The sequence below is a fragment of the Pseudomonas sp. MLB6B genome, from assembly GCF_054508135.1.
Genome location: NZ_CP199313.1, coordinates 1,939,787 through 1,995,749 on the forward strand (window position 1 = coordinate 1,939,787; position 55,963 = coordinate 1,995,749).

The 55,963-nt window shown below is 64.9% G+C and carries 51 protein-coding genes and 1 tRNA gene (2 of these 52 cut by a window edge); 26 read left to right on the forward strand and 26 right to left on the reverse strand.

The window, feature by feature from the left end:
• Both ACSMEV_RS08435 and ACSMEV_RS08440 read right to left on the reverse strand, forming a co-directional pair.
• A protein-coding gene (locus ACSMEV_RS08435; protein WP_459208008.1) for a DUF6875 domain-containing protein crosses the window boundary here: on the reverse strand, positions 1-94 show its beginning. The gene continues 599 nt to the left of window position 1, outside the view; 94 of the gene's 693 nt are visible here — the first part of the coding sequence; it begins with the start codon at positions 92-94; its stop codon lies off the left edge, out of view.
• Positions 95-135: 41 nt separating this feature from the next.
• Complete coding sequence (locus ACSMEV_RS08440) at positions 136-1,659, reverse strand: MFS transporter (protein WP_459208009.1); 1,524 nt, start codon at positions 1,657-1,659, stop codon at positions 136-138.
• A gap of 102 nt (positions 1,660-1,761) precedes the next feature.
• Between ACSMEV_RS08440 and ACSMEV_RS08445 the strand changes: the two genes are divergently transcribed.
• A complete protein-coding gene (locus ACSMEV_RS08445; RefSeq protein WP_459208010.1) occupies positions 1,762-2,664 on the forward strand; it encodes a LysR family transcriptional regulator in 903 nt (300 codons plus the stop codon).
• 64 nt (positions 2,665-2,728) lie between these two features.
• Here the strand turns inward: ACSMEV_RS08445 and ACSMEV_RS08450 are convergent, their stop codons facing one another.
• Positions 2,729-4,909 (reverse strand): TonB-dependent siderophore receptor, encoded by a 2,181-nt coding sequence (locus tag ACSMEV_RS08450; RefSeq protein ID WP_459208011.1) that lies wholly within the window; start codon positions 4,907-4,909, stop codon positions 2,729-2,731.
• Between the two features lie 285 nt (positions 4,910-5,194).
• Here ACSMEV_RS08450 and ACSMEV_RS08455 point away from each other — a divergent pair, with 285 nt between their 5' ends.
• The 4 genes from ACSMEV_RS08455 to ACSMEV_RS08470 all read left to right on the forward strand — a co-directional run bounded on the left by ACSMEV_RS08455 (position 5,195) and on the right by ACSMEV_RS08470 (position 10,545).
• Positions 5,195-6,916 carry a type I secretion system permease/ATPase gene (locus ACSMEV_RS08455; RefSeq protein WP_459208012.1) on the forward strand — a complete coding sequence of 574 codons (1,722 nt, stop codon included), beginning with the start codon at positions 5,195-5,197 and terminating at the stop codon, positions 6,914-6,916.
• 7 nt (positions 6,917-6,923) lie between these two features.
• Positions 6,924-8,258 (forward strand): HlyD family type I secretion periplasmic adaptor subunit, encoded by a 1,335-nt coding sequence (locus ACSMEV_RS08460; protein WP_459208013.1) that lies wholly within the window; start codon positions 6,924-6,926, stop codon positions 8,256-8,258.
• A 243-nt stretch (positions 8,259-8,501) separates the two neighbouring features.
• On the forward strand, positions 8,502-9,821 hold the full coding sequence (locus ACSMEV_RS08465) for a TolC family outer membrane protein (RefSeq protein ID WP_459208014.1): 1,320 nt from the start codon (positions 8,502-8,504) through the stop codon (positions 9,819-9,821).
• Positions 9,822-10,353: 532 nt separating this feature from the next.
• Positions 10,354-10,545 carry a hypothetical protein gene (locus ACSMEV_RS08470; protein WP_459208312.1) on the forward strand — a complete coding sequence of 64 codons (192 nt, stop codon included), beginning with the start codon at positions 10,354-10,356 and terminating at the stop codon, positions 10,543-10,545.
• Here the strand turns inward: ACSMEV_RS08470 and ACSMEV_RS08475 are convergent, their stop codons facing one another.
• The 6 genes from ACSMEV_RS08475 to bglX all read right to left on the reverse strand — a co-directional run bounded on the left by ACSMEV_RS08475 (position 10,546) and on the right by bglX (position 19,598).
• Positions 10,546-11,157: a flavin reductase family protein gene (locus ACSMEV_RS08475; protein ID WP_313739115.1), complete on the reverse strand. Its 612-nt coding sequence runs from the start codon at positions 11,155-11,157 to the stop codon at positions 10,546-10,548. It abuts the gene before it with no gap.
• Positions 11,158-11,244: 87 nt separating this feature from the next.
• Positions 11,245-12,369: a Fic family protein gene (locus ACSMEV_RS08480; RefSeq protein WP_459208015.1), complete on the reverse strand. Its 1,125-nt coding sequence runs from the start codon at positions 12,367-12,369 to the stop codon at positions 11,245-11,247.
• Between the two features lie 197 nt (positions 12,370-12,566).
• The gene (locus ACSMEV_RS08485; RefSeq protein WP_459208016.1) at positions 12,567-13,883 is read right to left on the reverse strand and encodes an MFS transporter; all 1,317 of its coding nucleotides are present in this window, start codon (positions 13,881-13,883) and stop codon (positions 12,567-12,569) included.
• A gap of 262 nt (positions 13,884-14,145) precedes the next feature.
• A complete protein-coding gene (locus ACSMEV_RS08490) occupies positions 14,146-15,480 on the reverse strand; it encodes a sigma-54-dependent transcriptional regulator (protein ID WP_459208017.1) in 1,335 nt (444 codons plus the stop codon).
• Positions 15,474-17,231, reverse strand: a complete 1,758-nt coding sequence (locus ACSMEV_RS08495) for an ATP-binding protein (protein ID WP_459208018.1) — start codon at positions 17,229-17,231, stop codon at positions 15,474-15,476. The genes ACSMEV_RS08490 and ACSMEV_RS08495 overlap by 7 nt, the downstream gene beginning before the upstream one ends.
• A gap of 78 nt (positions 17,232-17,309) precedes the next feature.
• Complete coding sequence (bglX, locus tag ACSMEV_RS08500) at positions 17,310-19,598, reverse strand: beta-glucosidase BglX (RefSeq protein ID WP_459208019.1); 2,289 nt, start codon at positions 19,596-19,598, stop codon at positions 17,310-17,312.
• Between the two features lie 200 nt (positions 19,599-19,798).
• Between bglX and ACSMEV_RS08505 the strand changes: the two genes are divergently transcribed.
• Together ACSMEV_RS08505 and ACSMEV_RS08510 are read left to right on the forward strand one after the other, a co-directional pair.
• Positions 19,799-20,413 carry a TPM domain-containing protein gene (locus ACSMEV_RS08505; RefSeq protein ID WP_459208020.1) on the forward strand — a complete coding sequence of 205 codons (615 nt, stop codon included), beginning with the start codon at positions 19,799-19,801 and terminating at the stop codon, positions 20,411-20,413.
• Between the two features lie 97 nt (positions 20,414-20,510).
• Positions 20,511-21,734 (forward strand): class I SAM-dependent methyltransferase, encoded by a 1,224-nt coding sequence (locus ACSMEV_RS08510; RefSeq protein WP_459208021.1) that lies wholly within the window; start codon positions 20,511-20,513, stop codon positions 21,732-21,734.
• A 6-nt stretch (positions 21,735-21,740) separates the two neighbouring features.
• On the opposite strand, the gene ACSMEV_RS08515 is transcribed toward ACSMEV_RS08510, so the two are convergent.
• Positions 21,741-22,754, reverse strand: a complete 1,014-nt coding sequence (locus tag ACSMEV_RS08515; RefSeq protein WP_459208022.1) for a DUF4917 family protein — start codon at positions 22,752-22,754, stop codon at positions 21,741-21,743.
• Between the two features lie 181 nt (positions 22,755-22,935).
• Between ACSMEV_RS08515 and ACSMEV_RS08520 the strand changes: the two genes are divergently transcribed.
• Both ACSMEV_RS08520 and ACSMEV_RS08525 read left to right on the forward strand, forming a co-directional pair.
• Positions 22,936-23,409: a hypothetical protein gene (locus tag ACSMEV_RS08520; protein WP_459208023.1), complete on the forward strand. Its 474-nt coding sequence runs from the start codon at positions 22,936-22,938 to the stop codon at positions 23,407-23,409.
• A 190-nt stretch (positions 23,410-23,599) separates the two neighbouring features.
• Positions 23,600-23,791 (forward strand): DUF1289 domain-containing protein, encoded by a 192-nt coding sequence (locus ACSMEV_RS08525; protein ID WP_459208024.1) that lies wholly within the window; start codon positions 23,600-23,602, stop codon positions 23,789-23,791.
• Between the two features lie 241 nt (positions 23,792-24,032).
• On the opposite strand, the gene ACSMEV_RS08530 is transcribed toward ACSMEV_RS08525, so the two are convergent.
• The 3 genes from ACSMEV_RS08530 to ACSMEV_RS08540 are packed head-to-tail and all read right to left on the reverse strand — an operon-like array spanning position 24,033 to position 27,023.
• On the reverse strand, positions 24,033-24,671 hold the full coding sequence (locus tag ACSMEV_RS08530) for an RraA family protein (protein ID WP_459208025.1): 639 nt from the start codon (positions 24,669-24,671) through the stop codon (positions 24,033-24,035).
• Positions 24,672-24,697: 26 nt separating this feature from the next.
• Positions 24,698-25,672, reverse strand: a complete 975-nt coding sequence (locus tag ACSMEV_RS08535; protein ID WP_459208026.1) for a hydroxyacid dehydrogenase — start codon at positions 25,670-25,672, stop codon at positions 24,698-24,700.
• Between the two features lie 10 nt (positions 25,673-25,682).
• Positions 25,683-27,023 carry an MFS transporter gene (locus tag ACSMEV_RS08540; protein WP_459208027.1) on the reverse strand — a complete coding sequence of 447 codons (1,341 nt, stop codon included), beginning with the start codon at positions 27,021-27,023 and terminating at the stop codon, positions 25,683-25,685.
• 245 nt (positions 27,024-27,268) lie between these two features.
• Here ACSMEV_RS08540 and ACSMEV_RS08545 point away from each other — a divergent pair, with 245 nt between their 5' ends.
• Entirely contained in the window at positions 27,269-28,717 is a 1,449-nt protein-coding gene (locus ACSMEV_RS08545; protein ID WP_459208313.1) for an IclR family transcriptional regulator domain-containing protein, read from the forward strand.
• 116 nt (positions 28,718-28,833) lie between these two features.
• Here the strand turns inward: ACSMEV_RS08545 and ACSMEV_RS08550 are convergent.
• The 4 genes from ACSMEV_RS08550 to ACSMEV_RS08565 all read right to left on the reverse strand — a co-directional run bounded on the left by ACSMEV_RS08550 (position 28,834) and on the right by ACSMEV_RS08565 (position 31,527).
• Positions 28,834-28,907, reverse strand: a tRNA-Gly gene (locus ACSMEV_RS08550).
• Positions 28,908-29,047: 140 nt separating this feature from the next.
• Positions 29,048-29,740, reverse strand: coding sequence for a pseudouridine synthase (locus tag ACSMEV_RS08555; protein ID WP_459208028.1), 693 nt, complete (start codon positions 29,738-29,740; stop codon positions 29,048-29,050).
• An 88-nt stretch (positions 29,741-29,828) separates the two neighbouring features.
• Complete coding sequence (locus tag ACSMEV_RS08560; protein ID WP_459208029.1) at positions 29,829-30,044, reverse strand: cysteine-rich CWC family protein; 216 nt, start codon at positions 30,042-30,044, stop codon at positions 29,829-29,831.
• Entirely contained in the window at positions 30,037-31,527 is a 1,491-nt protein-coding gene (locus tag ACSMEV_RS08565) for a sensor domain-containing diguanylate cyclase (RefSeq protein ID WP_459208030.1), read from the reverse strand. Before ACSMEV_RS08565 ends, ACSMEV_RS08560 begins: the two co-directional genes overlap by 8 nt.
• A gap of 214 nt (positions 31,528-31,741) precedes the next feature.
• On the opposite strand from ACSMEV_RS08565, the gene ACSMEV_RS08570 reads away from it, so the two are divergent.
• Both ACSMEV_RS08570 and ung read left to right on the forward strand, forming a co-directional pair.
• Positions 31,742-32,191: a hypothetical protein gene (locus ACSMEV_RS08570; protein WP_459208031.1), complete on the forward strand. Its 450-nt coding sequence runs from the start codon at positions 31,742-31,744 to the stop codon at positions 32,189-32,191.
• 157 nt (positions 32,192-32,348) lie between these two features.
• On the forward strand, positions 32,349-33,050 hold the full coding sequence (gene ung / locus ACSMEV_RS08575; RefSeq protein WP_459208032.1) for a uracil-DNA glycosylase: 702 nt from the start codon (positions 32,349-32,351) through the stop codon (positions 33,048-33,050).
• Between the two features lie 3 nt (positions 33,051-33,053).
• On the opposite strand, the gene ACSMEV_RS08580 is transcribed toward ung, so the two are convergent.
• The 5 genes from ACSMEV_RS08580 to ACSMEV_RS08600 all read right to left on the reverse strand — a co-directional run bounded on the left by ACSMEV_RS08580 (position 33,054) and on the right by ACSMEV_RS08600 (position 38,525).
• Positions 33,054-34,082 carry an AbrB family transcriptional regulator gene (locus ACSMEV_RS08580; protein WP_459208033.1) on the reverse strand — a complete coding sequence of 343 codons (1,029 nt, stop codon included), beginning with the start codon at positions 34,080-34,082 and terminating at the stop codon, positions 33,054-33,056.
• A complete protein-coding gene (locus ACSMEV_RS08585; RefSeq protein WP_413046422.1) occupies positions 34,075-35,589 on the reverse strand; it encodes a tripartite tricarboxylate transporter permease in 1,515 nt (504 codons plus the stop codon). The genes ACSMEV_RS08580 and ACSMEV_RS08585 overlap by 8 nt, the downstream gene beginning before the upstream one ends.
• 3 nt (positions 35,590-35,592) lie before the next feature.
• Positions 35,593-36,051 (reverse strand): tripartite tricarboxylate transporter TctB family protein, encoded by a 459-nt coding sequence (locus ACSMEV_RS08590; RefSeq protein ID WP_459208034.1) that lies wholly within the window; start codon positions 36,049-36,051, stop codon positions 35,593-35,595.
• Between the two features lie 172 nt (positions 36,052-36,223).
• On the reverse strand, positions 36,224-37,204 hold the full coding sequence (locus ACSMEV_RS08595; protein ID WP_459208035.1) for a Bug family tripartite tricarboxylate transporter substrate binding protein: 981 nt from the start codon (positions 37,202-37,204) through the stop codon (positions 36,224-36,226).
• 31 nt (positions 37,205-37,235) lie between these two features.
• A complete protein-coding gene (locus tag ACSMEV_RS08600; RefSeq protein ID WP_459208036.1) occupies positions 37,236-38,525 on the reverse strand; it encodes an OprD family porin in 1,290 nt (429 codons plus the stop codon).
• Positions 38,526-38,721: 196 nt separating this feature from the next.
• Here ACSMEV_RS08600 and ACSMEV_RS08605 point away from each other — a divergent pair, with 196 nt between their 5' ends.
• Both ACSMEV_RS08605 and ACSMEV_RS08610 read left to right on the forward strand, forming a co-directional pair.
• Positions 38,722-39,393, forward strand: a complete 672-nt coding sequence (locus ACSMEV_RS08605) for a response regulator (protein ID WP_296265336.1) — start codon at positions 38,722-38,724, stop codon at positions 39,391-39,393.
• Positions 39,386-40,765: a sensor histidine kinase gene (locus ACSMEV_RS08610; RefSeq protein WP_459208037.1), complete on the forward strand. Its 1,380-nt coding sequence runs from the start codon at positions 39,386-39,388 to the stop codon at positions 40,763-40,765. The genes ACSMEV_RS08605 and ACSMEV_RS08610 overlap by 8 nt, the downstream gene beginning before the upstream one ends.
• Before the next feature lie 49 nt (positions 40,766-40,814).
• Here the strand turns inward: ACSMEV_RS08610 and ACSMEV_RS08615 are convergent, their stop codons facing one another.
• Positions 40,815-41,621 carry an HDOD domain-containing protein gene (locus tag ACSMEV_RS08615; protein WP_459208038.1) on the reverse strand — a complete coding sequence of 269 codons (807 nt, stop codon included), beginning with the start codon at positions 41,619-41,621 and terminating at the stop codon, positions 40,815-40,817.
• A gap of 57 nt (positions 41,622-41,678) precedes the next feature.
• Positions 41,679-42,620 carry a CAF17-like 4Fe-4S cluster assembly/insertion protein YgfZ gene (gene ygfZ / locus ACSMEV_RS08620; protein WP_459208039.1) on the reverse strand — a complete coding sequence of 314 codons (942 nt, stop codon included), beginning with the start codon at positions 42,618-42,620 and terminating at the stop codon, positions 41,679-41,681.
• 156 nt (positions 42,621-42,776) lie between these two features.
• On the opposite strand from ygfZ, the gene ACSMEV_RS08625 reads away from it, so the two are divergent.
• Positions 42,777-43,031 (forward strand): FAD assembly factor SdhE, encoded by a 255-nt coding sequence (locus tag ACSMEV_RS08625; protein WP_413046429.1) that lies wholly within the window; start codon positions 42,777-42,779, stop codon positions 43,029-43,031.
• Positions 43,015-43,458: a protein YgfX gene (locus ACSMEV_RS08630; protein ID WP_459208040.1), complete on the forward strand. Its 444-nt coding sequence runs from the start codon at positions 43,015-43,017 to the stop codon at positions 43,456-43,458. The genes ACSMEV_RS08625 and ACSMEV_RS08630 overlap by 17 nt, the downstream gene beginning before the upstream one ends.
• 9 nt (positions 43,459-43,467) lie before the next feature.
• On the opposite strand, the gene nadB is transcribed toward ACSMEV_RS08630, so the two are convergent.
• Positions 43,468-45,081: an L-aspartate oxidase gene (gene nadB / locus ACSMEV_RS08635; RefSeq protein WP_459208041.1), complete on the reverse strand. Its 1,614-nt coding sequence runs from the start codon at positions 45,079-45,081 to the stop codon at positions 43,468-43,470.
• 430 nt (positions 45,082-45,511) lie between these two features.
• On the opposite strand from nadB, the gene rpoE reads away from it, so the two are divergent.
• The 10 genes from rpoE to pdxJ all read left to right on the forward strand — a co-directional run bounded on the left by rpoE (position 45,512) and on the right by pdxJ (position 55,406).
• Positions 45,512-46,093: an RNA polymerase sigma factor RpoE gene (gene rpoE / locus ACSMEV_RS08640; protein WP_011535354.1), complete on the forward strand. Its 582-nt coding sequence runs from the start codon at positions 45,512-45,514 to the stop codon at positions 46,091-46,093.
• Positions 46,094-46,124: 31 nt separating this feature from the next.
• On the forward strand, positions 46,125-46,718 hold the full coding sequence (locus tag ACSMEV_RS08645) for an RseA family anti-sigma factor (protein ID WP_459208042.1): 594 nt from the start codon (positions 46,125-46,127) through the stop codon (positions 46,716-46,718).
• Positions 46,719-46,726: 8 nt separating this feature from the next.
• Positions 46,727-47,674: a MucB/RseB C-terminal domain-containing protein gene (locus ACSMEV_RS08650; protein ID WP_459208043.1), complete on the forward strand. Its 948-nt coding sequence runs from the start codon at positions 46,727-46,729 to the stop codon at positions 47,672-47,674.
• 171 nt (positions 47,675-47,845) lie between these two features.
• Positions 47,846-49,276 (forward strand): DegQ family serine endoprotease, encoded by a 1,431-nt coding sequence (locus ACSMEV_RS08655; protein WP_459208314.1) that lies wholly within the window; start codon positions 47,846-47,848, stop codon positions 49,274-49,276.
• 204 nt (positions 49,277-49,480) lie between these two features.
• Positions 49,481-51,280 carry a translation elongation factor 4 gene (gene lepA, locus ACSMEV_RS08660; protein ID WP_459208044.1) on the forward strand — a complete coding sequence of 600 codons (1,800 nt, stop codon included), beginning with the start codon at positions 49,481-49,483 and terminating at the stop codon, positions 51,278-51,280.
• Positions 51,281-51,285: 5 nt separating this feature from the next.
• Positions 51,286-52,140, forward strand: a complete 855-nt coding sequence (gene lepB, locus ACSMEV_RS08665) for a signal peptidase I (RefSeq protein WP_459208045.1) — start codon at positions 51,286-51,288, stop codon at positions 52,138-52,140.
• Positions 52,141-52,298: 158 nt separating this feature from the next.
• Positions 52,299-52,988: a ribonuclease III gene (gene rnc / locus ACSMEV_RS08670; protein WP_296264856.1), complete on the forward strand. Its 690-nt coding sequence runs from the start codon at positions 52,299-52,301 to the stop codon at positions 52,986-52,988.
• Positions 52,981-53,883 carry a GTPase Era gene (gene era / locus ACSMEV_RS08675; RefSeq protein WP_313740272.1) on the forward strand — a complete coding sequence of 301 codons (903 nt, stop codon included), beginning with the start codon at positions 52,981-52,983 and terminating at the stop codon, positions 53,881-53,883. The genes rnc and era overlap by 8 nt, the downstream gene beginning before the upstream one ends.
• 55 nt (positions 53,884-53,938) lie before the next feature.
• On the forward strand, positions 53,939-54,622 hold the full coding sequence (recO, locus tag ACSMEV_RS08680) for a DNA repair protein RecO (RefSeq protein ID WP_459208046.1): 684 nt from the start codon (positions 53,939-53,941) through the stop codon (positions 54,620-54,622).
• A gap of 61 nt (positions 54,623-54,683) precedes the next feature.
• Entirely contained in the window at positions 54,684-55,406 is a 723-nt protein-coding gene (pdxJ, locus tag ACSMEV_RS08685) for a pyridoxine 5'-phosphate synthase (RefSeq protein ID WP_459208315.1), read from the forward strand.
• Positions 55,407-55,565: 159 nt separating this feature from the next.
• Here the strand turns inward: pdxJ and ACSMEV_RS08690 are convergent, their stop codons facing one another.
• A protein-coding gene (locus ACSMEV_RS08690) for a DUF4197 domain-containing protein (RefSeq protein ID WP_459208047.1) crosses the window boundary here: on the reverse strand, positions 55,566-55,963 show its 3' portion. 292 nt of this gene lie beyond the right edge of the window; 398 of the gene's 690 nt are visible here — the last part of the coding sequence; the start codon falls outside the window, past its right edge; it ends in the stop codon at positions 55,566-55,568.

Consider the following 55,963-nt stretch of genomic DNA (forward strand, 5'->3'; position numbering starts at 1 on the left):
TCTGCTGCGAACAATCGGCGCCGCTGCCCTGCAAAGCCTGCGCGATGGGCACGAGGGTCAAGGGCGCAGCGGGGTTGTTGTCACGTTCCATCATGACTTCCTCAAGGACGTTGGTTGATCGCGCCACGGCCCGTATCACCGTGGGCTACGGGGTGCGGCAGGGGCCTGGTAACCCGACTGCGGCTCGCGCAGCGCCCAGCGGCTGACCAGCGCGGCGGCCAGGGTCAGCGCGGCCAGGCCGTTGGTCAGGCTGGCGAAGGCGTCGCCGTACAGCGCCATGAGGTCGGTACGGGTCAAGGCCCCGGCGCTGGCTTGAGCCGCGGCGAAGCTGCCGGTGGCCAGTTCGCCGGCTACCGTTTTGGCGGCGGGGTCGGCCAGTACGGCGTCCAGCGGCAGTTGCAGCAGGCTGTTGAGGATCGCCAACGCGGCCGCGACGCACACCGCCTCGCCGCAGGCGCGCATGGTGGTGAAGATGCCGGTGGCCATGCCGGCGCGTTCGACCGACACCACTTTGATCGACAGGTCGTCCATCAGGCCCCAAGGCATGGCCGAGCCGACGCCGATCAACAGCATGGGCATGCACAGCGCCAGCCAATCGGCGCCCACCTCGACCCGCGCCAGCCAGAGCAGGCCCACGCCGGCCAACAGCAGGCCGGCGAAGCACAGATTGGCCGGGGCGATGTGGCGCGCCAGCAGCGCGGCCAGGAACGGCACCAGCAGCATCGGCAGCGACAGGCCCATCATCAGCAGTCCGGCCTGGCCGGCGCTCAACTGCTCGACGCCGACGAAACGCAGCGGCAGCAGGATCAGCAGCACGATGAAACTCAGCGCCGTGGCGATGGGCAGCAGTTGCACGCCGACGAAACGCTTGTCGGCGAACAGCGACAGGTCGAGCATGGGCCGCGCCTGGCGCCGCTCGATGCGAACGAACAGCGCGAGCAACAGCAGCGCACCGAGCAGCAGGCCGACCACCGTGACGCTACGCCAGCCTTGGGCGGGCACTTGCATGATGGCGAAGGTCAGCGCCACCAGCATGGCGCTGAAGCTCAGCACCCCGGCCCAGTCCAGGTGCCGGGCGTCGGGGTCGCGGCTTTCGAACATGCGCGGCGCCGCCAGCAGCCAGGCCAGCGCACCGAAGGCTGCGCCCAGCAGGAAAATGGCGCGCCAGTTGAAATGTTCGACCAGCAGGCCCGACACCACCGGTCCGAACGCCAGGCCCAGACCGAAGGCGGTGCCCAGCAGGCCGAAGGCGCGGGTGCGCGCATGGCCCTGGAATTCCTGGGCCAGGGTCGCCGAACCGCCGGCCATGGTCAGCGCGGCGGCGATGCCTTGAAGGCCGCGGATCAGGTCGAGAAAGACCACGTTCGGCGCGCAGCTGACCACGATCGACAACAGGGTGAAGCTGCCGATGCCCCAGCAGAACATACGCTTGCGGCCGTACAGGTCGGCCAAGGTGCCAGCGGCCATGATGGCGCTGCCGAAACTCAAGGCGAAGGCGTTGACCACCCAGGCCAAGGCGACGGAGCTGCCGCCGAGCTGCGCACCGATGGCCGACAGCGCCATGGCCGGGCCGGTGTACTCCAACGGCAGGATCAAACCGGCCAGGCATACCGCGCACAGCACCAAAGCCCTCCGGGTGGCGTCTTGCTTGACTTCCATGGCCTCTCGCTTCCCTTCCATGCATGAGTAGACGAGGGATGGTATTTGAGGGATAAGTGCACTTGAAGGGGACAATATTCAAAAGAGAATTGCGGTTTATGCATGAATGATGACATTTCGCTATGGCGCTTGTTTTTCCGCATCGTCGAGCGCGGCAGCCTGACCAAAGCCGCTGATGACCACGATCTAGAGCCTTCGTCGGTCAGCCGGCGGATTTCTTCGCTGGAAAAACGCCTCAACGTGCGCCTGCTCAACCGCACCACGCGGCAAGTGGCCATGACCGAAGCCGGATCGCGGGCCTATGAACTGATGAAACCGTTGATCGACGAGATGGAAGGCGTCATCGCCGACCTCGACGGCGGCTCGCCGTTGATAGCCGGCACGGTGCGCATGACCGCCCCGGTCAACTTCGGCGAACGTCATCTGGTGCCTTGGCTGACCGCCTTCCAGCGTCAGCATCCGCAGGTGCTGCTGGACCTGGTGCTGTCGGATTCGCGCATCGACCTGCGTGGCGAAGCCATGGACCTGGCCTTGCGCGTGGGCGAACTGCCGGTCTCGGACATGCTCACCCGGCGCATCGGCAGCATGCCCAGCGGGCTGTACGCCAGCCTCGCCTACGTGCGCGCCCACGGCTTGCCTGAAAAACCGCAGGACCTCACCACCCACCGCGCCATCCTTTATTCGCTCGGCCAGGAACGGCACCGCACGCGCTTGCGCCTGCACCGCGACGGCAAGGAGGTCAGCGTCGAGTTGCAGGGGGTGTTCTACCTCAACAACGTGGGCGGCATCCTGCAGGCGGTGCGCCAGGGCGCAGGCTTCCATCCCGGTCCGCGCTGGCTGTTCCAGGAGTGGGTCGATTCGGGGGAGCTGGTCGAGCTGTTGCCGGAGTGGGGCCTGACGGGCCTGCCGGTGCACCTTGTGCGTCTGAACAACCGCTACGAGCCCAAACGGGTGAAGGCGCTGGAGGACTGGATCGAGCAGTGCTGGGCACAGTCGAACCTGTAAGGAGGCCGGCCCGCCCAATGCCCTGCTGCCAAGGGGCAGGGGGCACAGGCCTTGGGCGGAGCCGTTAGAAGCTGTACTTGGCCGTCAGCATCAGGTTGCGCGGATTGCCGTAGGTATCCCCCGCGTAGGAAATCTCATTGGCGATGGCCGAGTAGTACGTACGGTCGAAGATGTTGTTGGCGTTCAACTGCAGGTCGAGGTTGTCGTTGACGCGATAACCCGCCATGAGGTCGGTGATTGCGTAGCTGCCTTGTTTCAGGCGGTATTCGCTGCCGTCATACAACGCCAGGTCATTGTAGATGCGGCTCTGCCACGACAGGGTGCCGCCGACGCGCAAGCGCTCGAGGTCGCCCTGGAACCGATAGCTGGTGGTCAGTTTGAACAGGTGTTCGGGAATCGCGGTATCGAAACGCTGATTTTCGTTTTCCGGAGCCGAATCGTCCTTGAGGGTGTGCACGCGGGCGTAGGTATAGCCACCGCCCACCTGCCAGTTTTCGGTCAACGCGCCTTGCAGCTCCATGTCGATACCTTGGCTGCGCACCAGGCCCGAGGCCTCGTAGCACGCATTTTGCGGGCAGTTGGGCACGAAGACCTGCACCGCGCGGTTTTCCTGATCGATGCGGAACAGCGCCACGCTGGCGTTCAAGGCGCCGTCGAAGTATTCGCCCTTGATGCCCACTTCATAGTTCTTGCCGACGATGGGCGTGAGCGGCGTCGCCGAGGTGTTCTTCTCGGTTTGTGGGGTGAAGATGTCGCTGTAGCTCACGTAGACCGAATGATGGTCATCCAGGTCGTAGATGAGCCCTGCGTAGCGCGTGACGTTGCGGGTGACCTTGTAATCGCCGGTGCCGTCGCGGTCGTCGTAATCGTACCAATCCAGACGGCCGCCCAGAATCAGCTTGAGCGGGTCGGCCAGGCTCAGACGGGTGGTCAGGTAGACGCCGTCCTGGGTGGTGACCGCGCGGTTGTCGGTGGTTCTGGTGAAGTTCGGCTTGGCGCCTTCGAGTGGCCAGTAGAGGTTGTAAGGCGAGTAGTTGTGCGTGGTCATGTCGTAGATACGCTTGCTGGCCCCGACCACCAACTCGTGGGTGCGTCCGAAGGCCTGGAACGGTCCGCTGGCGAACGTGTCCAGCCCTGCTTGGTCCTCGTCGTACGACGCTTGGTAGACCGTGCGTTGCAGGCTGTGGTCTTGAGCCCAGCGCGACTGGTAGGAGCCGGAGAACAGCGCATCCTGCTGCGCATAGTTGGCATTGATCTGCAGTTTCCAGTCGTTGGCCAGTTGATGACGCAACTCAGCGAACAGGGTGTTGACCTCCTGGTCCTTGTTCTCCCAGCGCGTGCCGGGGTTGTAGGAGCGGGGAAGGTCGAGGTGGTGGCCATCGAGCCCGACCATGGTCGCGCCCCAGAAATTGGTCTTCTTGTCCTTCTGGTTGGAGTAGCCAAGGGTCAGCGTGGTGTCGTCGCTCAGGTCGGCCTCGGTCACCGCATAGAACAGGCTGTGACGTTGCACGGCGTTGTCCATGAAGCTGTTGGCGTCCTGGTAGGAACTCACCACGCGCCCACGCCACGTGCCGTTGGGGTTCAGAGCACTGGAGGCGTCGAGTTCGCCGCGGTAGTCGTCCCAGCTGCCGACCGCGCCGGTCAGCGTCACTTTCTGCTCGGCGAGCGGGCGTTTGCGCACCAGGTTGATGGCCGCCGAAGGGTTACCGGCGCCGGTCACCAGGCCCGTGGCACCGCGTACGATCTCGACGCGGTCGAACATGGCCAGGTTGGGCTGCACGCCGACGCTCACGCCGTTGTAGCCACTGGGGATGCCGTCATACATCAGGTTGTCGACGTTGAAGCCGCGGGCTGTATAGCCCTCGCGCCCCGGGCCGTCGGCATAGTTGAGGAACACCCCCGGAGTGGCCTTGACCACATCGTTGATGCTGGTCATGCCCTGATCGTCCATGCGCTGACGGGTGATTACCGTCACCGCCTGTGGCGTCTCGCGCATGCTCAGCGGCAGTTTGGTCGCGGTGGACATGGGGCCGGTGGTATAGGAAGTGGTGCCCTCGGTAGTGCTGCCCAGGTGCGTATTGAAGATATCGGTGGCGCCCAGTTCGATCACGCCGCCTGCTTCGGCCGGCTCTGAAGAGGTCTCTCGATCCTCGGCATAGGCGGGTGAAAAGGCGGCCATGCAGACCGCCATCGCCAGAAGATTCATCGGGGAATTGCAACGCTCGGCACGTGTGTAGCGCGACATGGCTGAGAGACCTGAATGGTAAGTTTTATAAGGCGCGTATGAGAATCGTTACCAGTGGCTGTGTCAAGTTATGTCGCGCTGCGCGCGAGTGAGGTCGCCGCCGATATCGACCCCGCTATGACCTCCCCTCAAACCCTCAAGAAGCCCGGCATCGAGCCGATGAATTGATCACCGAGCACGATCCACCTGCCTATTTCGGTCACCCGAACGAGCCACGAGCCCAGTCTGCAGATCGGCATCGATTTTGCTTTGTCACCCTTAACGCTGCCTACCTGCCGGATTCCCATGCGCCTGTTCCTCGATCCGTCCCGCGAAATCGATGCTGCCCTGCTGCGCTACCGTCATTTGTTTGGCGTGCTGGCCCTGTTCAGCGGGGTGATCAACCTGCTGATGCTGGTGCCGTCGATCTACATGATGCAGGTGTTCGACCGGGTGCTGACCAGCCGCAACGAAACCACGCTGCTGATGTTGAGCCTGATCCTGCTCGGCTTCTTCGCCTTGAGCTGCGTGCTGGAGTGGGTGCGCGGGCAGGTGATGATCCGCATGAGCGCCGGGCTCGACACGCACCTGGGCGAGCGGGTGTTCGACGCCGCCTTCGAGCGCAGCCTGAAAGAGCACAGCGCCAACCCCGCGCAGGTGCTCAGCGACCTGAACAGCATCCGCCAATTCGTCACCGGGCCGGGCCTGGTCGCGCTGTTCGACGCGCCGTGGTTGCCGTTGTACCTGATCGCCACGTTTCTGTTCCATCCCTGGCTGGGCGTGTTCACCGTCATCGGCTCGCTGATTCTGGCCGCCCTGGCGCTATGGAACGAGCTGGCCACGCGCAAGAGCATGGCCGAAGCCAATCGCCTGTCGGTGGCCTCGTCCAGCTACGTCAACGGCACGCTGCACAATGCCGAGGTGATCCAGGCCTTGGGCATGCTCGCGCCACTGCGCCGGCGTTGGTTCAATGTGCAGCAGCGCATGATCGTCGAGCAGGCCCGGGCCAGCGACCGCAGCGCGCGCATCGCCTCGCTGTCGCGCTTCGTGCGCATGACCTGGCAGTCGCTGGCCCTGGGCTTGGGCGCGATCCTGGTGATCGAGAACCAGATATCCGCCGGGGTGATGATCGCCGTATCGGTGCTGCTGGGACGGGCCATGGCCCCGGCCGAGGCGCTGATCGGTTCGTGGAAGCAGATGGGCAACGCCAAGAGCAGCTATCTGCGCCTGAACCGCCTGCTCGATGAGTTTCCCCAGGCCGGCACGCGCATGCCGTTGCCGCCGCCCAGTGGCGCGATGAGCCTGGAGCGCCTGGTGGTGACCCCGCCCGGCCAGCAGAAACCGGCCATCAACGGCGTGACCTTCGCTTTGGCCAAGGGCGAAGTGCTGGCCATCATCGGCCCCAGCGCGTCGGGCAAATCGTCCCTGGCGCGGGCCATGGTCGGTATCTGGCCGGCCCGGCAAGGCTCGGTGCGCCTGGACGGCGCCGAGATCGGCCAGTGGTCGCGCGAGGCCCTGGGCCCGCACCTGGGCTATCTGCCCCAGGACATCGAACTGTTCGACGGCAGCATCGCCGAGAACATCGCCCGTTTCGGCGAGGTGCAGGCCGAGCAGGTCATCGCCGCCGCGCAACTGGCCGGTATCCACGACATGATCCTGCAACTGCCCAATGGCTACGACACGCTGCTCGGCAGCGGTGGCCTGGGCCTGTCCGGTGGGCAGAAGCAGCGCATCGGCCTTGCCCGTGCGCTGTACGGTAAGCCGGCGCTGGTGGTGCTCGACGAGCCCAACTCGAACCTCGACGATGCCGGCGAATTGGCGCTGGTGCAGGCCGTGCGTCGGCTCAAGGCCGACGGCTGTACGGTGGTGCTGGTGACCCACCGGCCAAACGTGCTCAACGCCGTGGACAAGCTGCTGTTCCTGCGCGACGGCGTGCAGCACCTGTTCGGCCCGCGCGACCAGGTGCTCAAGACGCTCGTGCCGGTGCCGACTGGCAAGCCCGTCGAAATCACCAGCCAACAAGCCTGAGGCCGCTATGCAAGTCAGTGCCAAAGACGTGTCGCCCATCGCCCACCGCCCCGACGCCGATGCCGCCGGCATCGCTCGTATCGGCGTGTGGTGCCTGCTGCTTGGCCTGGGCGGTTTCCTGGCATGGGCCTGCCTGGCGCCCCTGGACCGCGGTGTGGTCGGCAGCGGTACGGTGGTGGTCTCCGGCGAGCGCAAGACGGTGCAGTCGCGCACCGGTGGCATGCTCGACAGCATTCTCGTGCGCGAAGGCGATCGGGTCGAGCAGGGTCAGGTGCTGATGCAGTTGAACAGCGTGCAAGCCCGTTCGCAGCTCGACGTCGCCCTGGGCCAATGGCTCAGCGCCCGTGCGGTGGAGGATCGGCTGATGGCCGAGCGCCTCGACCTGCCGCAGATCCAGTGGTCCGAGGCATTGCTGGCCCGTGCCGGCGATCCGCGCGCGGTGGCCGCCATGGAGTTGCAGGGCCATCTGTTCGCCACGCGCCGCGCCGAGCTGGCCAGCCGCATGCAGATCAGCCGGCACGAGATCGCCTCGCTCAATGACCAGCTCAAGGGCTTCGAAGAGATCAAGCGCAACCACGCCGCCCAGCTGCAATTCCAGCAGCAGTCGCTGCAAGGCATGCGCGAACTGGCGCGCGAGGGTTACTTGCCGCGCAACCGCCTGTTCGAGGCCGAAAGCAGCGCCGCGCAATTGGGGGCGCAGTTGGCGGCGAGCATTTCCGACATCGGCCGTACCCAGCAGGGCATCAACGAGAGCCAGCTCAAGGGCCTGCAGCAGACCCAGCAGTTTCGCAGCGATGCCGAAACCCAGCTGACCCAGGTCAGCGCGCAGACCTCGAGCCTGCTCGAGCAGATCAAGTCGCTGGAGTTCGACGTCAACAGCGCTTCGATCACCGCCCCGGTCGGTGGCCAGGTGATGGGCATGACCGTGCACACGGTCGGCGGCATCGCCCAGCCGGGGCAGCGCTTGCTGGACATCGTGCCGCAGGGCTCGAGCTGGGTGGTCAAGGCGCAGTTTCCGCCGATGATGGCCGACCGCCTCAAGCCCGGCCTGCCGGTGGACGTGCGTTTCGGCTCGTTGCAGCGGGTGCACACGCCGGTGATCGTCGGCCAGGTGGCGACCGTGTCGGCCGACCAGTTGGTGGATGAGAAAAGCGGCTCGGCCTATTTCGCGGTGGAGGTGGCGGTCAGTCCGCAGGCTGTGATCGAGCTGCGGCAATTGGGTCTGGACATCAAACCCGGCATGCAGGCCGAAGTGCTGGTCAAGACCGGCGAGCGGACCCTGGCCAGCTACCTCATGCAACCGGTAGCCGAGCGCATGGCCGGCGCGTTGAAGGAGGAGTGAGCGTGCGCTTGTCCAAGACCGTTGCGCTCGCACCACTGGCGCGCTTTCGAGCCTTTTCCTCGTTCAAGGCGGCATGAGCATGTGTCTGTCCATGCCGGTATCTGCCCGAACCGCACACCGCTGTGCACGCTGCACAGTTGCCTTCGTTCTAGGAGCTACCGGCATGCGCCCGTCGATAAGCGCTCTGCCCACCGCGTCCAGGCTCGCCACCGAATCATGTCTTTCACTTGAGGAAGCCTGACCATGCGTCTTTCCCTGACCGTGCTGTTAAGTTTGCTCGCCGCCCCAGCGTTCTCCGCCGAGCCGCCGCTTTCTTTATTGGGGCTGTACGACGCCTCGCGGCTCAACGATGCCACCTATCAAGTGGCCGGCCACGATTACGACGCCTCCCGCCAGGAGCGGGCCATCGGCCGCAGCGCGCTGTTGCCACAGGTGGGCGTGAACGCCCGCTACGGCCATGGCGGGCAGTTCGAACGGCAATCGCCGGCCCATAGCCAGGACGATCAATACGCCGCCGACAGCGTCGCCCTGACCGTGACCCAACCGCTTTACGACAAGGGCCGCTGGGCCGCCTACGAACAGGCCAAGGCCCGCGGCCAACTGGGCGAGGTGCAGCACGACAACGCCGACCAGGTGCTCTTCGATCGGGTGGTGCAAGCCTATTTCGATCTGGCCAAGGTTGAAAACGAGCTGGCCCTGACCACCCAGCAGAAGGCCGCCATCGAAGGCTTGGCCACCCAATCCCAGCGCTTGTTCGATGCCGGGGAGGGCACGGTCACCGATTTGGCCGAGGCGCAGGCGCGGCTCGACGCGGTGCGCGCCCAGGAAATCCAGTTGCAGGCCCAGCACCGCTCGGCCCTGCGTCGGCTGGCGGGACGCTCCGGCATCGACGTCACGGAAATTTCCCCGATGCAGACCCAGGCGCCGGCCGCGGCATTGCTCGCCCCCGAGCAGGACCTGGACTACTGGATGGCCAAAGCCGACCAGGGCGCGGGGGTGCTGGGCGTCAGCCGCGCCTCGATCAGCCTGGCCGAAGCCAACCTGCGTCAGCAAAAAGCCCAGCATTACCCTACCCTGGCTCTGAGCGGACGCGTGGCACGCATCGATCAGAGCGACATCAACGAGCTGTCCCAGCGCCAATCGACGTATTACCTCGGTGTTGTGCTGGACATTCCGCTGTACCAGGGCGGCGGCGTCACCGCTTCGTCGGAAAAGGCCCGCGCCGCGCTGGAAAGCGCCCGCTCAAGCCTCGATGCCCAACAGCAGCAGTTGAGCGAGGACGTCGAGGTGAACTACTTGGGTGTGGTCGCCGGTTTCGACAAGATCAAGGCCCTGGCCACCGCTGTACGCTCCAGCGAAACCGCGCTGACCTCGGCGCAGAAGGGCTATGGCGCTGGCGTACGCTCAACGGTCGACATCCTCGATGCCCAGCAGCGGCTGTTCTCGGCCAAGCGCGATTTGCTCGACACCAAGCTGGCGATGTTGCAGAGCTATGTGAACCTGCACACCCGCACCGGGCAGATGACCCGGCGCGAGTTGGAGAAGGTGCAGGCGTTGTTCTGAGGCGTTGGTACGAACGCCCCACGACCGAATGGCTGTACGGCTGTATAGGCGCTCTGGTTTGGGATCGATGGCCGCCAGGCTGCATCCATGGCTGCAAACTGCAGCTACGCCAGGATCGGGCTTCTCCGGCAATCAGGGCGGCCTCGCCGCCCATCGCGGCTAAAGCCGCTCCTACACGTCAGTGCATTTCTTGGGGGATGAGTCTCTCTGTAGGCCAGTGCATTTCCTGGGAGGTGGGTGTTTCTGTAGATCAGTGCATTTCCTGGGGATACACGTCTTTCTGTAGGAGCGGCTTCAGCCGCGATGGGCGACGAAGTCGCCCCAATGGCTCAACCGCAGAGCTCGTCGGCTTCAAAGCATGCCGAGGGTCAGGCCGGCCCTGCCGGCCATCACGGCTAGACAGACGCCCGGCCGACCGTTCCTACAAGACCGTGTGAAACCCAGGGTAGGTGTACAATCGCCACTTTTTCGCCAGCCGTGGAGCGCCGTCGTGGCCCGTAGAGTCTTTTCCCAGTTCGAAGCCGTTTCCGCCATGGTGCCCGCCGAAGGCGGCGGGTATCACGCGGCGATCGCCGTGAAGCACCTGGTCGACGGCGGCGCGCCGCGCTTCCACAAGGTGCTCGACGGCCAGCATTTCACCAGCGCCATGGCCGCTGACGCCGCGGCCAGCGCCGAACTCGAGCGCCTCACAGACGTCAGCGCGGACGCCGAGCTGGTCTGGTGATCAGCTTTCCACCTGCGGCCGGCTCATCTTGAACAGGTTGCCCAGCTCGAAGTAGTCCGCCGGGCCGCCACCGCGCAGGATCGGCTCGCCCGCCGCCGTGTCGTAGATGCCGTCCTTGAGCAGACGCTCGGCGATGTGCACGGCCACCACTTCGCCCAGGATCAACCAGCTCGGTACCAGCGCCTGATCGGCGCGCTTGAGCTGGACGATCTGCGTGACCTTGCATTCGAACGACACCGGGCTCTCGCCCACCCGTGGCGTCTGGATGATGCGCGAAGGCGCTGGCGTCAGCCCGCTCAACTGGAACTCGTCAACGTCCGCCGCCACTGCCGCGCAGCTTTGGTTCATGGCCTCGGCCAAGGGTTTGGTGGCCAGGTTCCAGACGAATTCGCCGGTCTGCTCGATGTTGTTCAGGCTGTCCTTGCGCCCGACGCTGCAGAAACCCACGATCGGTGGGATGTAGTTGAAGGCGTTGAAGAAGCTGTAAGGCGCAAGGTTCAGCCGGCCTTGCGCGTCCTGCGAGGAGATCCAGCCGATGGGCCGTGGCCCGACGATGGCGTTGAACGGATCGTGGGGCAGGCCGTGGCCTTTGGCGGGTTCGTAGAAATGCATGGGGTGCGGCCTTGTGCGGGGGAGGAATTGCCTAGTGTGCCAAGGCTGGGCGTGGCTGCAAGTGCTGCTTGAGGAAGCAGGCTGCCTCTAAGGCACTGCGACGTGGTACCGCGTGTTGCGTCCCCCGCCTGGCAAGCGCAACAGGCAGCCCTTGTCGAGCAAGTCGACCAAATGGCGTGTAGCGGTAGCCTTCGACACTTTGGCTACAGCCTGGTATTGCGCTGCGCTGATCCCGCCTTCGAACCCCTTGGCACCGCCGTCGAGCAAGCGATTGAGCACCTTGACCTGTTCGGGCAAGAGTGCCTCTTCCCGATGTGCCTGCCAGAACCGAGCCTTGGCCAGCACGCGGTCTATACGCGCCAAGGCCTGTTGCAGGCTGCGCAACAGTGTGTCGAGAAACCAGCTCAGCCAGCGGGTGATGTCCAAGCCGTCTTTCTGGCTGCTTTCCAGCACTGCGTAGTAACCGGCGCGGTCGTCCAGAATGCTGGCGGCCATGGTGTAGAAGCGAATGGCTTGGCCGTCACCCTGCGCAAGCGCCAGGTCGGTCAGGGCGCGAGTGAGGCGGCCGTTACCGTCGTCGAACGGGTGCAGGGTCACGAACCAGAAATGGGCGATCCCTGCACGCAGCAGCGGGTCGAGCCCTGGCTCGCCACGGCTGCGGGCGAACCAGTCGAGGAACGCGTCCAGCGCCTGCTCCAGGCCTTCACGTGGCGGAGCCTGGAAGTGCACGGTCGGCCTGTCCAGGCGTCCAGAGACTACCTGCATGGGTTCGTGGCCGCGCAGTGCGCCGATGCTCAAGGGCTGGCTCAACCCCTGGGCCTCTTCGGCGAACAGCCAGCGGTGCCAAGTGAACAGTCGAGCCATGGTCAGCGGCGCATCGAGTCCTTGGGTGGCATCGAGCATGAGTTGGGCCACGCCTTCGCTGCGGGCCGATATCCGGCCAGGCTCTACCACGCCCAAGCGTCTGGCCAGGGATGAGCGTACCGACTCGACGTTCAACTGCTCTCCTTCGATGGCCGAAGACGTCACGATGTTGCTCAGCAGCGTGTCGAGCACGGCTTGTTTGTCATCCATGCCATCCACAGCACTCAGCTTGCCCAACAATTGGCCTTGTGCTTCTACGCACTGACGCAGTGAAACGGCCAAGTCCGCTTCACGCCAATGGAAAGTGGGCCATTCAGGACGTTGCCAAATCCATGTTTTATCGCCCATGCGTTGCACTCCTCGAAGGGGGTGAGCCGAATAACGGTATTATTCGGCTCACAGAATGAGCCGAATAATACCGTTATTCGGCTCACAGACTGTACGCACGCATGAAAAAAGGCGCCCCGTCAGCCGGAGCGCCCTTTGTCCCTCACATATTGCTGCTATACAGGCACGGCATCTAGCCGTGCCCATACACCACCGCGTCAGTCGGTCGTGATCCGCGAATGCTTGCGCGTGTCCTTCATGGTCGCGTACACCAGCAGCGAACAAGCGATGCAGGCGGTGACGTACCAGTAGTAGCCCGTTTCCATGCCGGCGCTCTTGAACCACAGCGCCACGTACTCGGCCGTGCCGCCGAACACCGACACGGTCAGCGCATAGGGCAGGCCCACGCCCAGGGCGCGGATTTCGGTGGGGAACAGTTCGGCTTTGACCACGGCGTTGATCGAGGTGTAGCCGCTGACGATGATCAGCGCGGCCATGATCAGGAAGAACGCGCCCCACCAGCTCTGAATGGTGTGCAGGGTGGTCAGGATCGGCACGGTGAAGATCGTGCCCAGCACGCCGAAGGCGATCAGGATCGGGCGCCGGCCGATCTTGTCGGACAGTGCGCCGATCACCGGTTGCAGGCACATGAACAGGAACAGCGTGGCCGCCGAGATGGTGGTCGAATCGCTGATACTCATGCCCACCGTGTTCACCAAGTACTTCTGCATGTAGGTGGTGTAGGTATAGAAGGCCAGGGTGCCGCCCATGGTCAGGCCGACCACGGTCAGCAGCTCCTTGGGGTGGCGCAGCAGGGTGCGCATCAGGCTTTCCTTGGCTTTTTCCTTCTTGGTGAACGACGCGGTCTCTTCCATGCCACGGCGCAGCCACAGGGCGACCACCGCACACAGCGCGCCGATCACGAAGGGTACGCGCCAGCCCCAGGCGTACAGCTCTTCGGTGGTCAAGGTGTTCTGCAGGATGATCAGTACCGCCAGGGCGATTAGCTGGCCGGAAATCAGCGTCACGTACTGGAAGCTGGAGAAGAAGCCGCGGCGCTCCTTGCTGGCCATTTCGCTGAGGTAGGTGGCGGAAGTGCCGTATTCACCGCCTACCGACAGGCCTTGCATCAAGCGTGCGACCACCAACAGGATCGGTGCCGCCACGCCGATGGTTTCATAGCCGGGGGTCAGGGCGATGACCAGCGAGCCGGCGCACATCAGCAGCACCGAGGCCATCAACGCCGCCTTGCGGCCCTTGCGGTCGGCGTACAGGCCCATCAGCCAGCCGCCGATCGGGCGCATCAGGAAGCCCACGGCGAAGATCGCGGCAGTGTTGAGCAGTTGTGCGGTGGTGTCGCCAGCGGGGAAGAAGGCTTTGGCGAAGTACAGCGAAAATGCGGCGTAGACGTACCAGTCGTACCATTCGACCATGTTGCCGATCGAGCCGCTGAAGATCGACTTGAGTCGGCTGGAGGTGCTGCGGATGGCGGGCGCGGGCTGCGCCCGGCCTGGCAGGGGCGTGGTGTTATCCATCAGGGATACCTTCTCATTGTTTTTTTAGGGCCCGCTATGGCAGGCAGGCCCGGACAGTTGCAGAAGGTGTGCCAATTGGGTGCGCAGCGATTCAAAAGGGTGCGGGCGCGGGCCTGGAACCTGCGCAAAAGCCTATCTCAAGCGCTTATACAGAAGAAGAAGGCCACCCTCGGTCAATTCAGGCCACTCTGAAAATACGGCATTGCGATCACCCATGAGCGGAAATCCGCCTATCGCCGCTAGCCAATGGGCAAGATTCCGCCTATACGCGCTCGATGAAATCCTCGCGCACCAAACCATGGCGCTGCATCTTTTCGTTGAGTGTGCGGCGTGGCAGTTGCAGCGCTTCCATCACCGCCTTGATCTCGCCCCGATGTTGGCGCAAGGCCGCGCGCAGGCACTGCGCTTCGAACGCTTCGAGTTGTTCGGCCAACGACGGGCTGCCGGCATCGGCTTGCGCTTCGGGCGCATCCAGCCCCAGCGCGTGGCGCTCGGCGGCGTTAGCCAGTTCGCGTACGTTGCCGGGCCAGTCGTGGGCCAGCAGTTGCGTCAGTTGCAGGGCCGACAGCGGCGTGGGCTGACGGCCCAGGCGCTCGGCGCAATGGCGGGCGAAGTGCTCGAACAGCAGAGGAATGTCTTCACGCCGCTCGCGCAGGGGTGCCAGGCGCAGTTCGGCGACGTTCAGGCGATAGGCGAGGTCTTCGCGGAAGCGCCCGGCACGGGCCTCTTCGAGCAAATCGGGCTTGGTCGCGGCGATCACCCGCACATCGACGCTGATGCTCTGGTTGGCGCCCAGACGCTCAAGCTTCTGCTCCTGGATCACCCTCAGCAGCTTGGCCTGCTGGGCCAGCGGCATGCTTTCGATCTCGTCGAGGAACAAGGTGCCGCCGTGGGCGTACTCGAGCTTGCCGATGCGCTTGCCCTGGGCGCCGGTGAAAGCGCCGCTCTCGTGGCCGAACAACTCGGCCTCGAACAGGGCTTCGGGAATCGCCGCACAGTTGAGGGCCACGAAGGGCTTGTCGGCGCGCGGCCCATAGTCGTGCAGGCAGCGCGCCACGCGCTCCTTGCCGCTGCCGGTCTCGCCGCGGATCAGCACGTTGACCGGCAGGGCGGCCAGTTCCAGCACCTGGCGGCGCAACTGCTGCAGGCCTTGCGACATGCCCAGCAGGGTGCCTTCCAGGCGCGACTTGAGGTCGGCCTGCTCGTGCAGGCGCCGGTTCTCCAGCACCAGTTGGCGCTTTTCCAAGGCGCGGCGCAGGCTGCCGAGCAGGTGCTGCGGTGTGAAGGGCTTTTCCAGCAAGTCATAGGCGCCGCGACGCATCGCGTCGACCGCCATCGGCACGTCGCCATGCCCGGTGAGCAGGATCACCGGCAGGTCGGCGTCGCGCTGCTGCAACTCTTCGAGCAGTTGCAGCCCGTCCATACCCGGCATGCGCACATCGCTGATCACCACACCGGGGAAGTGCGCGGGCAACTGCGCCAGGCAGGCCTCGGCGCGGTCGTGCAGCTGCACGTCGAAGCCCGACAGGCTCAGCCATTGTTCGATGGCCGTGCGGATGCTCGCTTCGTCGTCGATGACCATCACCGAGTTCAACATACAGGCTCCAGATCGCAGGGCAGGGAGAGGATGAAGCAGGCGCCGCCGGCCAGGTTCTCGACCCGCAGCTGGCCACCGGCCTCGTGCACGATACCGTAGGAAATGGCCAGGCCCAGGCCCAACCCGTCACCCACCGGTTTGGTGGTGAAGAAGGGGTCGAAGACTTTGGGCAGGTCGGCCTCGGCGATGCCGCCGCCCGAATCGATCACGCTCAGGCGCCAGTCGGGGCCGGCGTGCTCGATGCGGATCTCCAGGCGTTTGAAGCGCTTGTCGGCCATGGCGTCCAGGGCGTTGTGCAAGAGGTTGATCAGCACCTGCTCCAAGCGAATGGCGTCGCCGCGCACCCAGGCCGGGCGCGCCAGGTACAAGGCCAGGTCGATGCCGTCGCTGCGCAGGCGGGTGTCGAGCAGTTGCAGGGACTGGTCGACCACGGTCGCCAGGTCCAGGCGCTCGCGCAGCCCACCGGGGCTGTTGCGGGCGAAGGTCTTCAGGTGGCCGGTGAGTGCGGCCATGCGCACGAGCATCTGCTCCAGAGGTTCGAGGGCCTGTCGGGCCTGGTCGATGCGGCCATGGTCGAGCAGCAGGCGCAAGGTTTCCAGCTGCATGCGCTGGGTGGTCAGCGGCTGATTGATCTCGTGGGCCAGGGCCGCCGACATCTGCCCCAGGGCCGCCAGCTTGGCGCTCTGCACCAAGCCCTCCTGGGCGGTGCGCAGCTCGCGGGTGCGTTGCTCCACTTCACGCTCCAGCGCTTCGCGGCTGCGCTGGCGCAAGCGTGCCAGGCGCAGGCGCTGGCTGACGAACAGCGTGGCGAACACCAGGCTCAGCCACACCGCCGCCGCGCCCAAGGCGGCGTTGCGGCCGTCTTCGCCCACCTGCGGCTGGCGCAGCAGGTGCAAGGTCCAGCCTTCGCTGTCCAGCGGCAGGCTTTCCCACAGGTAGTCGCGGCTGCCTTGCGGGCCTTGCACGCGGCTCAGGCGGCTGTGCTCGGTGAAACGGGTCAGCACCTGGTGTTGCAGCGGGCGCAGCGGCTGCTTGTCGTACTGCCGGGTCTCGGCGAGTTCTGCGCGGTCATCGCGGTTGAGCGAGCGCAGTTCGCGGTAGCGCCAGCCCTCCTGGTTGGCGATGAAGATAATGCCGCGCGCATCGCTGACCAGCACCACGTCGCTGCCCTGGCGCCAGTCGCGTTCCAGCTCGGGAAACTCCAGCTTGACCACCATCGCACCGAGGAAGCGCTCGCGCTCGTCGTTCACCGCGCTGGAGAGGAAGTAGCCCGGTACGCCGCTGGTCACGCCCACGGCGAAGAAACGCCCCGTGCCTTCGCTGCGGGTCTGTTTGAAATACGGGCGAAAGCCGTAGTTGGAGCCGACGTAGCTGGTCGGCAGGCGCCAGTTGCTGGCGGCTACGGCAAGGCCGGTATGGTCCAGCAGTTCCAGGGTCGAGGACTGCGCCGCACCGTTGATGCGTTCCAGTTTGCGGTTGAGCGCCTCTTGCGCCGCCCCCTCGACCGGCCCGCGCAGGGCGGCGATCAATTCCGGGTCGAGGGCGAGCACGGCGGGCAGGGCGCGGTAGCGTTCGATCAGGGTATGCAGGGACGTGGCGTACAGGCTCAGTTGCTCGCTGGCGCGCATGGCATCGGCGCGCATCGCGTCGCGCTTGGCGTGCTGCATCGCCCAGCCGGCGCTGAGCACGGTACCGGCGACGATGGTCAGAATCATCAGCCCCAGACGCAGGGCGCGGTAGGACGGTGGCATGGGGCGATCCCCTGGAAGAAGGTAGCCGGGCGATGGCTCGCACTCGGGGCGCCGCGACGGCGGCACCCCAAGCTGCGGTCAGCGTAGGTCGAACGACTGCTGCTGCACGTCCTGGGAGTCCAACCCCACTTGCACGTTGAAGGTGCCCGCTTCGGCCACGTGCTGCAGCTGGGCGTTGTAGAACTTCAGGTCGTTTTCGCCCAGCTCGAAGGCGAGGGTCCGCGATTCGCCGGCCTTGAGCATCAGCTTCTCGAAACGCTTGAGTTCCTTCACCGGACGGCTCATCGAACCGGTCACGTCCTGCAGGTAGAGCTGCACCACGGTTTCGCCGTCGTGCTTGCCGGTGTTGCGCACCGTGACCTTGGCCTGCAAGGTTTCGCCGCGTTGCAGGTGCTTGCTCGACAGGCTCAGGTCCGACAGGGCGAAACTGCTGTAGCTCAGGCCGTAGCCGAAGGGGTACAGCGGGCCGTTGGGTTCCTCGAAGTACTGCGAAGTGTAGTTGCCCGGCTGCCCCGGAGTGAACGGGCGGCCGATGCTCAGGTGGTTGTAGTACAGCGGAATCTGCCCCACCGAGCGCGGGAAGGTGATCGGCAGCTTGCCCGAGGGATTGTAGTCGCCGAACAGCACATCGGCGATGGCGTTACCGCCTTCGGTGCCGCTGAACCAGGTTTCCAGGATGGCGTCTGCCTGCTCGCGTTCCCAGGCGATCGACAGCGGGCGGCCGTTCATCAGCACCAGCACCAGGGGCTTGCCGGTGGCTTTCAAAGCCTTGATCAGCTCGCGCTGGCTGGCCGGGATTTCCAGGGTGGTGCGGCTCGACGACTCGTGCGACATCCCGCGCGACTCGCCGACCACCGCCACCACCACGTCGGCCTGCTGGGCGGCCTTGACCGCCTCGTCGATCAGCACCGCGGGCGGGCGCGGATCGTCGACGATTTCCGGGGCATCGAAGTTGAGGAAGTTGAGGTAGTCGAGAATCGCCTTGTCGCCGGTGACGTTGGCGCCCTTGGCGTAGACCAGCTTGCCCCGGCCGTCGAGCGCCCGGCGCAGGCCTTCGCGTACGGTCACCGAATGCTGCGGCCGGCCATCGGCGGCCCAGCTGCCCATCATGTCGATGGGCGCGTCGGCCAGTGGGCCGACCACGGCGATGGCGGCGGACTTGCTCAGCGGCAGGGTCTGTTCGCGGTTTTCCAGCAGCACCAGGCTGCGCTTGGCCACGTCACGGGCGGCGTCGCGGTGCAGGCGCGATTCGGCGTAGGTGTCCGGCACGTCGTCTTCGCGCTTGCCGATGCGCACGTAGGGGTCTTTGAACAGGCCCATTTCGTACTTGGCACCGAGCACTTCGCGCACCGCCTGGTCGAGCTCGGCCTGGCTCACTTCGCCGGACTCGAGCAGCCCCGGCAGTTCCTCGCCGTAGAGCGAGTCGTTCATGCTCATGTCGATCCCTGCCTTGATCGCCAGCTTGGCCGCCTCGCGACCGTCGCGGGCCACGCCGTGGCGGATCAGCTCCTGGATCGCGCCGTGGTCGCTGATGGTCACGCCCTTGAAGCCCCAGTCCTTGCGCAGCAGGTCGTTCATCAACCAGGTGTTGGCGGTGGCCGGCACGCCGTTGATCGAGTTCAGCGCCACCATCACGCCACCGGCGCCGGCATCGATGCCGGCGCGGTAGGGCGGCAGGTAGTCGTTGTACATCTTCGGCAGGCTCATATCGACCGTGTTGTAGTCGCGCCCGCCTTCCACCGCACCGTACAGGGCGAAATGCTTGACTATGGCCAGGATGCTGTCGCGCTCGGCCGGGCTCTTGCCCTGGAAGGCGCGGACCATCGTTTCGCTGATCCGCGAGGTGAGGTAGGTGTCTTCGCCGAAGCCTTCGCTGGTGCGGCCCCAGCGCGGGTCGCGGGCGATATCGACCATGGGCGCGAAGGTCATGTCCAACGCGTCGGCCGAAGCTTCGAGGGCCGAGGTGCGGCCGACCTGGGCGATGGCCGCCAAGTCCCAACTCGAGGCCAGGCCCAGGCTGATGGGGAAGATGGTGCGCTCCCCGTGCACGGTGTCGTAGGCGAAGAACATCGGGATCTTCAATCGGCTGCGCATGGCCGCGTCCTGCATGGGACGGTTTTCGGCGGCGGTGCGCGAGTTGAAGGTGCCGCCTATGCGGCCGGCGGCGATTTCCTCGCGGATCTTCTGTGCGGTCATTTCCGGGCCGATGCTGATCAGGCGCAACTGGCCGATCTTCTCGGCCTGGTTCATCTGCCCCAGCAGGTGGTCGATGAAGGCCTGCTTGTCTTGCAGGGCGGGAGCGGCGTCGGCGGCGAGGGCCGCCTGACTGACAAGGGCGAAAGCCAGGCCCAGCAAAGGCAATTTCATGGTCGATTCCGTCATGGGGCGCAGGCCGTCTCCGGGAGGAGTACGGGCAACCGAAGTGTTCGGGCGGCTATTGTTGTACAGTGCGTCGGGCCACGGCATGCCGGTCTGCCGATGGCCGGCGCCGAATTATGCCTGATTATGGCCGCGGCTCCAGAACCACGATGCACCCATAACTATAAGAAGCCACCGAGACCCAGGGCATGACTTCGCTCACCCCGTTGCAACAGCGCCAGATCGTCGAGGCCGTCGCCGGCGCCGAGCGGCGCACGGCCGCCACCTTGCATGTGGTGCTGGCGCGCCGCACCGACGACTACCCTTATCTGCCTCTGTTCTGCGCCGCCTTGCTGGCCCTGGCCGTGCCCTGGACGTTGCAAACGGCCTTGGATTGGCACCTGGGCCGCATGCTGTTGCTACTGCATGGTCTGCTGTTCGTCGGCCTGTGCCTGCTGCTGCGCCATCCGCGCCTAAGTGGCTGGCTGGTGCCGCCCGTCGTGCGGCGGCGGCAGACGGCGCGGCTGGCATGCCGACACTTCGAGCTGCAGGGCGTGCGGGAAGGGCTGTCGATCTTCGTCTGCGAGGCCGAACGCCATGTGCAGATCCTCCACGAGGCCGCACTTGCCCCAGCCGTTTCGGCGAACGCGCGGCACGCCATCGAGCAACGGCTGCGTGCCGACCTCGCCCGGGAGCAGCTGCTGCCGGGGTTGCTGCTGGCCATCGAGCGTTGCGCCGAGTTGCTCGAAGCGCTGGCGCCGCAAGGCGAACCCACACCGCCCGCCCAGCACCTGGTTGCCCAGCGCTTGGTGCTGCTCGATTAGCCGCGCCCATCGCCTGCCGCTTCGCCTACCTGCGCCGGCCACGTAGAATGCGCGCCACTGCGCTCCGCGCTTCCGCATTCCGAGGCACCCGCTGTCCATGTCCGTTACCGCTCCCCCCGCTGCCGCATCCGATGCGCGCAGCCAGTTTCTCGCCCTGCTCGACCGGGCCCTGGCCGACAACACCCTGAGCAAGCTGGTGCTGGCCCGGCATGTGGGCAGCGATGCCAGCCTGCAGCGGATCATCGCCAAGCCGGTGCTGATCAAGGGCCAGCCGCACCTTTCGCTGGTCTACCGGCACCAGACCCGCGACATCACCCGCAACCTGCCGCTGGCCGACGTGCCGGCGCTGGCCGCCGAGCTGTTGCCCGCCGCCTTTCGCAATGCCCACCTGTTCGACGCCGACGGCGAGGTGCAACTGACCTTCAGCAAGAAGGGCAAGGCCATGCTGCAGCGCCATGGCGCCCAGGCGCCGCGCGAGATGGCCGCTAGCAGCGGCCACGATCGTGAGAAGAAGCGCCACCTGGAACTGTCGCGGCCTTTCCTGCGCGATCTGGGCGTGACCGATGCGCAAGGCGCCTTGATCCCGTCCATGTCACGCAAGTGGAAGCAGATCAACAAATTCATCGAAGTCTTCGAGCATGCGCTGGCCAGCGCGCCACTACCGGCCGAACGGCCGTTGCGGGTGGCCGACTTCGGTTCGGGCAAGGGTTACCTGACCTTCGCCATGCACGACTACCTACGCAACAGCATGGGCCGCGAGGCCCAAGTGACCGGCGTGGAGCTGCGCCCGGACATGGTCGAGCTGTGCAACGCCGCGGCGTCGCGTCTGGAACACCCCGGCCTGCACTTCGAGTGCGGCGACGTGCGCAGCGTGGTGCCGGATGCCATCGAGGTGATGATCGCCTTGCACGCCTGTGACGTCGCCACCGACTACGCCATCCACACGGGCATCCGCTGCCAGGCGGCGATCATCATGTGCTCGCCGTGCTGCCACAAGCAGTTGCGCCCGCAACTGCGCAGCCCCGAGCTGTTGCAGCCGATGCTGCAATACGGGCTGCATCAAGGCCAGCAGGCCGAGATGCTCACCGACAGCCTGCGCGCGCTGTACTTGGAAGCCTGCGGCTACGAGACCAAGGTGTTCGAGTTCATTTCCCTGGAGCACACCAGCAAGAACAAGATGGTCCTGGCCGTGAAGCGCGAGCGGCCGCTGCCGAACGACGAGCTGCTGGCACGCATCGCGCAGTTGAAGGCGTTCTATTCGATCACCGAGCACTGCCTGGAGACCCTGCTGCGCGCCGACGGCCTGCTGCCGGCGCACTGAGGACGCTCAGCGTCGGCGCAGGCCTTTCGGTGGCTCGATGGCCAGCCCAGGGGCTGCCAGTGGGTGGCTGCTGGCGTCGAAGAAGTCCAGCGCGGTGCCGGGCAGGTCACCCAGCCGCTCGCCGAAATGCCGTTGCTGGTTGAGCACCGAGGCTTCGCCCAAGGGCCGAATCGCCACGGCGATGCGCGCCGGACGCGCCTGGCGCAGGGCATCGAGCAAGTGCCCATCGCTGTCGTCCAGGTGCTGGCCGAGCAGGCACAGGTTGCCGCCTTCGGCGGCCAGTTGCGCCAGGCACCATGACAAGTAGTCGCTGCCACGAATGGCTTGCAGCTTGTGCGCACTGGGCGCTTCGTTGACGAACAGCGGCACTTCGCCCGGCACGTTCACCGCCGCGCCGTCGAGCAGTTCGCGGCCCTCGGCGGCCCGCAGACGCGTGGTGCCGTCGGCCTGGCGCAGCAGGTGCAGGCCGCCGTGCAGGTGCAGCATGCGGGTGCCGTCGACTTGCGTGCGGCGCACGTCGAAGAAACCCTGCTCGTCGAACAGCGCCGCGAAGCCTTCGGGTCGGTGCTGCACGGCCCAGGGCAGGATCAGGTCGTAGTTGCTGGTGTACACGCTGCGGTAGCGGCGCAGCTCGGCGTTGATCTGCGCCAGCGTGTCGTCCGGCACCAGGCTCAGCGGCACGTGCACGGCGCGGATGGCATGGATCAGCGCCTGCTTGATCGAGTAGTAGCGGTTGAGCGGTGCGGTGGAGTTGATGGCCAGGGCGGCATTGGCGCGTACGGTGGTGTTCAGCGCGCTCAGCAGTGGCTCGAACAGCTCCGTGCCCAGGGCCTTGAACAGCGCCTGGTCGCTGATGCCCAGGGCCTTGTGGCGGACCTGCTGGGCCTGCTCGAACAGCGAGAAGTAGCCGAACGGTTTCCACAGCGCGCGGCTGGCACCGTTGCCCAGCAGCAGGGCGGTGGCGGGGTGGCGGTCGTTGAGCTCGGCCCAGGAGGGCAGGTGGGCATCGCGTGCGGGCATTGGACTTCCATTGGCGGTCGCGTAAACGCCGCGACTGTAACACGTCGCCTTGGCGCGCCGCGCGGGCCGACAGGCGCCGGTCGGCCGAAAGCGACGGGCGTCGAGCGGCAGTTCTTGAGGTCGCACGCGGCTGTCTATATCGTCCGCACCATTCATCTCTAGGTAGGAAAGGTTTCAGGCTATGGCGAGCGAACATCTTGGCGCGGAGCAGTACGTCGAAGGCCGGCTGGTGGCCGTGATCCTGCTCGTGCTCACCGGCGTCGGCGCCTTGGCCGCCACCACCTTCTGCGGTGGCCGGGCCTGCGCGTTGGTCGCGCCGGTGGTCGCCTGCGCAGTGGTGGTGGCGCTGGTGCTGCTGGCCGTGCTCAACCGCGGCGCCAAGCGGCCCAAGCGCGAAGGGCGCAGCTACCTCCTGGCATTCGCGGTGGCGCTGGTCTGGGCCGCGGGGGTGAGCGCTCTCGTACTCGACCAGACCGGGCCGGCGCAAGCGCACCTGGCGCTGTTCGCCGGGCTGCTGTGCGGTGTGCTCGGGGGCATCGCGGCGGCGATCGTGGCGCACCTGTGGCATGAGTGGCCGAGCAATGTCGTGGCGCGTCCGTCCCGCCGTGACGCGAAAGCCCGGCAGGCGCTGGCGCAGGTCAAGGATCGGCTGTGAGGTGGCGGGGCGTCATCGCATGCCACGCCTTGCGCTGAAGCGCTGCCCGCGCTGCGCTGCGCCTGGTACGCGAAGGTTTCGGCAGCACGTGCTCCAGGCAATGGGAATGATTTGCCCGCCGTCGCGCTCGAACCTGAAACGACGGCTCTGCAAGCCCAAGCGGCTCGCGTCGCGCACACAGGACTGAACGATGGCCAAAGAGATCAAGAACCCTTGCATTTCCGAGTGCAAGGTCAACAGCGAAATGTGCCTGAGCTGCGGGCGCAGCCGCGAGGAAATCCGCAAGTGGAAGGGCATGAAGCGGTCCGAGAAGAAGGACACGGTGGAGCGCGCCGCCGTGCGGTTGAAGGCGATCAAGAAGAAGAAGCGCGACAAGAAATGAAAGGTCCGCAACCCAACCTTGCCTGGCTTCGGCAGCTTGAAGGCGCATGCGCGTGAAGCGTGGCATGTAGCTGAGCAGGGCGCCTGAAGCGCTGCATCGAACCGCGTACTTAAAGGAGGGCGGCCGAGCGATCATCGCCTCGGCAAGCCGCAAGACCGTGCAGACGGCCTCGCGACAACCGGGGGAGATCAGGCTGGAGCCCATGTTTCCATGTCAGAGCGAATGCCTCGCTCGCTTTCGCCTAGCGCACGCTGGCCCGCACCTTCTCGCGGAAGCTGCTTTCATAACCGTCCTGGCGTTTCACCCGCTCGGCCAGGGTCGGCAGCAGGCTGCGCGCAACCACGATGATGCCGTCGCGGTCACCGATGATGGCATCGCCCGGATAGCACACCACGTTACCGCAGGCGACGGCGATACCCACCTGGCCCGGCCCCCATTTCGAGGGGCCGGCCGGGTTCACCGCGCGGGCATAGACGGGCAGCCCCATGCCGTCGAGTTCTTCGACGTCACGCACCGCGCCATCGATGACCACCGCCGCCACCTGCTTGGCCAGGCAAACCTCACCGAGCAGGTCGCCGAACACCGAGCGGTTCACTTCACCGTTGCCGTTGATGACCAGCACATCCCCTGGCTGCGCTTCGTCCAGCGCGCGGTGGATGGCGAGGTTGTCACCCTCGCGCGTGTTCAGCGGCAGGATGGTGCCGAAGAACCTGGGCTTGCCGGCGGTGTGGCGAATGGCCGAAGCCATCATGCCCATGCGCTCGAGCACATCGCCGATCAAAGCCACCGGGTAGTGCGAGATCTCCTCGATCGACGCCAGATCGGCGCGCTCCCAGGTGGCGTTAACACGGATCGACTCATCGGACACATTGATGAACATTGCAGACCTCTCGTTTCGAACAAGGCTTAGCCGAGCGACTTCGCCACAGGCTGGTTGACGGGGTGGGCAGGTGCTCGGCCCTCGAGCACGGCGGCGATCGCTTCCAGGGCGCTCATGCCGACGCGCAGCAGTGACTCGTCGGTCTGGCCGGCGACATGGGGCGTGACGATCAGGTTGGGCGTGTTGGCGATGTCTGGCGTGGCATGCGCGAAGGGTTTGATCATGTCGATGTTCTCGGCGGCCAGAACGTCAGCCCCCGCACCGGCCAGCTTGCCGCGCTCGAGCGCATCGACCAGGGCTTGCTCGTCCACCACGCCGCCACGGCTGGTGTTGATCAGCATCGCGCCGGTTTTCATCTTGGCGAACTCGGGTGCGCCGATGAGGTTGCGCGTGGTCGGCAGCAACGGCACGTGCAGGCTGACGACATCGGCCGTGGACAGGAGGGTGTCGAAGTCCACCCAGCGCTTGTCCGAGCCCGGGTCGATGGCCGGGTCGGTGAAGACCACCTTCATGCCGAACGCCTCCGCCACGGGTGCCACGCTCGAGCCGATGTTGCCGAATCCCACCAGGCCCAGCGTGCGCCCTTCGAGCTCGATGCCGGTCAACGAGAGGCGGTCTTCTGCCCAGATCTGGTTGCGGGTTTGCTCCGAGGCTAGCGGCAGTTTGCGGCACAGCGACAAGAGCAGGGCGAAGACGTGCTCGACCACGCTGCGCTGATTCGCACCCGGCGTGTTCGTGACCCAGACGCCGTGGTCGGCGGCCGCTTCACAGTCGACGTTGTCATAGCCGGCACCGTGCCGAGCGACGATCTTCAGCTTCGGCGAGGCCGCGATCATTTCTGCGCTGATGCGGCCACCCCGCAAGAACACGGCATCGACCTGGTTGTGGATTTCTTCGTACGCGACGGCATGGGGGCCATAGCCGAGACGAACCTCGCCGATCTGCGCAAGGCGGGAGAGGATCGTTTCATGGATGGGGCTGGTGACGTAGATCAGAGGCATGCTGTCGTACTCAGGCGAATTGATGTTTTTTGTCGTCGTCGGCGGCTTGGTTGCGCACGGTCCACAACACGATCAGCCCCAAGACACCGGCAGCGCTCAGGATGAAAGCGGGCGCCGTCTGGTTGCCGGTGGCGCCGATCAGCCAGGTGGCCATGAACGGCCCGATGCCGCCGCCGATGACGGCGCCCACGCTGTGGCCGAAGGCGACGCCGGTGTGGCGAACGTGGGTCGGGAAGAATTCGGGCATGACCGAATAGGTGCCGGCCAGGCACAGCGCGTAAGGCACCATGCCCAGGGCCAGACCGGCCATGGCCAGGCTGACCTGGCCTTGCTGCATCAGCAGGAACGAGGGCACCGAGAGCAGCGCGTAGCCGAGATAGGCCAGGCGCAGCACGGCTTTGCTGCCGATGATCGAGCCGAGGTGGCCCGCCAGTGGGATCATCAGCGCGGCGAAACTGACGGCCACCAGCACGATGGTGGAAGCCTGGCCCTTCGAGTAGCCGAGGATCGAGCTGAAGTACGCGGCGATGAATACCGTGCCGATGTAGGTGCCGACGTTCTGCACCAGGGAGATCATCATGACCTTGGTCAGCGGACGCCTGTAGTCACGCACCAGCTCGGCGAAGGGTGCGCTGTGTGCCTGATGCACGTCGGCTTTTTTCGATTCGAATTCCGGGCTGTCTTCGATGCCCAGACGCATCCACAGGCCGACGATGCCCAAGGGCAGGGCCAGCAGGAACGGAATGCGCCAGCCCCAATCGGCCATCTGCGGGTCGGTCAGCCAGGCCGCCGCAAGACCGGCGATGGCTGCGGCGAGCCCTTTGCCGAACTGTGCGATCGACGGCAGGAAGGAGATGTACAGCGAGCGACGATGGGCGGGCGCCCACTCGCGGATGTAGCTGGCCGCACCGCCAATTTCGCCACCGGCAGAGAAGCCCTGCAGCATGCGCAGCGCGACCAGCAGGATGGGGGCCCAGACGCCGATCTGCGCATAGCCTGGCAGCAGGCCGATGAGTGTCGCGGCAACTCCCATCAGGGTGATGCTGGCGATCAGACTCGTTCGGCGTCCTACCTTGTCCCCGAGCCAGCCGAACGCTATGGCGCCGATCGGGCGCACGAGGAATGCCGAACCGAAGACCAGGAAGGTGTTGAGCAAGCCCGTCGTCGGGTCGTCGGAAGGGAAGAAGACCAGGGCGAGGGTGGCCGCCAGGTAGCCGTAGATGCTGAAGTCGTAGTACTCGACGAACGTACCGAAGACGGCTGCGGCGGTAGCCTTCTTGGCTTTGGTCTTGCGCTCGATTCCAGGCTCGGGCAGGGCGACGGACTCCGTCAACGTATTGTTGTTATTCATAGGTCACTCCACTGTGTGGATCACGCCCATCTTTAAAAAATGGGACAGTGTCCTGTTTTGTTTTTTTAAAGAATCCTCGCGCTCGGCCCGGCTGTCAACAGGCGACGATTGCTCTGCACCTTGCAACGGGCACAAAATGGCGATCTCCCGATGCCCTGCCAGCCAATCAAATGCCAAACGCACCCACTGAACATGCGGCTTCCAAAGCCTGCGCAGCCACGTCCAGCCACGGTCGATTGATCGAGGTGCTGGATGCTTTGGTCAGACGAGCGGATGGCGAAGCCTGGGGCGTCAGGGAGCTGGCCAACGAGCTCGAGCAAAGCCGCAGCACCGTCAACCGCATCCTGGTGGCTTTGGTCGAGCGGGATTTTGCGGTCGAGGAGGGCGTCGGAAAATATCGAGTGGGGCCGCGCTTCAGGGTGCTGATGCACGCGTTGAATCATCGCAGTGCGCTGTTGGACACGGCCCGGCAGCTACTCGACGGTCTGGCGCAAAGCGCACGGCAGGCGGCCGTACTGTCGGTGTATGCGCCTTATGTGAACGGCTACTACATCCTGCACTGTGGCGAGGCTCCGGCCACGTTGTTCTTCAGGCCCAAGCGTGGAAATCCGTTCCCTTTGTCGTTCGCAGACATCGGCAGAGGCTTGAGCGAGTACCTGCGAACGCATCCCTGTTCGGAGCAAATCCCACCCCAGCGAACACCGCTCGAACCGTCGAAGGGCATCGCCGAAATCGAGTTCCCTACGGCTGTTTCGATGGTGGTGAGGCCACTGGCACCGGGGTTGCTGATTCTGCTGTCGCTGCACGAGCTGGGCAGTGTCGAGGTCAAGGTTCGCAACACGGCCCAGGCGGCTCTCGAGCAGATGGCCGACCGCCTGGCACAGACGGTCGGCGCGGCGAGCGGTGTTGGGCTCGAGGTCATCAGCGATGGCGACAGCTCCATCGTCGCCCGGCTGGAGGGGCTGCTTCAACTGGTCTGCGCCGAGCCCAATGGCTACGCGTGCGGCTCGAGTATGGCCGCCCAGTTGCACTGCAATGTGGCGACCGCCAAGAAAATCATGAATTCCGCCACGCTCGAACGCTTGATACACAGCGACGGGCAGGCGATCCATCCCAGTGCCCGCCTCTATCAATGGGCGGCGCTGCTGAGCAACGAAACCTACTCCCCAGTGAAGCTCTGCAAGGCCATCGTCGACGCTCTCGTGAAGGAAACGGGCGAGACCATCGCCTATCTATCGTTCGACCATGCCACTGCCAAGGCCCAGTTCCTCGACGTTGTCCAAGGTTGGCGGCCTATCCAGTACCAGCTCGAAACCGGGGTGGACGTTCCCCTGTATGCCGGGGGGGCGGGCAAAGCCGTATTGGCTCATCTGCCAGCGGCTTTCGCTGAGGGTCTGAAGCTGGAAAAGCTCACCGACGCGACGATCACCTCGCACGCCAAGCTGCAGGCCGACCTTGGGGCGATCCGTGATCGAGGCTGGTCGATGGGCGACGGCGAACGGGTGCTGGGCGCCTTCGGTATCGGCGTGCCTTTCTTCATCGATGGGCACGTTGCCGGATCGATTTCCGCGACCATACCGCAGTACCGCAAGGAAGACTGTGACATCCCGTCCCTGGTCGAGAGCATGAAGCTGGCCTCGGAACGCATTGGCCGTTTGCTTTCTGTAGGGTCGGTGGGGCCAGTCGTACCTTGAGACTAAGCGCTGCAAGAGGGAGCAGGCGCGGCTGATGGCCGTGCTAGGCGCTCGTTATCGTAGGGAAAGTAGACTGGATTTTAATGCTGATGCCCGCGTATGTCGGGGCTTGGGGGTGGAGCGGGTAGAGGGAATCGAACCCTCAACTAAAGCTTGGGAAGCTTTCGTTTTGCCACTAAACTATACCCGCTTCGCAGGGCGACTTTTTACCAGAGTGCGGCAGGTATTGAAAGCACGAACTGTGAAATAACCGCCTCTCCCGCTCCGCCAAGCAACGCCTTTGCAACCTTTCTCAGCCTATCTATCCCCGGTGCCCCGCCAATACGCGGATCAAACCGAAGCGATCTCCGCTGCATCCAGCTCGCGATACGCCCCCGGCGCCAGCCCAGGGTCGAGACGAATCGCCCCCATCTGCTCGCGGTGCAGCGCCACCACCTTGTTGTCGAACTGGCCGAACATGCGTTTGACCTGGTGATAGCGCCCCTCGACGATCGTCAGCCGTGCCTCCCGTGGCCCAAGGATGTCCAGTTGGGCGGGCAGGGTGGTGAGGTCTTCGAAGGCGAAGTAGAACCCTTCGCGAAAGCGCGCCACGTAATGCGCGCCAATCTCGTCTTCGGTATGCACCAGATACGTTTTGGGCTGCTTGGTACGCGGCTGCGTCAGGCGGCGCGACCATTGGCCGTCATTGGTCAGCAGGAGCAGGCCGGTGGTGTTGTAGTCCAGGCGCCCGGCGATGTGCAGCCCTTCACGCAGCGCAGGCGGCAGCAGGTCGAGCACGGTGGTGTGCTCGGGGTCGCAGGTGGCGCTGACGCAGCCGGCCGGTTTGTGCAGCATCAGGTAGCGCGCCGGCTCGCCGGCTTGCAGCACCTGGCCGTCCACTTGCACATGGCTGAACATCCTGATTTCGCAGCGCGGATCGTCCACCGCCTGGCCATCCACGCGCACGCGCCGCTGCGCCAATAGCAGGCGCACTTGCTGACGGTTGTACTGGGGCAGGTTGGCGAGAAATCGGTCCAGGCGCATGAGGGTCGGCAGGTCGTGGGCGGGGGGCGCAGTCTAGCGCTTTGGCGGGGCGAGCGCCGCAGGGTCGCTATGCGGTGTCGGTAAAGGTCTAGCGGGACGGCGATGCCGCTTCCAACTGTGCCAGTACCCCCGCGCAACGCGGACACAAACAGCGGCTGTTGCGTTGTTCCAGGGGCAGGGCCAGCAGCACGGCGGGGTCGATGCTGACCCCAGAGCACCAGCAGGGCTGGTCTGCGCGTTGCGGGTCGGCCAGGGCGCAATCGTTGCGGCCACCGCAGGCGGGGCAGTGCTGGGCGTCAGTCATGCCCGGCCTCCAGGCGCTCGCCGCAGACGCGGTTGCGCCCACCTTGCTTGGCGCGGTACAGGGCGTTGTCGGCCCGCGCCAGCAGAGCTTGCAAGTCGTCGCCCGGTTGCAGGCCGCTCAGGCCGATGCTGGTGGTCAGGCGCAACGGCTTGCCTTCGAAGCTGAACACCAGTTGTTCGGCGCGCAAGCGGATCTTGTCGGCCACATGCAGCGCCGCCTCCCCTTGTACACCCCGCAACAACACGATGAATTCCTCGCCACCCCAGCGGCAGAGGATGTCGGTCTGGCGCAGGCTGCCTTGCAGCACCAGGGCGAACTGGCGCAGCACTTCGTCGCCGGCTAGGTGGCCATGGGTATCGTTGAGCACCTTGAAGTGGTCGAGGTCGATCAGCAACGCCACCAGCGGCCTGTGTTCGCGCTGGGCCTGTTGCAGGGCGCGCTCGGCCAGCAGGTCGAAGCTGCGCCGGTTGGGCAGGCCGGTCAGGCTGTCGAGGGTGGCCAGGGCTTCGGTGTTGTCCTGGTGGCGCTTGATCATGGCATTGAGCAGCAACAGCACGACGAGGGTGATCATCGCGCAGATCAGCAGGTTGATGTACAGCGACTCGCGGATGCGGTCCAGCGCGCCGGTCTCGCGCTTGTCGACCATCAGGTACCAGTTCAGCTCGGGGATCAGCCGCACGTTCAGGTAATGACTGTGTCCGTTTGCGTCTTCGTAGCTGTGGCTGCCAGCGCTGGGCGCCTGCATGTGGCCGGCCATGCTGCCCAGCGCGGCGTTGCCCGCCATGTGGTCGCCGACGCGCAGGCCATGTGGGCCGCCGTCGGAGCCGGTGAGCAGCACTTTGCCCTGGGCATCGGTGAAGAACACCGAACGTTGGTAGCGGCGTTGGTATTCGTCGATCAGCTCGACCACCGTGTTCACGCTCAAGCCCACCCCCGCCGCACCGAGAAAGCGCTGGTCGTCGTCGAGCACGCGGTAGTTGATGAACAGGGTCAGAGCGTCCTGGTTGGCCATGTCCACATCGACGTTGATCTCGTAAGGTGCGGCCCCGTCGCGTAGGCGGAAATACCAGGCGTCGCGCCATTCTTCGGCCTCTACCTTCTTCAGCACGCCCTTGGCCTGGTAGTAGGTGCGGCTGGCTTCGGAGACCAGAAACGCGGTGAAGGTGCCTTGCCGGGCCACGATCCCGCCGAGGTAGCGGGTCATGCGCGTGGGGTCTTGCTCGCCGGCCAGCAGCCAGTCGCGCACGAAGGTGTCTTGGGCCATCATCGAGGCCATCAGTACCGGGCGGATCAGGTCCTTCTGGATTTCCGAATACACGGTGTTGGACGTCAGCGGCAGTTCGGTGTTGATGATGCTGTCGCGGATGGCGCTGCGCGAGGCGAGATAGCTCAGCAGCGAGGTGGCCAGAAAGCCGCAGGTCAGCAGCACCAGCAAGGCGAGGATCAGCGAGCGCTGCGAAAACAGAGCGGAGCGAGGCGGCATGATCTTCCCATGATGTTTGCCAAGGCGGGCCATTCTAGTGACAAGCAGAAAAAATGGCCCCATGTTTTTCGACGGCTGAAACACCTGTTTCAAATTGTTGCTAGGCTGGCACCGAACCCTGGAATCGCGGTCCTAGCTAAGTCGATCCACGTACTGGGGTCGACGCCCGCCAGCGTCGTTGGTCTGGGCACCCCAGCGGTCCAGGAGGCCGCCCATGTTTCCTCGAATCCGAATGCTGTTCCTCGCACTCGCGGCGTCGCTGACGGCCGCCTGCGTACCCTATACCGGCGGCGGCCAGTACCGCACCGAGGTGTATTCCGTCGAGCGCGAAGTGTATCCGAGCGACGGCTACTACGTGGTACCGCAGCCGCGCTATCGCTACGACGCGCCGCCCCGCTACTACCCGGCACCGCGGGGTTACTACCGCGTGGTGCCCGATCCGCGCCTGCGACCCTATGCGCCGCCGCCGGTGATCATTCGCGAACGTGGCCCACGTTACGACTACGGCCATCGCCAGCGCTACGACTATGGCCGCGACCGCGATCGGTATGACTACCGCGCCAGGCCCCACCGCGACGGGCCGCGCCATGCCGGGCCGGGGAACTGGCCGGGCCGTGGCGAAGGGCCGCGGCAGCATGGCGGGCACCACGGCCCGCGCCCTTAGGGCAGGCGCCAACCCCGGGTCGATGCGGGCCGGCTCAGGATTGCTCGGACATCGCACCCGCAGCGCCGGACGAACCGATGGTGTCGCTCGCAGGTCCCATGGTTGACACGGGCAAGACGCTTTTCTACTGTCGCGCCCCCTGATTTCGGACCGCCCCATGACCGACGACGATCGCATCAAGCTCGAACCCAGTTGGAAAGCCGCCCTACGCGCCGAGTTCGACCAGCCTTACATGCATCAACTGCGCGAGTTCCTGCGGCAGGAATACGCCGCCGGCAAGCAGATCTACCCGCCCGGGCCGCTGATCTTCAATGCGCTCAATTCCACGCCATTGCCCCAGGTCAAGGTAGTGATCCTCGGCCAGGACCCGTACCACGGCCCCGGCCAGGCCCATGGCCTGTGCTTCTCGGTGCAGCCGGGTGTGCCCACGCCGCCGTCGCTGGTCAACATCTATAAAGAATTGCAGCGCGACCTGAACCTGCCCATTCCCAACCATGGCTACCTGCAAAGCTGGGCCGAGCAGGGCGTACTGTTGCTCAACACCACGATGACCGTGGAGCGCGCCAACGCCGCCTCGCACGCCAAGAAAGGCTGGGAACACTTCACCGACCGCATCATCCAGGTGGTCAGCGACGAGTGCGAGCACGTGGTGTTCCTGCTGTGGGGCGCCCATGCGCAGAGCAAGCAGAAGCTCATCGACGGTACCAAGCACCTGGTGCTCAAGTCGGTGCACCCCTCGCCGCTGTCGGCCTACCGTGGGTTCATCGGCTGCGGGCATTTCAGTCGGGCCAACGGCTTCCTCGAACAGCGCGGTATCGCGCCGATCGATTGGGCGTTGCCGGCCAACCCCGTCGCCTGAGGCTCAGCTGGCGCGCTGCCAGCGACGGAACAGCGGCTCGGCCAGGAACAGCACGAACAGCAGGCGCATGACCTGCATGGCCGTCACCAGCGGCACCGACAGCTGCAGGGTCTCGGCGGTCAGGCTCATCTCGGCGATGCCGCCAGGCATCATGCCCAGGGTCAGCGAACGTATGTCGAGCCCGGTCAGCTCGCCCAGCCCCCAGGCCGCCGCACCGGCCACCGCCATGCTCAATGCGGTGGCGATCAAGGTGCGACCCAGAAAGGCCGGCGCTCGGCGGAAGAACGCACGGTTGAAGTGACAGGCCAGGCCGCTGCCGATCAGCCATTGGCCGATCTGGCTGGCGCCATCGGGCAACGAAGTGTGCAGACCACCGGCCAGGCTCACCGTCGCCGCTACCAAGAGCGGCCCGAACAGCCAGGGATTGGGCTGGTGCAGGCGTTGCCAGAGCAAGGCGCAGCCCAGTGCCAGCGGCGCGATCAATGCCAACCACGGCCAGCTCACACTGCCGGCATGATTCAGCGCCACGCCCTCGCCGAGCAGCAGCTTGAACAAGGCCGGTATGCACAGCACCACCGCCAGCACGCGCAGGCTCTGCGCCGCCGCCACCTGGCTGAGCACCGCGCCGTTGCGCGCGCCGAGGTTGACCATCTCGCCCGAACCGCCCGGCATGCTGGCGAAGAACGCCGTCGCGCGGTCTTCGCCGCTGCGGCGCAGCAGCGCCACGCCGATGACGCTCGACACTGTGGTCAGCAGCGCGCCGAACAGGATCAGCAGGAAATGACTGGAGACTTGCTCGATCACCAGCGGCGTGAAGTGCAGGCCGATGCCCACGCCGATGATCCATTGGCCGCATTTGCGCCCGTGGGGGATTTCCGACAACTGCCAGGGTGTCAGGCAGCGCACCAGGATGATGGCCAGCAGGGCGCCGACCATCCATGGCAAAGGCCAGCCGACCTTGCTGGCGAGAAACCCGCCCGCAAGGCCGACCAGCCCGGTTGCCCAGTACAGCGGCAGACCGCGATCAGGCACCAGCCAGCGCCCGACGTGCCTTGGCGCGGCGGCGCCAGATGCGGATCAGCGGCAGCGAGATCATGCACGCGGTGAGCACCCACACGCCCAGGCTGATCGGGCTCGACCAGAGGATGCCCAGCTCGCCGTTGGAGATCGACAGCGCGCGGCGCAGGTTCTGCTCCATCAGCCCGCCCAGGATGAAGCCGAGCAGGATCGGCGACAGGGGGAAGTCCAGCTTGCGCAGGATGTAGCCCATGATGCCGATGCCGACCATCAGGAACAGGTCGAAGGTGGTGGCATGCACGGCGTACACGCCGATCCCGGTGATGATCGCGATCACCGGCACCAGCGCCCAGTTCGGCACGGCCAGGATGCGGGTGAAGATGCGGATCATCGGGATGTTCAGGATCACCAGCATGATGTTGGCGATGAACAGCGAAGCGATCAGGCCCCAGACGATGTCCGGCTGCTGTTGGAACAGCAGCGGGCCGGGGGTGATGTTATACAGCGTCAACGCGCCGATCATCACCGCCGTGGTACCCGAACCGGGCACGCCCAGGGTCAGCATCGGCACCAGGGCGCCGCAGCAGGAGGCGCCGATGGCGGTTTCCGGGGCGGCCAGGCCACGGGCATCGCCCTGGCCGAACTTGCCGCTCTCACCGGCCATGCGCTTCTCGGTCATGTACGCCACGGCGCTGGCCAGGGTCGCACCGGCACCGGGCAGCACGCCCATGACGAAGCCGAGCAGGCCGCAGCGGATGTTCACCGCGAACACCGACGCCGCTTCCTTCATGTTGAACAGCATGCGCCCGGTAGCCTTGACCGCCTGGTGGCCGTGGTGGGTCTTCTCCAGCAGCAGGAGGATTTCGCTGATCGAGAACAGCCCCAGTACCAGCACCACGAACTGAATGCCGTCGGCCAGGTGCACGCTGTCGCCGGTGAAGCGGTACACACCGCTGTTGGCGTCGATGCCCACGGCCGACAGGAACAGGCCGATGAGCGCGGCGATGAAGGTCTTCAAGGGTTTGTCGCCGGCCATGCCACCCAGCGCGACGATGGCGAACACCATCAGCACGAAGTATTCGGCCGGTCCGAAGGCGATCGCCCATTTCGCCAGCAACGGGGCGAACAGCACCATGCCGCAGGTGGCGATGAAAGCGCCGATGAACGAGCTCCAGGCCGACAGCGACAGCGCCACGCCGGCCAGGCCCTGACGGGCCATGGGGTAGCCGTCGAGGGTAGTCATCACGGTGGACGCTTCACCCGGGATGTTCAGCAGGATCGAGCTGATGCGACCGCCGTATTCGCAGCCCAGGTACACCGCCGCCAGCAGGATCAGCGCCGATTCCGGGGGCAGGCCCAGGGCGAAGGCGATGGGGATCAGCAGGGCCACGCCGTTGATCGGGCCCAGGCCCGGCAGCAGGCCGACCACGGTGCCGATCAGGGTGCCGCTCAGGGCGGTGACCAGGTTGTAGGGGGAGAGGGCAACGCCGAAGCCCTGGCCCAGGTAGCTCAAAGTATCCATGTCTCAGTTCTCCAGAACGCTGAGCAGGCCAAGGGGCAGCGGCACGTCCATCATGCGGTCGAACAGCCAGTAGAGGAACACGCTCATCACCGTCACCACGATGGCGCTGTGCAGCCAGCGGCCACCGTACAGACGCGCCATGGGAATGCCGACGAGGATCGCGCTGAGGATGAAGCCCAGCGACTCGAAGGTGTAGGCGAACAGCAGCAGCAGGCCGACGCACAGGGCGATCTTGGTCAGCGTGGCGCGGTCGAGCTCGGGCTCGTCGTCCTTGCGCACGATCGGCGTAGGGCGGATCGCCAGGTACAGCAGGCCCAGGCTCATCAGGCCGAGCATCAGCAGCGGATAGGCACGCGGCCCGACCGGCTCGTAGGAAAACGCGGCCTGGTAGGGCCAGGCCATCACCGCCAGGGCGGCACAGACCGCCAGCAGGATGAGGGCGAAGAGGCGTTGCAGGATCATGGGCGAATCCTCGATTGGAAAGAGGCTGAATCGGGGTGTGGGAACATTCGGCTAGGCGCTCCGATTAGCTGCGATGGCACCGTGTTGGAGCGGCTAAAGCCGCTCCAACAGGGGTGCGTATCGCGGCTGATCGGAGCTCCGAACCGACCGCTCCTACAACAGAACCGCCGGCTTACTGCACCAGCCCGAATTCCTTGGCCAGCACCTTGTACTGCGCCACCTGCTGCTTCACGTAGCCGTCCAACTGCTCGCCGGTCATGGCGAAGGGGAACAGCTCACGTTGGTCGCGCAGCTTGGCGAAGTCCTCGGAGGCCAGCACTTTGTCGAAAGCCTCTTTCCACCAGGCGTAGTCTTCGTCGCTGACCTTCGGCCCCAGGTAGAAGCCGCGTACCACAGGCCAGACGATGTCGTAGCCTTGTTCCTTGGCGGTCGGGATGTCCTTCATGGCCGGGTCGTCGAGGCGCTCTTCGGAGAACACCGCGAGCAGGCGCATGTTGCCGCTCTCGATGTGCGGCATGGAGTCGGAGATGTCTGTCGAGCCGACCTGGATGTGCCCACCCAGCAGCGCCGTGGCGATTTCGCCGCCGCCTTCCAGGGCCACGTAGCGCAGGTCGCGCGGGTTGATGCCGGCGGCCTTGGCGATGAGCGCGGTCTGCATCCAGTCCTGGCTGCCGACGGTGCCGCCCGAACCGATCACCACCTTGCCCGGGTCTTTCTTCAGCGCCGCGACCAGATCGTCGAGGGTCTTGTAGGGCGAATCGCTTTTCACCGCGATGGCGCCATAGCTGGTGCCGACTGCCGACAGCCAACGCACGGCGTTTTCGTCGAAACGGCCGAACTTGCCCTGCGCCAGGTTCAGCAGCGAGCCGCTGGACCAGGCCACCAATGTGCCGGCGTCGGCCGGACGCTGGGCGACCACGGCGTTGTACGCCACCGCGCCGACGCCGCCGGGCATGTAGGTCACACGCATGGGTTTGCTGAGGACCTTCTCGCTGACCAGCGCGCTTTGCGCCAGCTTGCAGGTCAGGTCGAAACCGCCGCCGGGCGAAGCCGGGGCGATGCATTCGGGGCGTTTTGGCTCACCGGCCAGGGCATTGCCGGCCAGCAGCAGGCAGCCAGTGGCCAGGGCGAGGCGGCGCAGGGAAAAGGTCATCGTCTATCTCCGTCACATTTGTTGTTATGGGTTACCAGAGGGCCACGCTGTAGCTCACCAGCACACGGGTTTCGTCGGCATCGCGGGTGAAGTTGGAGCGGAACGAGGCGTTGCGCAGGCGCACCTCGACGTTCTTCAACGGCCCGCTCTGCACCACGTACTTGAGTTCGGTGTTGCGCTCCCATTCCTTGCCCTCGCCACCACTGGCGCGGCTGACGTTGTCGCCGCGCAGGTAACGGGTGAGGAAGCTCAGACCGGGCAGGCCGAGAGCGGCGAAGTTGTAGTCGTAGCGCAGTTGCCAGGAGTGCTCGTCGGCGTTGGCGAAGTCGTTGATCTGCACGAAGTTGACCAGGTGCGGATCGGCGCCGTCGAGGTAGGGAAAGGCGCTGTCGCCCGACAGGTGCTGGTAGGCCGCGCTGAGTTTGTGGCCGCTCAAGGCGTAGCTGAACATGCCGTTGACGGTGGTGTTGTCGATGTTGCCGGCCCTGGCCTGGCCTTGCTCGTCGCTGGTCGACAGGCGCAGGTCGGCGCCCAGGGTGCCGGGGCCCCAGGGCTGGGTGGCGAGCAGGCCGAGGAAGTGCTGGCGATAGACGTCATCGAGCTGGGCGAAGTGGTAGCTGCCGGTGATGCGCTTGGTGAAGGCATAGTCCACCCCGGCCATGTCGAAATGGTCACCGCTGAAGGTGCCGCCGAAACGGCTGCCCTTGTTGTTCAGCGCCAGGTCTTCCCAATTGGTGTCGTTGCGGTCCTTGGCCTTTTCCAGGCGTCCGCCGATGAAGGTCACGCGGTCGATGTCGCGCGAGCTGAGCAGCGCGCCTTCGAAGGTCTGCGGCAGGATGCGGCCGTCGTTGGGGCGCAGCACCGGGGTCACCGGAATCAGCGAGCCGACCTTGAGTTCGGTCTTGGAGATGCGCACCTTGCCGGTCACGCCGAGCTTGGAGTATTCGTCGGCGGCGGTGCCGTCGTCGTGTACCGGCAGCAGGCCAGTGCCGCTGCGGTCGCGGCTGGAGTCGAGCTTGACGCCGACCATGCCCAGCGCGTCCAGGCCGAAGCCTAGGGTGCCGTCGGTGTAGCCGGACTGGATGTCGAGCATGAAGCCCTGGGCCCACTCGTCGCGCTTGGACTGTTGTGCGCTGGTGCCATCGCGGAAGTCGCGGTTGAAATACATGTTGCGGGTTTCGAAGGTGGCGGTGCTGTCTTCGATGAACGCGGCCTGGCTCAGCGGCGCGAAGCCGGCCAAGGCGAGAGCGCTGGCGAGGCTGCCAGTGCTTGAGGAAAACGAACGGGTAGGCACGAACGCCTGTAGCTGGGCGGGCAGCATGGGATGACTCCGTTTCTTGTTCTTATTGGTTGCACCACGAGGGTGCACGGCACGGCAGATCGAGCTGCCGTGGTGCGATCCTAGGTAACCAACCTTTCAGCAACCTTTCACGCCGGCAGGATTGTTACAAAGGGATTCACAGAACCGACGGGGCGGGTACACTCCGCGCCAACCGAACGATGCGGGGATGAAGGCGATGCGTGTATTGCTGGTCGAAGACCACCTGCAACTGGCCGAAAGCGTGGCCCAGGCCTTGAAGGGCCTGGGCCTGACCGTGGACGTGCTGCACGATGGCGTGGCTGCCGATCTGGCGCTGGCCAGCGAAGAGTATGCAGCGGTGGTGCTCGACGTCGGGCTGCCGCGTCTGGACGGCTTCGAGGTGCTGGCGCGTCTGCGCGGGCGCGGCAAGACCGTGCCGGTGCTGATGCTCACTGCGCGCAGCGACGTCAAGGACCGCGTCCACGGCCTCAACCTGGGCGCCGACGACTACCTGGCCAAGCCGTTCGAGCTGAGCGAACTCGAAGCCCGGGTCAAGGCTCTGCTGCGCCGCAGCGTGCTCGGCGGCGAGCGCCAGCAGTGCTGCGGGCCTCTGGTCTACGACCTCGACACCCGACGTTTCACCCTCGATACCGAGCACCTGACCCTGACCTCCCGCGAGCAGAGCGTGCTCGAAGCGCTGATCGCCCGGCCGGGGCGGGTGATGAGCAAGGAACAGTTGGCCGCCCAGGTGTTCGGCCTGGACGAAGAAGCCAGCCCCGACGCCATCGAGATCTACATCCACCGCCTGCGCAAGAAGCTCGATGGCCATGCGGTGGCCATCGTCACCTTCCGCGGCCTGGGCTATCTGCTCGAGCACCGCGATGCGTGACGACGGCAGCCTGCGCGGGCGCCTGCTCGGCAACCTGGCCCTGCTGTTGGTGGTGCTGATGTGCGCCAGCGGCCTGAGCGCCTACTGGAACGGCCGCGAGGCGGCCGACACTGCGTACGACCGTACTTTGCTGGCCTCGGCCCGGACCATCGCCGCTGGCCTCTCGCAGCGCGACGGCACGCTGAGCGCCGACGTGCCTTACGTGGCCCTCGATACCTTCGCCTACGACAGCGCCGGGCGCATCTACTATCAGGTGCTGGATATCCAGCAGCGCTTGATCTCCGGCTACGAGCACCTGCCGCCCCCGCCACCGGGCACGCCCCGTACCGACGACTACCCGGCGCTGGCGCGTTTCTACGACGCCCGCTATCAGGGCCAGGACGTGCGTGTGGTGAGCCTGCTGCGGGCCGTCAGCGAGCCGAACATGAACGGTATGGCCGAAATTCGTGTAGCCGAAACCGACGAGGCGCGCGAGAGCATGGCCCGTGACCTGATGACCGACACCCTGCTGCGCTTGGGGATGCTGGCGTTGGCCGCGCTGATGATGGTGTGGTTCGCCGTGAGCGCCGCGCTGCGCCCCTTGGAGCGCCTGCGCAGCGCGGTGGAGGAGCGTCAGCCCGACGACCTGCGGCCCTTGCCGTTGGTGCAGGTGCAGCGCGAGCTGAGCCCGCTGGTGCATGGCCTCAACCATTTCACCGAGCGCTTGCGCGCGCAGTTCGAGCGCCAGGCGCAGTTCATCGCCGATGCCGCCCACGAACTGCGTACGCCGTTGGCGGCGCTCAAGGCGCGCTTGGAGTTGGGTCAGCGTTCCAGCGATCCGCAGCAGTGGCGGCAGACCTTGGCCGAAGCGGCCCAGGGCACCGATCGGCTGACCCATCTGGCCAATCAGTTGCTGTCGTTGGCGCGGGTCGAGCATGGCGCCCGCACCATCGCAGAAGGCGGCGCGCAACGTCTGGACCTGACCCAACTGGCCCGCGAACTGGGCATGGCCCTGGCGCCTCTGGCCCATGCCCGAGGCGTGGCCTTGGCCCTGGAGGCCGAAGCGCCGGTGTGGCTCAAGGGCGAGCCGACCTTGCTCAACGAGCTGCTGAGCAACCTGGTGGACAACGCCATCGCCCATACCCCGCTGGGAGGTACCGTCGTGCTGCGGGTACTGGCACCGGCCGTACTGGAGGTGGAAGACGACGGCCCCGGCATTCCCGAAGCGGAGCGTGAGCGCGTGTTCGAGCGTTTCTACCGGCGCAGCCCGCAGGGCACCGGCCTGGGCCTGGCCATCGTCGGCGAGATCTGCCGCGCGCACTTGGCCACCATCAGTTTGCACGACGGTGACAATGGCGGGCTGAAGGTGCGGGTGGGCTTCAGCACCGATTGACGCGAGAGTGACGGGGTCGAGGCAGTGGCTCGGCGACGTTGGGGCGGGCTTAGCGCAGCATGCCGCGGGCTTCGAGCAGCTCGGCCACGTCCAGTCGCTTGTCGGCCGGCAGCTTCAAATGGCGCCAGGCCGGCAACGCCGTCGGCGGCTGGGCAGGGTCGCCTTGGTGCAGATGGCGGGCGAGCTGGACCACGTCGATGTAGTCCAGTTTCTGGGTGGTACGTTCCAGGTCGTCGATCTGGCTGGGCAGGTTGACCAGTTGCTCGGGGAAGTCCCAGGCGCTGAGGAGCTTGTCGCCGAGCACCGGTTGAATCTGCTCGATGATGTGGTGCAGGCACACCGGGTCTGCCAGCAGTTCGTTGTGCTCTTCGGCATAGATCAGCACCGGCAGGGCGCCGATCTGGTGCACCAGCCCCCCCAGCGCGGCCTGGTCGGGCTTGAGCGAGGTGTGGCGGCGGCACAGCTCGTAGCTGATGCCGGCCACTTCCAGGCTGCGCGCCCAGACGTCGCGCAGCTTCTGTTCCACCGACGGCGAGCGGGCGTGGAAGATCTGCTCGATGACCAGGCCGATGGCCAGGTTGCAGCTGTAGTTGATGCCCAGCCGGGTGATCGCGGTGTGCAGGTCGGTGACTTCCACCGAGGCGCGCAGCAGGGGGCTGTTGACCACCTTGATCAGGCGTGCCGACAGGGCTGCGTCCTGACCGATCACCCGGCTCAGGGCCGCGACGCTGATCTCGCTGTCCTCGGCAGCCTCGCGGATGCTCAAGGCCACCTCGGGCAATGTGGGCAGCAGCAGTTCGTCGTTATCGATGGCGGCAAGCAACTGCGCTTGCACCGTGTCGGCCAGCTTGTTCATCGGGGTTCTCTGCCGCTGTGGAGGGGAGCGCCCCACGCAGGTGCTGGGGCGGGCTGATCAGCGTTGGATTTCCCGGTCGCGGTCAAGTTCGTAGGGCAGGTCGAGCAGGCTCAGGCGCGGACCGTCGGCGGCACCCAGGTGCAGGTTGTCGTCGGCCACGGCGTCGGCACTGAGCACTGCCAGCAACTCGCATGCCTCACCGGCATGCGCCGCCAGCACCACTTCGCCGACCGACGAGCCATGGGTGGGCGAAAACACTTCGGTGCCCGGTTCGGGCAGAGCGCTTTGCGCCAATGCCACGCGGTACATGCGGCGCTTGAGCTTGCCCAGGTACTGCATGCGCGCGACGATTTCCTGACCGGTGTAGCAACCTTTCTTGAAGCTCACACCGTCCACCGCCTGCAGGTTGATCATCTGCGGAATGAACAGCTCGCGGGTGGCGCCCACGACTTGGCCGATTCCGGCGCGGATCTGGCCCAGCAACCAATCGTTCAAGGTGCCCTTGGCGAGTTGGGCATCCAGGCCTTGGCGCACGGCGGCCGCCTGCTCGGCCGTCGCCCAGAGTTCGATGCGTTCGGGCGATACGCGCACTGCCATCAGCCCAGGCTGGCGAACGGTGGCGCCCGCCTCGGGCGCAACTTCCAGGCCCAGCGGTTGCAACGCGGCATCGCCCTGGTGCAGGCCGAAGCGCACCCAGGCGGCGCTCTCGTCGGTGAGCACCGCCTTGGAAAACACGGCGTATTTCTTCAGGTCGGCCATTTGCGCTTCGAGCAGCTCGCTGGCCATCGCCAGGAGAAAGCCATCGCCCTGCGGCAGGATGCGGAAGCTCGACTGCATGCGACCCTTGACCATGCAGCGCGCGCCGAGCCCGGCATGCGCGTCGTCGAGGTAGTTGAGGTTGCAGGTCAGTTGTCCCTGCAGGAACTTGCCCGCGTCGGAGCCGCGGACGGCAAGGATGCCCTCGTGATCGAGAGAGCAGTAGAAAGCGGAATCGGCCATGGGACATCGCGATAGCTAAGAGACTGGCGGCCATCATAGAACGGTGCCGAGCAAATAGGTAGGCGGGGAGTCATGCGCGGTAACAGGGTACGACCGATGCCCAGTGCCGCCGTGCCGGCCAGGCTGTATACTGCCCGGCCATTCGAGGAGGGCCCCATGGTCGAACAAACTGAACTCAATCGCCTGTTCTGGCACAGCCGGCGCGGCATGCTGGAACTGGACGTGCTGCTGGTGCCCTTCAGTCAGGAGGTCTACGCCACCCTCAGCGAGCCTGACCGCGAACTCTACAAGCGCCTGCTCGAATGCGAAGACCAGGACATGTTCGGCTGGTTCATGGAGCGCTGCGAATCCGAAGACCCAGAGCTGCAGCGCATGGTGCGCATGATCCTGGACCGTGTCCAACCCAAGTGACGCCTTCGAATGCCGTTGGCAAGGCTCGCGCCTGCTGCTGACGGCCTATCTCGGATGCATGGCCTTGGCGCTGTGCGCCGTCTGGTTAAGTGCCGCGCCTCTGTGGTTCGCCAATCTGCTCAGCCTGGGCTGCGTCCTGCACGCGCGCTGGATGATCCCGCGGCGCATCCTGCTCACCCATCCCCATGCCATCACCGGCCTGCGCCGCAATGCCCAGGGCTGGAGCCTGTTCAGCCGCGCGTCCGGCTGGCAGCCTGCGCGGCTGTGTCGTGACAGCCTGGCCTTGCCGCACTGTGTGGTGCTGCGCTATGTGCGCCGCGGTCGCTGGCTGAGCGAAAGCCAGTGCGTCCCGGCCGATGCGCTGGCCGCCGAAACGCACCGCCGCCTGCGTGTGCGTCTGAAGTACAGCCGGCGGCGTTGGCAGTGAGCCGAGCGATCAGTGCCGGCTCGAGGTCGGGTCCAGCACCGTGTCTCGTGCTTCGGGCAGCATGTCGGGGTAGTCCAGGGTGTAGTGCAGGCCACGCGACTCCTTGCGCTGCATGGCCGAACGGATCATGAGCTCGGCGACCTGGGCCAGGTTGCGCAGCTCGATCAGGTCGCGGCTGACCTTGTAGTTGCTGTAGAACTCGTCGATCTCGTCGAGCAGCATGCGCACGCGGTGTGCGGCCCGTTGCAGGCGCTTGCTGGTGCGCACGATGCCCACGTAGTCCCACATGAAGCGCCGCAGCTCGTCCCAGTTGTGCGCGATGATCACGTCTTCGTCCGAGTCGGTCACCTGGCTGGCGTCCCAGCAGGGTAGGGCGCGCGGCATGGGTATCAAGTCCAGCTGCGCGATGATGTCCGCCGCCGCAGCGCGGCCGTAGACGAAGCATTCGAGCAGCGAGTTGCTGGCCATGCGGTTGGCGCCATGCAGGCCGGTGAAGCTGGTTTCGCCGATGGCGTACAAGCCAGGTACGTCAGTGTGGCCTTGTTCGTCGACCATCACCCCGCCGCAGGTGTAGTGCGCGGCGGGCACCACGGGAATGGGTTGCTGCGTGATGTCGATGCCAAAGCCCAGGCAGCGTTCGTAGACGGTCGGGAAGTGGCCCTTGATGAACTCGGCGGGCTTGTGAGTGATGTCCAGGTACACGCAATCCACACCCAGGCGCTTCATCTCGTGGTCGATGGCGCGGGCCACGATGTCGCGCGGCGCCAGCTCTTCGCGGGCGTCGAAGCGTGGCATGAAACGCTCGCCGTTGGGCAGGCGCAGCAGCGCACCTTCGCCACGCAGGGCCTCGGTGATGAGGAAACTCTTGGCTTGGGGGTGGTACAGGCAGGTGGGGTGGAACTGGTTGAACTCCAGGTTCGCTACCCGGCAACCGGCACGCCAAGCCATGGCGATGCCATCGCCGCAGGCACCATCGGGGTTGCTGGTATACAAATAGACCTTGGCCGCGCCCCCAGTGGCCAGCACGGTGAAGCGCGCGCCGAAGGTATCGACCTCGCCGGTGCTGCGATCCAGCACGTAGGCCCCCAGGCACCGTTGACCGTTGAGGCCCAGGCGACGCTCGGTGATCAGGTCGATGGCCACGCGTTGCTCGAGCAACTCGATGTTGGGCCGTTGACGGGCCTGCTCCAGCAACGAGGTGAAGATCGCCGCACCGGTAGCGTCCGCGGCATGGATGATGCGCCGATGGCTGTGACCACCTTCGCGGGTGAGGTGAAACTGGTAGCTGCGCGCGTCCACGGCCTGTTCGTCGCGGGTGAAAGGCACGCCTTGCTCGATCAGCCAGTCGATGGCCTCGCGGCTATGCTCCACGGTGAAGCGTACGGCGTCTTCATGGCACAGCCCGCCGCCGGCGTTGAGGGTGTCTTCGACATGCGACTGCACGGTGTCGGTGTCGTCCAGCACGGCGGCCACGCCGCCTTGTGCCCAGAAGGTCGAGCCGTTGGCCAGTTCGCCCTTGCTCAGCACCGCGACGCGCAAATGGCGCGGCAAATTCAGCGCCAGGCTCAAGCCGGCTGCACCGCTGCCGATCACTAGGACATCATGTTGGAATGGTTGGCTCATGTCGGGACACTAGTATCTGGATGAGGTGAACGGCACAATAGCCCCGTGTAGGTGGCACTGTGAGACTATCGGACCGTAGCCGGGATGCCTTTATAGCAGCCCCGGCCCGCTGATTTCCAACGACGCTTGTCCGGTTTGCTGGTTTCGCCAGGGAACTTTCGGCGACCGTCGGAAATCCCATGAAGGCTGCCCGCACGTCACAATTGCCGCGGCGACGCAGGGCAGCTGCTCTTACCGGGCGAAATCCTGCGTATTCGAGATTCTACGTCGATGAGGTCGGCCTTCACCGTCTTCGTCGCTCATGCGAGCCGATGAAAGGCCGCAGGAAACTTGCTTGGAGGGGAGAACTTTTGCCTAAAGCCCGAGTCTATGTTTGCAAGCCTGAACGATGGCTTTTGCAACGCTCCTCCGAGACCACTGAGGAGTGTTCATGCTAACCCAGGAAGAGGATCAGCAGCTTGTCGAGCGTGTACAGCGCGGCGACAGGCGAGCGTTCGATCTGTTGGTGCTGAAGTATCAGCACAAGATTCTCGGGTTGATCGTGCGTTTCGTCCACGACACCCATGAAGCACAGGATGTTGCGCAGGAGGCCTTTATCAAGGCGTACCGAGCGCTTGGAAATTTCCGCGGTGACAGCGCCTTCTACACCTGGCTGTACCGCATCGCCATCAACACGGCGAAGAACTACCTGGTGTCCCGCGGAAGGCGGCCGCCAGATAGCGATGTGAGTTCCGAGGATGCGGAATTCTATGACGGCGATCACGGCCTCAAGGATCTTGAGTCTCCGGAGCGCTCCCTGTTGCGGGATGAAATCGAAGGCACCGTCCATCGGACCATCCAGCAATTGCCCGAAGATTTGCGTACGGCGCTGACCCTACGTGAATTCGATGGTCTGAGTTACGAAGACATTGCCAGCGTCATGCAGTGTCCTGTGGGCACCGTGCGCTCTCGAATCTTTCGCGCTCGGGAGGCCATCGATAAAGCCCTGCAACCGCTGTTGCAGGAGTCCTGAGACAGCGGCGATAGCCAAGAGAGGAACCGCCATGAGTCGTGAAGCTTTGCAGGAATCGCTGTCCGCGGTATTGGACAACGAAGCGGATGAACTGGAACTGCGTCGTGTGCTGAGCGCCGTCGAAGATTCGGAGACCCGCGCTACTTGGTCGCGTTACCAGGTCGCTCGTGCAGCTATGCATAAAGAATTGCTGATGCCGAACCTCGACATCGCATCGGCGGTTTCCGCAGCCCTGGCTGAAGAAGCTGCCCCGGCCAAGGTCCAGAAGGGTCCGTGGCGCGGTATCGGCCGTCTGGCCGTGGCCGCTTCGGTGACTGTCGCCGTGTTGGCAGGCGTGCGCCTGTACAACCAGGACGAGATCACTGGTGCAGAACTCGCGCAGCAGCAGCCTGTTCAGCAAGCCCTGAGCGCGCCACAAGCGCAAGGCCCTGCTGTTCTGGCCGGCTACACCGAAAGCAGCGATCAGCCGACCGGCCCTATGGCCAACGCCGCCATGCAGAACCAGGCTGGCTGGGACAAGCGCATGCCAGGTTACCTGCAGCAACACGCGCAGGACTCGGCTGCCAAAGGCGGTGAGACCGCACTGCCTTACGCTCGCGCCGCCAGCATGGACGATGCCAAGTAAGGAGCTGCATGCGCGCATTTGCCTTCCTACCGCTGTTGGTCGGCAGTTGCGTCGCGCTACCAGTTCTGGCAGCCAATTCTTCGCCTGAAGCGGGGAAGTGGCTGTCGAAGCTGGCTCAAGCCGAACGGCGACAGAATTACCAGGCCTCGTTCATCTATGAACGCAACGGCAGCTTCTCCTCTCACCAGATCTGGCACCTCTTCCATAACGAAACTTCTACCGAGCGTCTGTTTCGCCTGGATGGCGATGTTCAAGAAGCCGTGCGTGTCGATGGCAGAGTAAGCTGCGCCGCCGGTGATCTGATGTCAGCAGTCAGTGCACCTGGCAAATCTTCTGCGAATGTTTTCGATCCCCTCAAATTGATGAGCTGGTACGACCTTAGCGTCATCGGCGAATCGCGCGTGGCCGGGCGGGATGCGGTATCCCTCAGCCTTGTGCCGCGCGATCCACACCGCTACGGCTTCGACCTTGATCTGGATCGGCAAACCGGCCTGCCGTTGCGTTCGTTGATGGTCAACGAAAAGGGGCAGATGCTCGAGCGTTATCAGGTCATCAGCCTGAACACCCAAGCTCCCGATCCAGCAGACCTGCAAGGCAGCTCCGCCTGCAAGCCGCTCGCACCCATGCCCGTCCGTGAAAAGGCGGCGGTGGTGGAGTGGCGGGCCGAATGGTTGCCAGCAGGCTTCGAGCTGGTGGACAGCCAGGTACGAGGCGAGGGGCCCAGTTCCTTGATGTACGACGATGGCCTGGCACGGTTTTCGATTTTCCTAGAGCCAGTCGCTGCCGCCGATGGCAAGGACATTCGCACCCAACTCGGACCTACCGCTGCCGTTTCGCGCCATCTGACGACGGCCAAAGGCGGCATGCTGGTCACGGTCGTCGGCGAAATCCCGTTGGGTACCGCCGAGCGCATAGCGCTGTCGATGAGGTGGCGGGGTGCCCAGGCAAGTCGCTGAATCCGCTTGATCGCGGCAGTTTGTGCGCATTGTTGAAATGAAATTAAAGCATTGTCATTTGCATTCCCCTGGTAAATTTTCTATAGGTCTGTTCTTTCGAGGTCTGGCCTGTCCTGCGTCTGCGGGAGCCTTACTGCTAATTACGCTCGTTGTGACGGGAGTCGTATGTCGATACCACGCTTGAAACCCTATCTTTCGATGTTTGCCGCCGTGTTGATGCTCGGCCAGGCGCTCGTGGCCCAGGCCCAAGAGGCACTGCCCGATTTCACCACCTTGGTCGAACAGGCTTCGCCTGCCGTGGTGAACATCAGCACCAAGCAGAAGCTCCCTGAGCGCCGCATCGCCGCCGGGCAAATGCCCGACCTGGAAGGCCTGCCGCCGATGTTCCGCGAGTTCTTCGAGCGCAGCCTGCCGCAACAGCCGGGTTCGCCGCGCGGCGACCGTCAGCGCGAAGCGCAATCGCTGGGTTCGGGCTTCATCATTTCGTCCGATGGCTACGTGTTGACCAACAACCATGTGGTCGCCGACGCCGACGAAATCATCGTACGCCTCTCCGACCGCAGCGAACTGCAGGCCAAGCTGGTCGGTACCGATCCGCGCACCGACGTGGCGCTGCTCAAGGTCGAAGGCAAAGACCTGCCTACCGTCAAGCTGGGCGATTCGGAAAAGCTGAAGGTCGGTGAGTGGGTGCTGGCCATCGGTTCGCCGTTCGGCTTCGACCATTCGGTGACCAAGGGCATCGTCAGCGCCAAGGGCCGCACCCTGCCCAACGACAGCTACGTGCCTTTCATCCAGACCGACGTGGCGATCAACCCCGGCAACTCCGGCGGGCCGCTGTTCAACATGAATGGCGAAGTGGTGGGCATCAACTCGCAGATCTTCACCCGCTCCGGTGGCTTCATGGGCCTGTCGTTCGCCATTCCGATCGACGTGGCGCTGGACGTTTCCAACCAACTCAAGAAAGACGGCAAGGTCAGCCGCGGCTGGCTGGGTGTGGTCATCCAGGAAGTGAACAAGGACCTGGCCGAATCCTTCGGTCTCGACAAGCCTGCCGGCGCGCTGGTCGCGCAGGTGCTGGAGGACGGCCCGGCGGCCAAGGGTGGCCTGCAGGTCGGTGACGTCATTCTCAGCCTCAACGGCAAGCCGATCGTCATGTCCGCCGACCTGCCGCACTTGGTCGGCAGCATGAAGGACGGCGACAAGGCCAAGCTCGAGATCATCCGCAACGGCAAGCGTCAGGGCCTGGACATCGCCGTAGGCGCACTGCCCGAAGACGATGCCGACACCGGCATGGGTGGCAGCAAGCAGGGAGCCGAGCGCAGCAGCAACCGCTTGGGCGTGTCCGTGGCCGACCTCACCGCCGAGCAGAAGAAGTCGCTCGAGCTCAAGGGCGGCGTCACCATCAAGGAAGTGCAGGACGGCCCGGCGGCGCTGATCGGCCTGCGTCCGGGCGACGTCATCAGCCATTTGAACAACCAGGCCATTCTGTCGGCCAAGCAGTTCACCGAGATCGCCAAGGAACTGCCGAAGAACCGCTCGGTGTCCATGCGTGTGCTGCGTCAAGGGCGCGCCAGCTTCATCACCTTCAAACTGGCCGAGTAAGCCGGCTACGACCGGAAAAGGGCAGCGCAAGCTGCCCTTTTCGTATGCGCGAAGTCAGCGCGGCAAGTGCCGCGAAGGGCCAGGCGCCATACACGCGGTTACCGGTTAACTGATCGGGAACCTCCCATAACCCTGCGGCTTGGGGTACAATTCCCGGCTATTTTTGGCGGGCGTCCGGCTCGCAGCCTTTTCGAGTGTTGACCTGTGAGTGATTTGAGTCATATCCGCAATTTCTCCATCATCGCCCACATCGACCATGGCAAGTCGACGCTGGCCGATCGTTTCATCCAGCTCTGTGGTGGCCTCACGGCGCGCGAAATGGAAGCCCAGGTCCTCGACTCCATGGACCTCGAACGCGAACGCGGCATCACCATCAAGGCCCATAGCGTCACGCTCCACTACAAGGCGCAAGACGGCAAGACCTACCAGCTCAACTTCATCGACACCCCAGGCCATGTCGACTTCACCTATGAAGTCAGCCGTTCGCTGGCCGCCTGCGAAGGCGCGCTGCTGGTGGTCGATGCCGGCCAGGGCGTGGAGGCGCAATCGGTCGCCAACTGCTACACCGCCATCGAGCAAGGCCTGGAAGTCATGCCCGTGCTGAACAAGATGGACCTGCCCCAGGCCGACCCCGATCGCGTCAAGGACGAGATCGAGAAGATCATCGGCATCGACGCCACCGACGCCGTGGCGTGCAGCGCCAAGAGCGGCATGGGCGTCGACGAGGTGCTGGAGCGCCTGGTGCACACCATTCCGCCACCCGAGGGCGATATCGACGCGCCGTTGCAGGCGCTGATCATCGACTCCTGGTTCGACAACTACCTGGGCGTCGTCTCCCTGGTACGTGTGCGCCATGGCCGCGTCAAGAAGGGCGACAAGATCCTGGTCAAGTCCACCGGCAAGGTGCACCTGGTCGACAGCGTCGGCGTGTTCACCCCCAAACACACGCAAACCGCCGACCTCAAGGCCGGCGAAGTGGGCTTCATCATCGGCAGCATCAAGGACATCCACGGTGCGCCGGTGGGCGACACCCTGACCTTGTCCTCGACCCCGGACGTGCCGGTGCTGTCGGGCTTCAAGAAGATCCAGCCGCAGGTCTACGCGGGCTTGTTCCCAGTCAGCTCTGACGACTTCGAAGACTTCCGCGACGCCTTGCAGAAGCTCACCCTCAACGACTCGTCGTTGCAATACGCGCCGGAGAGTTCCGACGCCCTGGGCTTCGGTTTCCGTTGCGGCTTCCTCGGCATGCTGCACATGGAGATCATCCAGGAACGTCTGGAACGCGAGTACGACCTCGACCTGATCACCACCGCGCCGAGCGTGATCTACGAGTTGGAGTTGAAGACCGGTGAAACCATCATCGTCGACAACCCCTCCAAGCTCCCGGACGTCTCCTCGGTCACCGACTTCCGCGAACCGATCGTCACCGCGACCATCCTCGTGCCGCAGGAGCACCTGGGCAACGTGATCACGCTGTGCATCGAAAAGCGTGGCGTGCAGCGCGACATGCAGTTCCTCGGCAGCCAGGTGCAGGTGCGCTACGACATGCCGATGAACGAAGTGGTGCTGGACTTCTTCGACCGTCTGAAGTCCACCAGCCGTGGCTATGCTTCGCTGGACTACCATTTCGACCGCTACCAGTCGGCCAACCTGGTCAAACTGGACGTGTTGATCAACGGCGACAAGGTCGACGCCCTGGCGTTGATCGTGCACCGTGACAACGCGGCCTACAAAGGCCGCCAGTTGACCGAGAAGATGAAGGAGCTGATCCCTCGGCAGATGTTCGATGTGGCGATCCAGGCAGCCATCGGCGGCCAGATCATCGCGCGAACCACCGTCAAGGCGCTCAGAAAGAACGTACTGGCCAAATGTTACGGCGGCGACGTCAGCCGTAAGAAGAAACTGCTGGAGAAGCAGAAGGCCGGTAAGAAACGCATGAAGCAGGTCGGTAACGTGGAAATTCCACAAGAAGCCTTCCTTGCCGTGCTCAGGTTGGATAGCTAGGTCCTATGTCGCTAAATTTCCCGCTGTTGCTCGTTCTTGCCGTAGCCATCTGTGGTTTGCTGGGGCTCATCGACCTGTTGTTCCTGGCACCGCGCCGGCGAGCGGCGATCGCCACCTATCGGGGTAGCGTCAGCCAGCCCGAGCCGGCGGTGGTCGAGCGCCTCGACAAGGAACCCTTGCTCGTCGAGTACGGCAAGTCGTTCTTCCCGGTGCTGTTCATCGTGCTGGTGCTGCGCTCGTTTCTGGTCGAGCCGTTCCAGATCCCATCGGGATCGATGAAGCCAACGCTGGAGGTCGGCGACTTCATTCTGGTGAACAAATTCTCCTACGGCATTCGCCTGCCGGTGCTCGACAAGAAGGTCATCGAGATCGGTGACCCCAAGCGCGGCGACGTGATGGTGTTCCGCTATCCGAGCGATCCGAACGTCAACTACATCAAGCGCGTGGTCGGCCTGCCGGGCGACCAGATCCGCTACACCAACGACAAGCGTCTGTTCGTCAACGGCCAGGCCGTCGCCGAGCAACTGGTCGGCACGGAACCGGGTACCCTGGGCAGCGCCGAGTTGTACAAGGAAAAACTGGGCGAGGCCGAGCACTTGATCCGCAAGGAAATGAGCCGCTACCGCATGCCGCCCGACCAGCAATGGACGGTCCCGGCCGGCCATTACTTCATGATGGGCGACAACCGCGACAACTCGAACGACAGCCGCTTCTGGGATGATCCGAACATTCCCAAGGAGCTGCACGGCATGGTGCCGGACCGCAACATCGTCGGTAAGGCCTTCGCGGTCTGGATGAGCTGGCCCGAACCCAAGCTCAGCCACTTCCCCAACCTGTCGCGGGTTGGCTTGATCCACTGATCCACCGGCGCTGTCGATCTGGCAGCGCCGAATGCATTTCTGACATAGGCTGTGTTCTCCAGGATCAGAGAATTGCCATCGCATCGGGCGGTGGCCACGGCCGGCAGTCTTCAGGACCTCGATTTGAACAACGCGTTGAACAACCCTCAGGTGGCCCCATGAGCGCGCCCCTTGACCGCCTGGAGCGCAAGCTCGGCTACACCTTCCGGGATCAGGAGCAGATGCTGCTGGCCCTCACTCACCGCAGTTACGCCGGGCGCAACAACGAGCGCCTGGAGTTTCTCGGCGACTCGATCCTCAACTTCGTCGCCGCCGAAGCCCTGTTCGAGCGCTTCCCGCAGGCGCGCGAAGGCCAGCTGTCGCGTCTGCGCGCGCGCCTGGTGAAGGGCGAAACCCTGGCCCGCCTAGCCCGTGGTTTCGACCTGGGCGATTATTTGCGCCTGGGTTCGGGCGAACTCAAAAGCGGTGGTTTCCGCCGCGAGTCGATCCTGGCCGATGCCCTCGAAGCCTTGATCGGTGCGATTTACCTCGATTCCGACATGCAGACGGTGCGCGAGCGCATCCTCGCCTGGCTGGCCGGCGAGTTCGAAAGCCTGACCCTGGTCGACACCAACAAAGACCCGAAAACGCGCTTGCAGGAATTTCTGCAGTCGCGCGCCTGCGAGTTGCCGCGCTACGAAGTGGTCGATATCCAGGGCGAACCCCACTGCCGCACTTTCTTCGTCGAGTGCGAAGTGGTGCTGCTGAACAACAAGAGCCGCGGCCAGGGCGTGAGCCGGCGTATCGCCGAGCAGGTCGCGGCAGCCTCGGCGCTCATCGCCTTGGGCGTGGAGAATGGCAATGACTGAGAACACCCCCACCCGTTGCGGCTATGTGGCCATCGTCGGCCGCCCGAATGTGGGCAAGTCGACGCTGCTCAACCACATACTCGGCCAGAAGCTGGCGATCACCTCGCGCAAGCCGCAGACCACCCGGCACAACATGCTCGGCATCAAGACCGAAGGCGATGTGCAGGCGGTCTACGTCGATACGCCCGGCATGCACAAAGCCAACGACAAGGCGCTCAACCGCTACATGAACCGTAACGCCTCGGCCGCCCTCAAGGACGTCGACGTGGTGATCTTCGTGGTCGACCGTACGCGCTGGACCGACGAAGACCAACTGGTGCTCGAGCGCGTGCAGTACGTCACCGGGCCGTTGATCCTGGCGGTCAACAAGACCGACCGCATGGACGAGAAGGGCGATCTGATCCCGCACTTGCAGTGGTTGCAAACGCAACTGCCCAATGCCGAGATCGTGCCGATCTCCGCTCAGCAGGGGCACAACCTCGACGCTCTGGAAACACTGATCGCCAAGCACCTGCCGGAAAACGAGCACTTTTTCCCGGAAGACCAGATCACCGACCGCAGCAGCCGTTTCCTTGCCGCCGAACTGGTGCGCGAGAAGATCATGCGTCAATTGGGTGCCGAGCTGCCGTACCAGATCACCGTCGAGATCGAAGAGTTCAAGCAGCAGGGGCACGTCTTGCACATCCACGCGCTGATCCTGGTCGAGCGCGATGGGCAGAAGAAGATCATCATCGGCGACAAGGGCGAGCGCATCAAACGCATCGGTTCCGAGGCGCGCAAGGACATGGAGCAACTGTTCGATGCCAAGGTGATGCTCAACCTCTGGGTCAAGGTCAAAGGCGGTTGGTCGGACGACGAGCGCGCCCTGCGCTCGCTCGGATACGGCGACCTGTAACCCTCCCGTCGAACGGCCCGGATTCTCCGGGCCGTTTTCTTTCGCAGGCTTTTCCATGGAACACCCAGTCGGCCAACCGGCCTACGTGCTGCACAGCCGCGCCTACAAGGAAACCAGCGCACTGGTGGACCTGTTCACCGCGCAAGGCCTGGTGCGTGTGGTGTTGCGCCGCGCTCGGGGCAAGGGCGGCAGCTTGGTGCGGCCGTTCGTGCTGCTCGAAGTTGAGCTGCGCGGGCGCGGCGAGCTGAAGAACGTCAACCGGCTGGAAACCGTCGGTGTCGCAGCTTGGCTGCATGGCGATGCGCTGTTCAGCGGGATGTACCTCAACGAACTGCTCATGCGCCTGCTGCCCGCCGAAGTGCCACACCCGGCCCTGTTCGAGCACTATGCCCTGACCTTGCAGGCGCTGGCCGAGGGGCGCCCCCTGGAGCCGCTGTTGCGCGCCTTCGAGTGGCGCGTGCTCGACGAGCTGGGCTATGCCTTTTCGCTCAGCCACGACCTCAACGAACAGCCCATCGTCAGCGAAGGTCAGTACCGGTTACGCGTCGATGCCGGTCTGGAACGAGTAGAGCTGCCCCAACCAGGTCTGTTCAGCGGGACGCAGTTGCAGGCATTGGCCGAAGCCGACTGGGAAGCGCCCGGTGCGCTGCTCGCGGCCAAGCGTCTGATGCGCCAGGCCCTGGCGGTGCACCTGGGCAGCAAGCCCCTGGTCAGCCGGGAACTGTTTCGCAAGCGCTGATCCCATCGTATGCTGTGCGGCTCACACTCTAGGAGAGCCTTCCGTGACTCACAGCAACCGCATGCTACTGGGCGTCAACATCGATCACGTGGCAACCTTGCGCCAGGCGCGCGGTACACGTTACCCCGACCCGGTCAAAGCGGCGCTGGATGCCGAAGAGGCGGGCGCCGACGGCATCACCGTACACCTGCGTGAAGACCGCCGGCACATCCAGGAGCGCGACGTGCTGCTGCTCAAGGACGTGTTGCAGACGCGCATGAATTTCGAGATGGGCGTGACCGAAGAGATGATGGTCTTCGCTGAGCGCATTCGCCCTGCGCACATCTGCTTGGTGCCGGAAACGCGCCAGGAACTGACCACCGAAGGCGGCTTGGACGTGGCCGGGCAAGAAGCGCGGATCAGAGCGGCGGTCGAGCGGCTGACCCGCATCGGCGCCGAGGTCTCGCTGTTCATCGATGCCGATCCTGCACAGATCGAAGCGGCCCACCGCGTCGGCGCACCGGCCATCGAGCTGCATACGGGACGTTATGCCGATGCCGAGAATCCGACCGAGATGGCCGAAGAACTCGAGCGCATCGCCAAAGGCGTGGCCTTGGGTGTCGACAAGGGGCTGATCGTCAATGCCGGCCACGGCCTGCACTACCACAACGTCGAAGCCATCGCGGCGATCAAGGGCATCAACGAGCTGAACATCGGCCATGCGCTGGTGGCCCATGCGCTGTTCGTCGGTTTCAAGGAAGCGGTGGCGCAGATGAAGGCGTTGATCCTCAACGCGTCGCGCTGACACCTCGGCAACGAGCCCCTACCTGCGATCTGCGCCCTGGCAGATCGCAGGTAGGTCGTGCCCAGGCGGGGAGCGCCGGATCGGCAGGTTGATCATGCTGACGAGTGGCGTGGTCGGAGGGTGCAGCGTGGGCGTTTGCAAACGCCCACGCCGTGGGCCTCAAAGCGCGCCGAAGACTTTCTTGGCCAGGCTGGTAGCGGCCTGGGCCGGGTTCTGGCGGATGCTCTGCTCTTGCTTGGCGATGATCTCGAACAGACCGTCCAGGGCTTGCTCGGTCACGTAGTTCTCGATGCTGGCGCTCTTGGCATCGACTACGCCCAGGGCCATGGCCTGGCCGGCGAAGTTGTTGTACTGCTTGGCCAGCCCTACCTGGTCGGTGGCCTGCTTGACGATCGGCAGGAACTTGGCGCGGATCTGTTCGCGGCTGGTCTTGTCCAGGTATTGCGTGGCCGAGTCCTGGCCGCCGCTGAGGATGCCTTTGGCGTCAGCCACGCTCATCTTCTTCACCGCATCGAGCAGGATCGCCTGGGCCTGCGGAACGGCGGCTTCGGCCGCTT

Coding starts and splice junctions, on each gene's coding strand:
- ACSMEV_RS08440 (WP_459208009.1), bottom strand. CDS start 1,659: ATGGAAGTCAAGCAAGACGCCACCCGGAGGGCTTTGGTGCTGTGCGCG.
- ACSMEV_RS08445 (WP_459208010.1), top strand. CDS start 1,762: ATGAATGATGACATTTCGCTATGGCGCTTGTTTTTCCGCATCGTCGAG.
- ACSMEV_RS08450 (WP_459208011.1), bottom strand. CDS start 4,909: ATGTCGCGCTACACACGTGCCGAGCGTTGCAATTCCCCGATGAATCTT.
- ACSMEV_RS08455 (WP_459208012.1), top strand. CDS start 5,195: ATGCGCCTGTTCCTCGATCCGTCCCGCGAAATCGATGCTGCCCTGCTG.
- ACSMEV_RS08460 (WP_459208013.1), top strand. CDS start 6,924: ATGCAAGTCAGTGCCAAAGACGTGTCGCCCATCGCCCACCGCCCCGAC.
- ACSMEV_RS08465 (WP_459208014.1), top strand. CDS start 8,502: ATGCGTCTTTCCCTGACCGTGCTGTTAAGTTTGCTCGCCGCCCCAGCG.
- ACSMEV_RS08470 (WP_459208312.1), top strand. CDS start 10,354: ATGGTGCCCGCCGAAGGCGGCGGGTATCACGCGGCGATCGCCGTGAAG.
- ACSMEV_RS08475 (WP_313739115.1), bottom strand. CDS start 11,157: ATGCATTTCTACGAACCCGCCAAAGGCCACGGCCTGCCCCACGATCCG.
- ACSMEV_RS08480 (WP_459208015.1), bottom strand. CDS start 12,369: ATGGGCGATAAAACATGGATTTGGCAACGTCCTGAATGGCCCACTTTC.
- ACSMEV_RS08485 (WP_459208016.1), bottom strand. CDS start 13,883: ATGGATAACACCACGCCCCTGCCAGGCCGGGCGCAGCCCGCGCCCGCC.
- ACSMEV_RS08490 (WP_459208017.1), bottom strand. CDS start 15,480: ATGTTGAACTCGGTGATGGTCATCGACGACGAAGCGAGCATCCGCACG.
- ACSMEV_RS08495 (WP_459208018.1), bottom strand. CDS start 17,231: ATGCCACCGTCCTACCGCGCCCTGCGTCTGGGGCTGATGATTCTGACC.
- bglX (WP_459208019.1), bottom strand. CDS start 19,598: ATGAAATTGCCTTTGCTGGGCCTGGCTTTCGCCCTTGTCAGTCAGGCG.
- ACSMEV_RS08505 (WP_459208020.1), top strand. CDS start 19,799: ATGACTTCGCTCACCCCGTTGCAACAGCGCCAGATCGTCGAGGCCGTC.
- ACSMEV_RS08510 (WP_459208021.1), top strand. CDS start 20,511: ATGTCCGTTACCGCTCCCCCCGCTGCCGCATCCGATGCGCGCAGCCAG.
- ACSMEV_RS08515 (WP_459208022.1), bottom strand. CDS start 22,754: ATGCCCGCACGCGATGCCCACCTGCCCTCCTGGGCCGAGCTCAACGAC.
- ACSMEV_RS08520 (WP_459208023.1), top strand. CDS start 22,936: ATGGCGAGCGAACATCTTGGCGCGGAGCAGTACGTCGAAGGCCGGCTG.
- ACSMEV_RS08525 (WP_459208024.1), top strand. CDS start 23,600: ATGGCCAAAGAGATCAAGAACCCTTGCATTTCCGAGTGCAAGGTCAAC.
- ACSMEV_RS08530 (WP_459208025.1), bottom strand. CDS start 24,671: ATGTTCATCAATGTGTCCGATGAGTCGATCCGTGTTAACGCCACCTGG.
- ACSMEV_RS08535 (WP_459208026.1), bottom strand. CDS start 25,672: ATGCCTCTGATCTACGTCACCAGCCCCATCCATGAAACGATCCTCTCC.
- ACSMEV_RS08540 (WP_459208027.1), bottom strand. CDS start 27,023: ATGAATAACAACAATACGTTGACGGAGTCCGTCGCCCTGCCCGAGCCT.
- ACSMEV_RS08555 (WP_459208028.1), bottom strand. CDS start 29,740: ATGCGCCTGGACCGATTTCTCGCCAACCTGCCCCAGTACAACCGTCAG.
- ACSMEV_RS08560 (WP_459208029.1), bottom strand. CDS start 30,044: ATGACTGACGCCCAGCACTGCCCCGCCTGCGGTGGCCGCAACGATTGC.
- ACSMEV_RS08565 (WP_459208030.1), bottom strand. CDS start 31,527: ATGCCGCCTCGCTCCGCTCTGTTTTCGCAGCGCTCGCTGATCCTCGCC.
- ACSMEV_RS08570 (WP_459208031.1), top strand. CDS start 31,742: ATGTTTCCTCGAATCCGAATGCTGTTCCTCGCACTCGCGGCGTCGCTG.
- ung (WP_459208032.1), top strand. CDS start 32,349: ATGACCGACGACGATCGCATCAAGCTCGAACCCAGTTGGAAAGCCGCC.
- ACSMEV_RS08585 (WP_413046422.1), bottom strand. CDS start 35,589: ATGGATACTTTGAGCTACCTGGGCCAGGGCTTCGGCGTTGCCCTCTCC.
- ACSMEV_RS08590 (WP_459208034.1), bottom strand. CDS start 36,051: ATGATCCTGCAACGCCTCTTCGCCCTCATCCTGCTGGCGGTCTGTGCC.
- ACSMEV_RS08595 (WP_459208035.1), bottom strand. CDS start 37,204: ATGACCTTTTCCCTGCGCCGCCTCGCCCTGGCCACTGGCTGCCTGCTG.
- ACSMEV_RS08600 (WP_459208036.1), bottom strand. CDS start 38,525: ATGCTGCCCGCCCAGCTACAGGCGTTCGTGCCTACCCGTTCGTTTTCC.
- ACSMEV_RS08605 (WP_296265336.1), top strand. CDS start 38,722: ATGCGTGTATTGCTGGTCGAAGACCACCTGCAACTGGCCGAAAGCGTG.
- ACSMEV_RS08610 (WP_459208037.1), top strand. CDS start 39,386: ATGCGTGACGACGGCAGCCTGCGCGGGCGCCTGCTCGGCAACCTGGCC.
- ACSMEV_RS08615 (WP_459208038.1), bottom strand. CDS start 41,621: ATGAACAAGCTGGCCGACACGGTGCAAGCGCAGTTGCTTGCCGCCATC.
- ygfZ (WP_459208039.1), bottom strand. CDS start 42,620: ATGGCCGATTCCGCTTTCTACTGCTCTCTCGATCACGAGGGCATCCTT.
- ACSMEV_RS08625 (WP_413046429.1), top strand. CDS start 42,777: ATGGTCGAACAAACTGAACTCAATCGCCTGTTCTGGCACAGCCGGCGC.
- nadB (WP_459208041.1), bottom strand. CDS start 45,081: ATGAGCCAACCATTCCAACATGATGTCCTAGTGATCGGCAGCGGTGCA.
- rpoE (WP_011535354.1), top strand. CDS start 45,512: ATGCTAACCCAGGAAGAGGATCAGCAGCTTGTCGAGCGTGTACAGCGC.
- ACSMEV_RS08645 (WP_459208042.1), top strand. CDS start 46,125: ATGAGTCGTGAAGCTTTGCAGGAATCGCTGTCCGCGGTATTGGACAAC.
- ACSMEV_RS08650 (WP_459208043.1), top strand. CDS start 46,727: ATGCGCGCATTTGCCTTCCTACCGCTGTTGGTCGGCAGTTGCGTCGCG.
- lepB (WP_459208045.1), top strand. CDS start 51,286: ATGTCGCTAAATTTCCCGCTGTTGCTCGTTCTTGCCGTAGCCATCTGT.
- rnc (WP_296264856.1), top strand. CDS start 52,299: ATGAGCGCGCCCCTTGACCGCCTGGAGCGCAAGCTCGGCTACACCTTC.
- era (WP_313740272.1), top strand. CDS start 52,981: ATGACTGAGAACACCCCCACCCGTTGCGGCTATGTGGCCATCGTCGGC.
- recO (WP_459208046.1), top strand. CDS start 53,939: ATGGAACACCCAGTCGGCCAACCGGCCTACGTGCTGCACAGCCGCGCC.
- pdxJ (WP_459208315.1), top strand. CDS start 54,684: ATGCTACTGGGCGTCAACATCGATCACGTGGCAACCTTGCGCCAGGCG.